General features: G+C 40.6%; 45 protein-coding genes and 2 tRNA genes. 17 read left to right on the top strand and 30 right to left on the bottom strand.

The features are described 5' to 3' along the window. Positions 1-532: hypothetical protein (locus LLF28_05380; GenBank protein ID MCE5194877.1), on the top strand; the 532-nt coding region annotated here is incomplete at its 5' end. Here the strand turns inward: LLF28_05380 and LLF28_05375 are convergent. The 17 genes from LLF28_05375 to LLF28_05295 all read right to left on the bottom strand — a co-directional run bounded on the left by LLF28_05375 (position 529) and on the right by LLF28_05295 (position 19,115). Then, entirely contained in the window at positions 529-1,437 is a 909-nt protein-coding gene (locus LLF28_05375; protein MCE5194876.1) for a putative Ig domain-containing protein, read from the bottom strand. The two genes, LLF28_05380 and LLF28_05375, sit on opposite strands and share 4 nt — an antisense overlap. Next, positions 1,427-1,987 (bottom strand): hypothetical protein, encoded by a 561-nt coding sequence (locus LLF28_05370; protein ID MCE5194875.1) that lies wholly within the window; start codon positions 1,985-1,987, stop codon positions 1,427-1,429. The genes LLF28_05375 and LLF28_05370 overlap by 11 nt, the downstream gene beginning before the upstream one ends. 77 nt (positions 1,988-2,064) lie before the next feature. Then, positions 2,065-3,138 (bottom strand): PilW family protein, encoded by a 1,074-nt coding sequence (locus LLF28_05365; GenBank protein MCE5194874.1) that lies wholly within the window; start codon positions 3,136-3,138, stop codon positions 2,065-2,067. Further along, the gene (locus LLF28_05360; protein ID MCE5194873.1) at positions 3,135-3,554 is read right to left on the bottom strand and encodes a prepilin-type N-terminal cleavage/methylation domain-containing protein; all 420 of its coding nucleotides are present in this window, start codon (positions 3,552-3,554) and stop codon (positions 3,135-3,137) included. The genes LLF28_05365 and LLF28_05360 overlap by 4 nt, the downstream gene beginning before the upstream one ends. Continuing rightward, positions 3,529-4,098 (bottom strand): prepilin-type N-terminal cleavage/methylation domain-containing protein, encoded by a 570-nt coding sequence (locus LLF28_05355; GenBank protein ID MCE5194872.1) that lies wholly within the window; start codon positions 4,096-4,098, stop codon positions 3,529-3,531. The genes LLF28_05360 and LLF28_05355 overlap by 26 nt, the downstream gene beginning before the upstream one ends. Then, positions 4,095-8,336, bottom strand: coding sequence for a hypothetical protein (locus tag LLF28_05350; GenBank protein ID MCE5194871.1), 4,242 nt, complete (start codon positions 8,334-8,336; stop codon positions 4,095-4,097). The genes LLF28_05355 and LLF28_05350 overlap by 4 nt, the downstream gene beginning before the upstream one ends. A 13-nt stretch (positions 8,337-8,349) precedes the next feature. After that, positions 8,350-8,679 carry a hypothetical protein gene (locus tag LLF28_05345; GenBank protein ID MCE5194870.1) on the bottom strand — a complete coding sequence of 110 codons (330 nt, stop codon included), beginning with the start codon at positions 8,677-8,679 and terminating at the stop codon, positions 8,350-8,352. Between the two features lie 183 nt (positions 8,680-8,862). After that, positions 8,863-10,992 (bottom strand): bifunctional (p)ppGpp synthetase/guanosine-3',5'-bis(diphosphate) 3'-pyrophosphohydrolase, encoded by a 2,130-nt coding sequence (locus LLF28_05340; GenBank protein ID MCE5194869.1) that lies wholly within the window; start codon positions 10,990-10,992, stop codon positions 8,863-8,865. 39 nt (positions 10,993-11,031) lie between these two features. Beyond that, positions 11,032-12,732, bottom strand: coding sequence for a single-stranded-DNA-specific exonuclease RecJ (recJ, locus tag LLF28_05335; protein ID MCE5194868.1), 1,701 nt, complete (start codon positions 12,730-12,732; stop codon positions 11,032-11,034). Positions 12,733-12,801: 69 nt separating this feature from the next. Then, positions 12,802-13,713 (bottom strand): protein translocase subunit SecF, encoded by a 912-nt coding sequence (gene secF / locus LLF28_05330; protein MCE5194867.1) that lies wholly within the window; start codon positions 13,711-13,713, stop codon positions 12,802-12,804. Positions 13,714-13,725: 12 nt separating this feature from the next. Beyond that, complete coding sequence (secD, locus tag LLF28_05325; protein MCE5194866.1) at positions 13,726-15,351, bottom strand: protein translocase subunit SecD; 1,626 nt, start codon at positions 15,349-15,351, stop codon at positions 13,726-13,728. A gap of 90 nt (positions 15,352-15,441) precedes the next feature. Further along, the gene (locus LLF28_05320) at positions 15,442-16,104 is read right to left on the bottom strand and encodes an HD domain-containing protein (GenBank protein ID MCE5194865.1); all 663 of its coding nucleotides are present in this window, start codon (positions 16,102-16,104) and stop codon (positions 15,442-15,444) included. A 1-nt stretch (position 16,105) separates the two neighbouring features. Further along, a complete protein-coding gene (gene yajC, locus LLF28_05315; protein ID MCE5194864.1) occupies positions 16,106-16,447 on the bottom strand; it encodes a preprotein translocase subunit YajC in 342 nt (113 codons plus the stop codon). A 108-nt stretch (positions 16,448-16,555) separates the two neighbouring features. Continuing rightward, positions 16,556-16,939 (bottom strand): DUF2752 domain-containing protein, encoded by a 384-nt coding sequence (locus LLF28_05310; GenBank protein MCE5194863.1) that lies wholly within the window; start codon positions 16,937-16,939, stop codon positions 16,556-16,558. Between the two features lie 33 nt (positions 16,940-16,972). Next, a complete protein-coding gene (locus tag LLF28_05305; GenBank protein ID MCE5194862.1) occupies positions 16,973-17,329 on the bottom strand; it encodes a CD225/dispanin family protein in 357 nt (118 codons plus the stop codon). Between the two features lie 26 nt (positions 17,330-17,355). Beyond that, positions 17,356-17,829: a hypothetical protein gene (locus tag LLF28_05300; protein MCE5194861.1), complete on the bottom strand. Its 474-nt coding sequence runs from the start codon at positions 17,827-17,829 to the stop codon at positions 17,356-17,358. A 95-nt stretch (positions 17,830-17,924) separates the two neighbouring features. Continuing rightward, positions 17,925-19,115, bottom strand: coding sequence for a DUF401 family protein (locus tag LLF28_05295; GenBank protein ID MCE5194860.1), 1,191 nt, complete (start codon positions 19,113-19,115; stop codon positions 17,925-17,927). A 281-nt stretch (positions 19,116-19,396) separates the two neighbouring features. Between LLF28_05295 and LLF28_05290 the strand changes: the two genes are divergently transcribed. The 3 genes from LLF28_05290 to LLF28_05280 all read left to right on the top strand — a co-directional run bounded on the left by LLF28_05290 (position 19,397) and on the right by LLF28_05280 (position 21,028). Continuing rightward, on the top strand, positions 19,397-19,813 hold the full coding sequence (locus tag LLF28_05290; GenBank protein MCE5194859.1) for a secondary thiamine-phosphate synthase enzyme YjbQ: 417 nt from the start codon (positions 19,397-19,399) through the stop codon (positions 19,811-19,813). Continuing rightward, positions 19,810-20,784, top strand: coding sequence for a 4-hydroxythreonine-4-phosphate dehydrogenase PdxA (gene pdxA, locus LLF28_05285; protein MCE5194858.1), 975 nt, complete (start codon positions 19,810-19,812; stop codon positions 20,782-20,784). The genes LLF28_05290 and pdxA overlap by 4 nt, the downstream gene beginning before the upstream one ends. 76 nt (positions 20,785-20,860) lie before the next feature. Continuing rightward, a complete protein-coding gene (locus tag LLF28_05280; protein ID MCE5194857.1) occupies positions 20,861-21,028 on the top strand; it encodes an Rdx family protein in 168 nt (55 codons plus the stop codon). On the opposite strand, the gene LLF28_05275 is transcribed toward LLF28_05280, so the two are convergent. From LLF28_05275 to bioA, 3 genes are read right to left on the bottom strand one after another with little or no spacing between them, the layout of a single operon-like run. Then, entirely contained in the window at positions 21,020-21,472 is a 453-nt protein-coding gene (locus LLF28_05275; protein MCE5194856.1) for a hypothetical protein, read from the bottom strand. The genes LLF28_05280 and LLF28_05275 overlap by 9 nt on opposite strands. Then, positions 21,465-21,926: an OsmC family protein gene (locus tag LLF28_05270; protein MCE5194855.1), complete on the bottom strand. Its 462-nt coding sequence runs from the start codon at positions 21,924-21,926 to the stop codon at positions 21,465-21,467. Before LLF28_05270 ends, LLF28_05275 begins: the two co-directional genes overlap by 8 nt. Before the next feature lie 22 nt (positions 21,927-21,948). Continuing rightward, positions 21,949-23,313 (bottom strand): adenosylmethionine--8-amino-7-oxononanoate transaminase, encoded by a 1,365-nt coding sequence (gene bioA / locus LLF28_05265; protein ID MCE5194854.1) that lies wholly within the window; start codon positions 23,311-23,313, stop codon positions 21,949-21,951. Positions 23,314-23,420: 107 nt separating this feature from the next. Between bioA and LLF28_05260 the strand changes: the two genes are divergently transcribed. From LLF28_05260 to LLF28_05225, 8 genes are all read left to right on the top strand, one after another. Next, the gene (locus LLF28_05260) at positions 23,421-23,951 is read left to right on the top strand and encodes a hypothetical protein (protein MCE5194853.1); all 531 of its coding nucleotides are present in this window, start codon (positions 23,421-23,423) and stop codon (positions 23,949-23,951) included. Between the two features lie 400 nt (positions 23,952-24,351). Next, positions 24,352-25,488 (top strand): hydrogenase small subunit, encoded by a 1,137-nt coding sequence (locus LLF28_05255; GenBank protein MCE5194852.1) that lies wholly within the window; start codon positions 24,352-24,354, stop codon positions 25,486-25,488. Between the two features lie 3 nt (positions 25,489-25,491). Beyond that, positions 25,492-26,448: a hydrogenase 2 operon protein HybA gene (gene hybA, locus LLF28_05250; GenBank protein MCE5194851.1), complete on the top strand. Its 957-nt coding sequence runs from the start codon at positions 25,492-25,494 to the stop codon at positions 26,446-26,448. A gap of 15 nt (positions 26,449-26,463) precedes the next feature. Next, positions 26,464-27,600, top strand: coding sequence for a Ni/Fe-hydrogenase cytochrome b subunit (gene hybB / locus LLF28_05245; GenBank protein ID MCE5194850.1), 1,137 nt, complete (start codon positions 26,464-26,466; stop codon positions 27,598-27,600). Positions 27,601-27,620: 20 nt separating this feature from the next. Beyond that, entirely contained in the window at positions 27,621-29,321 is a 1,701-nt protein-coding gene (locus LLF28_05240) for a nickel-dependent hydrogenase large subunit (protein MCE5194849.1), read from the top strand. An 89-nt stretch (positions 29,322-29,410) separates the two neighbouring features. Next, positions 29,411-29,920 carry a HyaD/HybD family hydrogenase maturation endopeptidase gene (locus LLF28_05235; protein ID MCE5194848.1) on the top strand — a complete coding sequence of 170 codons (510 nt, stop codon included), beginning with the start codon at positions 29,411-29,413 and terminating at the stop codon, positions 29,918-29,920. 14 nt (positions 29,921-29,934) lie between these two features. Further along, a complete protein-coding gene (locus LLF28_05230; protein ID MCE5194847.1) occupies positions 29,935-30,162 on the top strand; it encodes a HypC/HybG/HupF family hydrogenase formation chaperone in 228 nt (75 codons plus the stop codon). Positions 30,163-30,210: 48 nt separating this feature from the next. Then, positions 30,211-30,468, top strand: a complete 258-nt coding sequence (locus LLF28_05225; GenBank protein ID MCE5194846.1) for a hypothetical protein — start codon at positions 30,211-30,213, stop codon at positions 30,466-30,468. Here the strand turns inward: LLF28_05225 and hypE are convergent, their stop codons facing one another. The 6 genes from hypE to LLF28_05195 form a co-directional block, all read right to left on the bottom strand. Further along, positions 30,469-31,467 carry a hydrogenase expression/formation protein HypE gene (gene hypE / locus LLF28_05220; GenBank protein MCE5194845.1) on the bottom strand — a complete coding sequence of 333 codons (999 nt, stop codon included), beginning with the start codon at positions 31,465-31,467 and terminating at the stop codon, positions 30,469-30,471. It lies immediately after the preceding gene. After that, entirely contained in the window at positions 31,460-32,524 is a 1,065-nt protein-coding gene (gene hypD / locus LLF28_05215; protein ID MCE5194844.1) for a hydrogenase formation protein HypD, read from the bottom strand. Before hypD ends, hypE begins: the two co-directional genes overlap by 8 nt. Before the next feature lie 6 nt (positions 32,525-32,530). Then, on the bottom strand, positions 32,531-34,855 hold the full coding sequence (gene hypF / locus LLF28_05210; protein MCE5194843.1) for a carbamoyltransferase HypF: 2,325 nt from the start codon (positions 34,853-34,855) through the stop codon (positions 32,531-32,533). Next, on the bottom strand, positions 34,828-35,475 hold the full coding sequence (hypB, locus tag LLF28_05205; protein ID MCE5194842.1) for a hydrogenase nickel incorporation protein HypB: 648 nt from the start codon (positions 35,473-35,475) through the stop codon (positions 34,828-34,830). The genes hypF and hypB overlap by 28 nt, the downstream gene beginning before the upstream one ends. Continuing rightward, entirely contained in the window at positions 35,475-35,819 is a 345-nt protein-coding gene (locus tag LLF28_05200; GenBank protein ID MCE5194841.1) for a hydrogenase maturation nickel metallochaperone HypA, read from the bottom strand. Before LLF28_05200 ends, hypB begins: the two co-directional genes overlap by 1 nt. A gap of 240 nt (positions 35,820-36,059) precedes the next feature. After that, a complete protein-coding gene (locus LLF28_05195; GenBank protein ID MCE5194840.1) occupies positions 36,060-36,410 on the bottom strand; it encodes a hypothetical protein in 351 nt (116 codons plus the stop codon). 206 nt (positions 36,411-36,616) lie between these two features. Here LLF28_05195 and LLF28_05190 point away from each other — a divergent pair, with 206 nt between their 5' ends. The 3 genes from LLF28_05190 to LLF28_05180 all read left to right on the top strand — a co-directional run bounded on the left by LLF28_05190 (position 36,617) and on the right by LLF28_05180 (position 39,115). Further along, positions 36,617-37,504, top strand: a complete 888-nt coding sequence (locus LLF28_05190; protein MCE5194839.1) for a lysophospholipid acyltransferase family protein — start codon at positions 36,617-36,619, stop codon at positions 37,502-37,504. Between the two features lie 114 nt (positions 37,505-37,618). Next, positions 37,619-37,873 carry a phosphopantetheine-binding protein gene (locus tag LLF28_05185; protein MCE5194838.1) on the top strand — a complete coding sequence of 85 codons (255 nt, stop codon included), beginning with the start codon at positions 37,619-37,621 and terminating at the stop codon, positions 37,871-37,873. Between the two features lie 12 nt (positions 37,874-37,885). Then, entirely contained in the window at positions 37,886-39,115 is a 1,230-nt protein-coding gene (locus LLF28_05180) for a beta-ketoacyl-[acyl-carrier-protein] synthase family protein (GenBank protein ID MCE5194837.1), read from the top strand. Positions 39,116-39,122: 7 nt separating this feature from the next. Here the strand turns inward: LLF28_05180 and LLF28_05175 are convergent. The 3 genes from LLF28_05175 to LLF28_05165 form a co-directional block, all read right to left on the bottom strand. Then, positions 39,123-39,199, bottom strand: a tRNA-Arg gene (locus LLF28_05175). A gap of 44 nt (positions 39,200-39,243) precedes the next feature. After that, positions 39,244-40,062: a uroporphyrinogen-III synthase gene (locus LLF28_05170; protein ID MCE5194836.1), complete on the bottom strand. Its 819-nt coding sequence runs from the start codon at positions 40,060-40,062 to the stop codon at positions 39,244-39,246. 93 nt (positions 40,063-40,155) lie between these two features. Further along, positions 40,156-41,526 (bottom strand): hypothetical protein, encoded by a 1,371-nt coding sequence (locus tag LLF28_05165; protein MCE5194835.1) that lies wholly within the window; start codon positions 41,524-41,526, stop codon positions 40,156-40,158. A 763-nt stretch (positions 41,527-42,289) separates the two neighbouring features. Here LLF28_05165 and LLF28_05160 point away from each other — a divergent pair. Then, positions 42,290-42,365 (top strand) — tRNA-Ala (locus tag LLF28_05160). 14 nt (positions 42,366-42,379) lie between these two features. Next, the gene (locus tag LLF28_05155; protein ID MCE5194834.1) at positions 42,380-42,625 is read left to right on the top strand and encodes a GIY-YIG nuclease family protein; all 246 of its coding nucleotides are present in this window, start codon (positions 42,380-42,382) and stop codon (positions 42,623-42,625) included. 99 nt (positions 42,626-42,724) lie between these two features. Here LLF28_05155 and LLF28_05150 read toward each other — a convergent pair. After that, positions 42,725-43,808 (bottom strand): molybdopterin-binding protein (locus LLF28_05150; protein MCE5194833.1); only part of this gene is annotated, 1,084 nt, incomplete at its 5' end.

Raw genomic sequence — 43,808 nt, 5'->3', positions numbered from 1 at the left:
AGCAGTACTTTTAATCTGCACGTCAGCTTTTGCCAACTTTAAAATAATCCTTAAAAACGGCAGAGAATTTATTGTCGAAGATTATAAGGAAATAAACGGTAAAATAAAATTCTACCGAAGCGGCGGCGAAGTCGAACTGGACAAAAGCCTGATAGAAAGCATTAAAGATACGACAAAAAGCCTTACTAAAAACAATGCGGCATCTGAGATAACAGAAGAGAATGACCAAAAAACAGAACCACAGCAATACGATAAGGGGAAAAAATATGACGATACCGACAGCAAGCTAAAGGGTATCATAAAAAAGAAAGAAGATATTAAGTTAAAAGCTGAACAACTCAAGTCAGAGCAAAAGAAGCTTAACGAAGAGATGAAGAAAGAAGGCAGACTCACATCTATAAGAAAATCAAGGGAGTTCGAACAAAAAGCAAAAGAACTTAATGATAAAATACTAAAATACAATTCTGAAATCATTTCTCTCCAAGAGGAAGAACATAAAATACTGCAGGGGACACCAAAAAAACAAGACTAACGTGTTAACTTAATTCTAAAAAATAAATTATTAGAAACTACTCCTCCATTCCCGTCTTTAACAATTACTGTGGTCGAAACATCACCGGAAAATCCGCTGGGGACAGTCCATAAAATCAAACCCGTATCTGGATTGATTGTCATCCCTTCGGGAGAATCTTTTATCTCATAAGTTAGTTTATCGTTATCTGGATCAGAAGCCTTGACCTGATGTTTGAAAATTCTTCCATTATATTCATATTCTTTATTTTCAGCTATCATTGGAGGCATGTTGTAAATTTCACGATCTATAACAACAGTTTTGCCATAACTTTCACCATCAAAGGGAGTTATTTGCACAGAAATTTTGTCTCCGCGTTTTAGAACCGCATTAACTTTCTTGTCTTCGCCTGCATATTCTCCATTAACTGTCCACTTATATTTTAAGCTTACCGCATCTTCATCCGCATCAGAAAAAGAAGCTTGAACTGCAAGCGTAGGAGTTCCATTTACAATATCTGGGCGAATATCTACACCTGTAATTATAGGTAAAGCATTTTTTATTGTTACAATGTTTGAAAAAAGGGGGCTACCATTAATCACAACTTTTGCACTTATATTATCCCCTCTTTTAGCATTGACTGGATTAAACTGATATTGCGATGATGATGCATCAGCAGTTTCATTTACAAACCATTCAATAACATCAACCTTAGCCTCAGTCAAATTATATCCATATATAGCCAAATTCAAAATAGTGTTTTTGTCTGCTTCAAAAGGAGTTATCTCTATTGAGTAATTTCTTTGAGTTTTTTTTGTCTTTTCGCCCTCTGGAGTTAACGAACCAGCTGGTTTATCAGATGTGCAGGATAATAATGAAATAAAAATAACAATATAAACTATGTTTCTGAATAAATTAATAAGCATATAGCACTGAAATCTTAGCTCGCTCATCAGCATTAACTATATTTTCCGAATTAATTTCGATAGAATAAAGAAATGGTTTTGTAGGGACTTTTATTTCTCCAGTGTCTGTAGTAGCAACAGAGCCTTTTGCTAGACCAAAGTCTGGTGCAGAATTCCCTAATACTGTGTCAACAATTTTAGCATATACTCTATAATTTCCAAGGTCATAACGAACATCAAATGTTGTAACTGTTAAAGGGTCAATTGTAAGAGTATTACTGCATGCTGCGTTCCAATCTGCTGTATAGCTAAGGAGTTTATTTGTAAGACAGTTTATCCCTCCCACATTCGTTGCTGGAATAAGAAAGTTTGTCAATGAAGGAATATTTGGATCTCCTCTTTCTGCAACTACTTGATACATAATGTCTCGGCCGCCGACTCCAGCTTCATAAGCTGTTGCGTATCTTCTTTGGAGACCTGAGATTTGGGTGCCTGATGTAAGCATGTATACAAGACCTGCCATGACAATAAGCGCTATGGCTGAAAGAACTAAGATCATTGCCAAAGCCATTCCGCGATCGGATCTGATACAGGCAAAAGTTAAACTATTAGTTTTATGCTTTTTGAATATGTAGTGCACAATATTCCTCATTGTAAATTCTCTGTTTTTACAAAGATAGTATATATTTTCCATCGGTAGTTCATCCTATTTGCCCCCAGCACAAAGTTTTGACCGAGCCCAACAGTTTCACCTACCTGTATAGTGCCAACCGGATGTGTGTAATTTGTATCCATCTGGCCTTCGTGCGCAAGTATATAAACTCTGACTTCTTTTACCTGGCTTCTAATATCAGAAGCATTCGCTAATCCCGCCAAGGCATTGGTTGAAGTATCGGGAATTCCATCTCCATCCGTATCCAGCCTAAAGCTCACCTGCATATCGGCCACACAATCAAGGATCGGCGTATTATTAAAATTCCCATTGCCCTGATTCAACACTGCCTTCAGAAGAACACCCGTGCCCGGAGCACATCTAGCAGGAACATTAGCATAGGATATAAAATAATCTGCCCTGTTGAATGGTCTTAAAAGATTTGTGTTATCATCAATGCCATAAACTAAATAAGCATCGTTCTGGCTTGTAGGAACAAAATCTGGATCACTAAGAGTATCATTATTATATAAAGTAAAAAATGCCGCACCACTCTGTATCAGAGTTTTCATAGTAGCTCCTGAAACTCCAGGGTCTATAACAATAACCCTGTTATTGTTCTCAAGTCTTTCAAAAGCAGGAGTCCATACTCTAACAACATTATTCATCCTGACATTCGTCCACTTCTTGCATGCAGTGTTATTGCAAACATTTGCTGCTTTTATAGTAAGCCTGTCTGAACCATTCACAATATCCCAAGAATTGGCGCTATTTATTCCTTTCGGTGCACTGCCAGATGCGTCATTAAGCCCTCCTGGATCTCCGGTAGCTTCTGCGTAAGCCGGAAGATTAGCCCATGGAAGCCCGTATCCGGCTGACTGAAGATCATATACAAGGAACTCAAGTCCAACAGCGCCTTCAATATTAGTTTCGACAATCTTGCTTTGCTGCTTGAACTGGGTCAAAAGACCAGTAAAAACACTTGAAGCCGCAGCAATAGCAAAAACAAATATAACCATTGTAATGAGAAGCTCTACTAGACTAAATCCTTCTTCTCTCCTCATCATCATTGAGGACTCCTTATTATTGTTGAGATATTGTGGGTATAATTTTCATTTTTCCATGTCCAAGTGACAGTTACTGTTATTTGTTTGTTTCTGACATTCAAATCCCTTATAGTTCTTCTGGGAGTAAAAATAATATTCCCGAGGTTTCTTGCATTGCTTGGTATCCCTGCTTCAACAGCGCCGGCAGGCCAATTTTGAGTAAGCGCAGCATCTGTAAATGCCAGATTCCTGAGCTGCACCATCCTTGCATCTGCGATTCCAACTGCCTCATCCCTGAGCAAATTTCTGGTATTAGAATCGATGCTCACAAGAGCCGTCTGCATTAGAGCAAGGAAAACAAAAAGAAAAATAACCAGAGCTATCATTACTTCGACCAGACTGAAGCCCCTGTTTTTAACGCAGGATACAGTTGTTGTCATCGCAAAGTCCTCCTGCAGTATTTTGCGTTGAGATTTTTCCCATACGTATTCTTGTTGGAGATATCACAATGCAATCGTAATCAGGATCAAAATCAGAATCTGTATCTGCATCAGGCCCATCAGTAAAAATACAAATAGTGCCGCCAAGCGCACCTACTGTTGGCCTGGTTACACCATTTCGATCTATATTAATAACACCGCCTGCCCAAGTTATTGGGTGAAGAACTGTTTTTGCTGCAGCAAATCCGGGTACCCTTGTGTCATTAGCTGTTTCTAGTGTTATATTGCCGTCGGGCGCAGGGTTAGTGTCTTCAAATATCTCATATGATGTTGCAGTGGGAAAGTTAATAAAATGCATTCTGCTTCTGTTCATGGCTCTTCCCCGTGCATTCATCATATCAATATAAAGAGTTTTTATTTCGCTTTCCACCCTGTATTTTCCTATCCATCCCTGAAATGAAAACCCAAGCGCTATAATAAGAATGGCAATTATTGCCACTACAACAATAACCTCTATAAGTGTTATGCCTTTATTGTCTTTCATTTTTTCTTAATATGTATCGTCCTCTTCATTGCCGGGGGTGACCCAATCACCGAAATACCTTGTCCTGGAGGCGGCACCCCTTCAACATATTCAGTAAATCTTGTATCTCCTGTCCCACTAGGAATCCCTAGCTGCTCAATACTGCCTGTTGATACCTGTAACAATATTACACCTTGACACAAAGGATTACCGCCAGTGTCATATTCTAATACCGCAATATTGCTCTTGCCTCCAATACTGCAGTCATCAGCATAAGGTTTATAATTTGTAAAATACACACACCCTGTTGTTGAAGCAAGGGGGTCGGTTATAACCCTTTCCGCTTTGTAAGCTCTTGTTACAAGTGTTCCGTTCTCATTTAAAGTATAATTCCCTGTTCCCTTTATCCCAATATACCATCCATAGAAGCTCGAGCTGTTTGCAGTGGTTTTTGAAGGCACATTAGCAATATCCGTAACATTTTGCAGATCTGAACATGACAGAGGTGCTGTGCATGCTGCATTTGAACAAGGGGCTGTGCAGAAATTAAGATGGTTCGAAGCTCCGCATGCTGAATTAAATCCTCCTGCCAAAGAATAACATGATTCTTTTACCCCAAAGAGATGTCTCCTACCGTCTGCATCATCTGTAACACTATTTTGCTCGTAATAGTATCTTCCAGTCCCGAAATACAACCACAGAATCCCATTCCTTGTGTCTCTTAGATGAGCTATCGAAGAAGTTACAGGCCCTGTATTACTTATCAAACTGCTTGTTGTCCAGTTTGCAGGATTAATATCTTTTTTTGTTACCAGCCTCTGAACTCCTCCGTCTGTCCATGTATTCAAAACACAAATCCCATTAGTAGCAGCGCATTTATTAACATATCCTAAATAGACAACATCGTCCTGATAATCAGTTTGCGTTTGCAGAGTGTCAACAACACTATTTACAAGAGACCCTGAAAAGGCATTTGCTATTCCCGTATCTTTTATCCAATAGTTCGAGTTAAGAGTCCAAGCTCCTGAGCCAGGACCTTTCAGATCAAGAATAAAAAGCCTAAGATTTTGGTCTGATTTTGCAAGAAACTGATTAGTTGCTGTATCGATAGGCCCTGTTGGTCCTGATCCTAACACAGCAAACCATCTGCCATTTTTTGAACTGTCTATATTATTTCCTGCGTCTCTTGCGCTTATCCTTACAATCCCAGGGCCTGTTGTCGAAAAGCCAAGCTGCTCGTCTGAAAATTCCCAAAGCAGTATCGGGTTGTTCTCATCAGTTATATCCAGCGCAAAATAAGATGAATAACCTAGTCCTTTTGTGGCATCAGCCGGATCTAAAATCGGCGTTTTAACACAGTCGGTACAAGTGCTTGTTGTTTTTCTGCAAGCACCTCCAAGTCTCATGCCCCCTATAAGAATTTTTCTCCAGCTGGTTACATCCCTTGCGCAATCCCAGTAGTTAGTTGCGATAGAACAGGTTCCGGGCTTTTCAATGCTCGCATCAACTATTAACGGTGTTAGATCAACAGAATAGATATGGCAGTATTCTTGATTTGCAACATACTGAAGATAAGGCAGAGCTCCTTTTGGTATAAATGCCCACATCTCCTCGCCAAGCAAAGGGCATGTCTCTCCCACAGGGCAGTCAGCATTGGAAGAACATGTAGTCTCCGTTGTTGTCGAACATGTTCTTTTCAGCCTCGCTGTTTGATGTTTAAGCTTGCCTGTCCATGTCTGTTCAAGCCATCCCATTTTAAACGCATGAAGCATGCCGTCGTTCGAACCTGAAAATACCATACCCCTGCTTTTATATTTGGCTGTCTCAGTAAACCTTGTATTGTTTACAGGATCATCTTCCGAAGGATTTTTACCGATAGGGCCGTATGTTGTATCTTTATATGTTATATGATAATAGTTGGGCGGTATCCAAGATGAAATTTTCGGAGTAGAATGAAGAATATCTCCAAGTTTCCATTCTTTGCCTGTGCCTCCTATAAGAACATATCTGCTTCTATAATCATCAATACCATCGCTGTTTAAGTCTATTCCGGTTGTATCCGATATTCCGTCTCCGTCAGTATCTTCTGTGCTAAGGGTTTCTCCATGTATGTATCGTATTAGATATGACGCTTCATCTGTTGTCCCATTTAATGAATTCAGGTCTGTCAGGTTTAAATACGGCGCAAGAATAGATGCATTAGCAGTAGAAAAATACATTAGCTTTGTTGATCCGATGCACGTACCACCGCTTATCTGGCAATTGGTGTATATTTTTCTGGGTAACGTGCTAAGGTCTCTGTCCCATAAAAGTTTCCCTGCTTCCCATACAGGACTCAATGCCTCTAATGTTATATCAGGATTAATATAATCGCATACCCCATCATGATTGGCATCATTCCCGATTCCATCGCCGTCAGTGTCTACACAACGGTGAACTTTCGTCTGCTGAGCAGTATCATCAAAATACATATTAGCAATATAATCAGTCTTCAAATCCATCATTGCAGGGGTCTCTTTTTGTGTATCTTCTCTGATGCTGCTGCTTCCAAACATAGGGTCAATGTAATACCAGAGATTCTGAAGAGAGCCTGTCCAGTTTATTATATCGTTTCCGAATCTTCTCCTTGGATAGAATATGGCCTGCACAATGTTTGCCCCGCTGCCTTCTCCTGATGCAAGAACAGAAGCAGCAGTACCTGAGGATGCCCTGCTTAGAATGTTCGAAAACGCATTTTTAAGCTGTGCCTCCAGTTCATAACCGTCGTTAGCCTCATAAAAAGTGTCAGGTTCATTATCGCCGTTATTATCCCATTCTGACTGAAGATCCGGGATGCCGTTTCCATTCACATCAACAAAACCGCCGTTAATTGAAGCATATCTTAGAATTGTTGAGCCTTTCCCAAAGGCAAGAACAGTATATAGATCAAGACTTTGAGTTCCTGACATATTATTTACACCGAGTGTAGGATTATTTCTCAGGTCAGTTGTATGCGCATAAAGCGCTACACTCTCTACTCCTGCAACATTTCCCCCAGCAGAACATGCAGGCAGAGTTGAACCAGCGAAGGGTCCTACAGCAGGACAATTGCTGCCACTGCATACATATGGTGATCCTTTTGTTGAAGCATAACTTGCAAGAGAGGCAGGGAGATTTCCGTCAGAGCATGGTTCGCCGTCAGTAATATATAACACAAAACTTTTAGCGCATGAAGGAAATGACGGCGATCCTCCAGTGCCGAAATTAAAGGGATCATTATTATTATTGATGGTAAAATCCGCAGAATTATATCGAGGACCAGGTCCCCCAAGTATCGAACTTTGTTGTGCAAAGTAGCCGACAGCTGTCCAGAGAGCCTCAGCCAAAGGTGTGTTTGCAGAGGGTCTTGTGAGATTAATCTCATTAACCGTACTAGACAGACTTCCCCCAGCAATGCTGACTCTGACAGTGCCGCCTTCATTAGTATTAAAAAACATCAAACCCAGCCTTGCTTTTGTTCCAACATCACTTTGCAGAATACCTTCAACCCGAACCTGGGAAGCAGTTTGCCCTGGAAGTGCCACATTCACGTCAACGTTAAAAGAACTACCGCCTGAAACCGTAAATGAAGATGTCCCAGAGCTTCCAGTGCTGAAAGTAAATGTCTTAGTTCCAGTGTATGCAGTATAGTCCCCGGCATTTGTTGTTATTGATTTGTATCTTCCTCTTATAGGATCATCCGCTACCTCTCCCAAGAGTCTGGTGCTAAGTCCGGAACCTGTAGATTTTCCCCCAGTCATAACTTTTCTTAAAACATCTATCCTTCTCATAGTAAGCCAATTTAAAAAATTACCATCCCACTCAGAACTTAATTTCGCTCTAGCGCCGCTAAGACCGCTTCCTGTTTTGGGAGCAGAAGGAGAAAATCTGTTGCTGGAATATGTGTACCAGTAATCAGGGTCAAAATATCCGTAGTATTTATAAGCTGGATAAGTCCCGGGTTCTGTGAAATTGTCGCATGGATCACTTGAATTGGTACAGTCATTATCATCATATGGTGGGACTGTAGGCGTTGTCCAACCATCCGAATATGCAAAATTGAACATACTCCCTGAATTATCAACAATGATCATTACATTTGCAGGAACATTCTGTATAACATAAGGCGGAACCTGACAATAGTCTTCCATTACTGCGGATTCTAAATTCGAAGGAGGAGAAATAAAAATAACTGAAATAATAATTCCAATGATATAAAAAATTATCTCGTTTTTTCTCATTATAATTTCCCCCTTATTCTGCAAGAGCTTTTTCGTGGATTACAACGCTGGTAATATTATTATGCTTAAAGAATATTGTCACTTTTCTGCCATTTTGAAAAGCACTTTTATCCAGTTTACCGCCTGATGGATTAAGCAGTTGGGCAGAGTTTGGTATATAGTAATTTTTGCCTTTGATAGTAATGAAATCTTTCCCTGTGTATTCAATAATACCTTCTACTGTTCTTGCTTTGCTTGGGTTAACTGTCTTTGCTGTTTTTCTAGCATAAGAATCATGAATACCCAAGACTCCTATCACGAAAAAAGCTATTATAAAAATTATAATTATCTGTTTTATTCTCATTTTGAGTCCTCCTGCATTCTATAAAATTGCATTATAAACACTCTTAATATCTTGACATAATGCAATCTTTATACCAGAAATTTAACAATATAATTCTCTGTAAAATAAGCCTTTTCCTTTATTCAACAAAATATTTTGTGGAATCTTTTCTCCAAACATGTAATAGACTACATATATAGAAATTCATCTCACCACTCTTAATACTCCGTCAACAGATGCGATTTTTTGTATGAGAGCTGATAGCTGTTTTTTGTCTTTTACTTCGATTATCAATCCGACATGGGCTTTTTTGTCAGTGGTTGATGCGGCTTCTATGCTCCTTATATTTACATTTAGTGATGTTATCAGCGCGCTGAGTCCTGCAAGGAACCCTTGGCTGTCAAGAGCCTCGACTGTAAGCCTTGCCGGATATGTTGCCTCGCCTTCCTGTTTCCATTCAACATCAACAAATCTTTCATCATCAACAGAGAGTTTCTCAAGATTCTGACACTTGCTGTTATGTATGGTTACGCCTCTTCCCCTTGTAATGAATCCAACAAGATTATCTCCCGGAACAGGGAAACAGCATTTTGCTGTATGGTAAAGAACATCATCAACGCCTTTTATGCTTATGCCCTTCTGCTCTGTTTCGGGTTTCAGTGCCTTTGGCACTATCTCTTCCTGAGGTTTTTCAGGAAGCAGCCTGTTAATTATCTGATGAGGCGATATCTTTCCATATCCCACTTCAACAAGAAGGTCTTCGAGTGTCTGCATCCCCAGCGCTTTCCCTGCCTCGAGGATATTGTCTGATTTGAGCAATGATATGCTGAGATTATTTCTCTTGAGATTTTCTTCAAGAAGCTTTGTGCCGAGTTCAATGCTCTGTTTCCTCTCTTCTGTTTTGATCCACTGTTTTATCCTGCTCTTTGCCCTTTGAGTAACTACAAATTTCAGCCAGTCCCTGCTGGGGGAATGAGATGCCGAAGTTATTATTTCTATTGTATCCCCATTTTTTAACTGGTATTTCAGAGGCACGATCTTGTCGTTAATTTTTGCGCCGACACATTTATGTCCTATTTGTGTATGCACGCTGTATGCAAAATCAACAGGAGTCGAACCTATAGGAAGGTCTTTTATATCACCTTTTGGGGTAAAAACATAAACAACCTCAGAGGTAACCGCTCCTTTTACTTCCTCAAGAAAATCTGTTGCGGTCGGCAGCTCTTTTTGCGATTGTATTAATTCCCTGAGCCATGAAATATATCTGCTGTCTTTTTCAGATAACACTCCTTTTTCCTTATATCGCCAGTGAGAAGCAATACCTTCTTCTGCAATTCTGTTCATGTCCTCTGTTCTTATCTGAAACTCGACACGCTCAGCCTTTGGTCCTATAACTGTTGTGTGCAGGGACTGATACATGTTTGATTTTGGCACGCCTATGAAATCCTTGAATCTGCCTGGCACAGGAGTCCAGAGCGAATGAATTATCCCCATGATTGCATAACAGTTAGCCTTTGTGTCTGTGATGATGCGGATTCCCAGAACATCATGTATCTGTTCAAAGACTATTTTCTGCGCCTGCATTTTTTGATATATGCCATACACGTGCTTTACCCTGCTCGAAACTTTTGCTTGTATGGATTCTTCTTCCAACTTCTTTTCTATTATTCCAACAACATTTTCAAGATAGCCTTCTTGTTCTTCTTTTCTCCTGGCAATCTTTCTTGCAAGGTCATTATAGAGTTCAGGCAGAATGAACTTGAAACTCAGATCTTCAAGTTCTATCTTTAACCAGCCGATGCCAAGCCTGTTTGCAAGCGGAGCATATATATCAAGTGTCTCAGCGGCAATCCTTTTTCTTTTTTGCTGGGAAAGATGTTCGAGCGTCCTCATATTGTGGAGCCTGTCAGCAAATTTTATGAGTATTACGCGCACATCCTCAGCCATTGCAAGAAGCATTTTCCTGAAATTCTCTGCCTGCTCTTCTTCTTTTGACATCAATTCTATCTTGCTAAGTTTTGTGAGTGCGTTTACAAGAAATGCAATGTCATCGCCAAAATTGCTTTTTATGTCTTTGACTGTTACATTTGTATCTTCGATTGTGTCATGCAGCAATCCGGCAGCGATTGTAGTTGTGTCCATCTTCATGTCAGCAAGGATCGATGCGACTGCCAAAGGATGTTTTATAAACGGAGAGCCTTCAATGCGGGTCTGGGTTTTGTGCGCTTCACTTGAATAATCAAATGCTTTTTTAAGAATTTCTATGTCGGCATCGGGATGATATAAAAAGACTTTTTTTATCAGGTCATCAATGGTTTTCGCTCCATTAGTCATAAAACTATTATACTATTTTAAAATAACTGTTCACTGCTTTTATTGGCTGGGTCTGAATGCCTTTAGGATCAGTTGAACATATCTGCCTCCATTCCATTCATTCAGCGCTGGAGTGAAAACCGCATCAACATATTGAGGTAGGGAATCTTCATTCGAAAGCAGACCGTTTAATTTTCCCATGTCAAAACCAACAGCATCTATTGACTGGGAGCCCTGCTTGAGCTTCATCTTCAGATGATTGCTCCCTACTATTCTTGGATTAACAACCTCAAGTTTTTTTGCACCCAGGACAGGTTCCGGATTTCCATATCCAAAGGGCTGGAGTATATCGAGTTCTTTAAGTAAATTATGATTCACTTCCGAGAGCATGACATCTGCATCGATTTCCAGCAATGGCTCAAGATCACTCTCGCTCACGCTTTTATTAACTAAATCATGCATTGCTTTTTCAAAAGCCTCAAGATTTTCAGCACTCAGTTTTATGCCTGCCGCCTGCTTATGTCCGCCAAAAGAAAGAAGGAGATCTTTGCATTCAGCAAGTCCGCTGCATATGTCAAAACATGGGATGCTTCTTGCAGAACCTTTTGCAATACCGTCTTTTACAGCGAAAACAAAAACAGGTCTTGAAAATTCGTCTGCAAGCCTTGATGCAACGATCCCAAGAACACCCTGATGCCATCCCTCTCCTGAAAGCACGATAACATTGCCTATTTTTTTTTCATTTACTATCGAAAGCGCCTGCTGATAAACATCAGCATCGAGTTTCTGTCTTTCAGAATTCAGCTTATCAAGCCATGAACTAAGCCCTGACACTTCATCAGCGATATCAGAGGTGAGAAGACGGACAACATCTGCGGCATCGCCAATGCGTCCGGCTGCATTGATCCTTGGGATAAGAGTAAATGCAAGAAGTCCTGCGCTGATCTCTCTCTTGTCTATTCCCGCAATACTTTTCAAAGCGCTTATCCCAGTCCTATGTCCCTGATCAATGAGTTTGAGTCCTTCTTTTACAATTATCCTGTTTTCGCCTATGATGGGAACAACATCTGCCATTGTGCCTATTGCAGCAAGATCAAGAAGCTTTGAAGAAAACTCTGTTTGGAAAACTGAATCCAGCGCCTGTGCAACCTTAAATGCAATGCCTGCGCCTGATAAATTTGCCGAATCAGAACCAGGAGCTGAATATTTCGGATTTATAACTGCTGCTGCCTCAGGCAGAATATTTTTGTCAGACGGTTCATGATGGTCCGTGATTATCACTTCTATCCTCTGTTTTTTTGCATACGAAGCAGTATCAAATGCCGTGATGCCGCAATCGACCGTGATTATCAGTGTGATTCCCATTTTTTTTGCAAGGTCAATCGAGGCAAGATTGAATCCATAGCCATGCTGGATTCTGTTTGGAATAAAATAATGCACATCGCCGCCCAGTGCATTTATTACATGAACCATTATTGCAGTTGCAGTAAGACCGTCAGCGTCATAATCTCCGTGTATGAGAATCTTTTCTTTTGAAGAGATTGCGCTTTTGATTCTTTGTACAGCGGTTTCCAAGCCTGCAAAATCAAATGGATTTGATAATGCAGAAAAAGAGGGGGCAATAAAGCTTTTTATCTTCTCAACAGTCTTTATTCCCCTGTTCACTAATATCTTTGCAAGCGCAGGAGAGATTGAAGCTGTTTTTGAGATATAACTTATGTATTCAGGATTGGTTCTTTTTACAAGCCACTTTCTATGCATATATTTTTAAAGGCGAAAGAATTTATCCTTGTTTCTGATAAGAAAATTCTTCCGCCTTATATCCAAAATCTATTTTTTTGATAAAGGTTTTTTCCCGCCCCAGAGCAGAACAACCGGGCTCGCTATGAAGATCGAGGAATATGTCCCGATTATAACGCCCATTATCATGGCAAGAGAAAAATCATGAATAACCTCGCCTCCAAAAAAGAATAATGCAGCTGATGAGATAAGAACTGTGAGCGAGGTTACTATTGTTCTTGAAAGCACCTCATTTATGCTTGCGTTCATAACAACATCAAGCGGTTCCTTGAATCTGAACCTGAGATTTTCTCTTATTCTGTCAAAAACAACGACTGTATCAGTCAGAGAATATCCCGCGATGGTAAGAAGCGCTGTAATAAGTATAAGATTGATCTCGCGGCCCATCAAATAAAATATTCCAAGCACTGCGAGCACATCATGGAATGTCGCGATTGTTGCTCCAACACTGAATCTGAACTGGAACCTTATTGCTACATATACAAGTATTCCTATGACTGCGAATATTACTGCCTGCGCTGCATCGAGTCTCAGCCTGCTCCCGACCTTTGGGCCAATCTCTGTTGTTGAATCAACAGCATATTTATTGTCAGGGAATCTTTGACTGATTATGTTTGTGATCGACTCTCCTGTTTTCCCCACCTCATGATCTGTTTTCTTTATCCTGATTAGTATCTTGTTAACACTTGGAAGATCCTGAAGGTCAAAGTCCTTCACGCCTGAATTTTCAAGTGCAAGCCTGACATCGTGCAGTACCACAGGTTTCTCGAATTTAAGCTGTATAGATGTTCCGCCGGCAAAATCTATCCCAAGATTTGCCTTTCCATTGGCTATCTGCACTATGGCAATGATTCCAAGAATCGAGAGTATGCCTGAAAAAACAAAAGCTGTTTTTCTCCAGCCCATGAAATCTATTTTTGTATTCTTTATTATCTCTAACATTCAGCCTCCTGATTATATGCTCAGTTTTTTTATGTCACGCATTGAATTTATAAGGTCAAAAACTGTTTTTGTGCCGATAAGCGCTGTAAAAAGATTTATGGCTACGCCGAGGCTCAATGTAACAGCAAATCCCTTTATAGGCCCTGTGCCAAACTGGAATAGAACCGCTGCTGTTATAAGAGTTGTTACATGAGAGTCGAAAATAGTCCAGAATGCCTTGTGATACCCTGAATCTACGGCGGCGCGCGGAGTTTTTCCTGCATGCAGTTCATCCCTCATCCTCTCAAACATAAGCACATTAGAGTCAACCGCCATTCCTATCGCGAGGATTATTCCTGCAATACCCGGCATTGTGAGTGTTGCATTTAAAGATGCCATTGCTCCAAGAAGCAGAACTATATTGAAAATCAGTGCAAGATCTGCAATAAATCCAGACATGCGGTAGTAAATTATCATGAACAGAGCTACGAGTATTGTTCCCATTATTCCTGCCAGCTTTCCTGCTTCTATCGAGTCTGTGCCGAGCGAAGGACCAACTGTTATATTTTGAAGCATCTTAACAGGAGCAGGAAGAGCTCCGGCCTTAAGAACTATTGCAAGATCTTTTGCCTCTTCCAAAGAAAACCCTCCTGATATCTGTGCGTTGCCGCCGCCTATTCTCTCCCTGATAACAGGCGATGAATAGACAGTGTTATCAAGAATTATTGCTAGACGCTTTTTAACATTTGCTGCTGTAACCTCTTCGAATTTTTTTGCGCCCAAAGCATTAAATACTATTGATACATGCGGCTCGCCAAAGCTTCCCTGATCAAGACTTACTTTTGCCTCTTTCAGAAGATCGCCTGTAATAACAGCCTGCTTTTTAAGAAGTATAGGGAATTTCCTTACTGCTCCGGTCTCCCTGTTAGTTCTTTTCTCAAAAAGTATCTCGGTATCGGCAGGGATTTTTCCTTCAAACTTTTTCAATAATGCCTCTTCCTCGCCGGGATCTACGGTCTGAGGAATCTCAACTGCCACTGATGACGACTCGTCAACAAGTTTGAATTCGAGCTGTGCTGTCTTGCCGATTATTTCTATTGCTCTTTTAGGATCTTTTATGCCCGGAAGCTGAACAACAATCTCATTTGTCCCCTGTCTGTGAATAGTAGGTTCTGCAACTCCAAACTGGTCAATCCTGTTTCTGATTGTCTCGAGAGCCTGATCAGAAGCATTATCCTTTATCTTTGTCATTTCTTTTGCAGTAAGTTCATATACAAGCTTTGAACCTGTTTCAACTGCCATAAGAAATGGGTAATTTTCCTCTATCGCCTTTCTCACTTCCATAGTTGAAGGCGTGACTATTATCTGTTTCCCTTTTGCTGTTATCTCAGCGTTAATCTTCTTTTTTGCAAGCAGGTCTTTTAAGGTTTGGCTTATTCTGTCTATTGTTATCTCAACAGCCTTGTCGCCTTCGACCTCGAATACAAGGTGTATCCCTCCCTGAAGGTCAAGACCAAGCACTATTCCCTTGTCAGGCATGCTTTTTTTCCACCATTCAGGCATATGCTTGAATACAGGTGTATTTGGCAGGAAAAAAACTGCTGCAAGAGCCACGGTTACGCCGATAAGACTGAATCTCCAAATTATCTTTTTCTTCATCTGCCCTCCAAATTTGAAATAAAAATTAAAATTTCAATGTTAGAAATAAATTTTTCTTTGTTAACCTGTAGCTTTTAACTCTAAATCTGCTTATGCCATCCGAGTATTGTTTATAAAAAGCTCGAACTCACAGCCCAAAACACCGGCTGCTTTTTTGCACGCCATCATACGAGTCAAAAATATCGCAAAATATTCTATCACCTGAGAGATTTTTGTGTCTATGACAAGTGAAAGCACTATAAGTTTTTTATCAGGATCAACTTTCAGCTTCGATTCTGTTGCCGCATAATTTACTCTGTCGTGTATGTCTTCGCTCACCATCTTCGGGTTTCTGACCCTGCTTCTATGAACATCAGCTTTATCGGCAATTACAAGCGCTGCTGAAATAACATCAGGTATCTCTGCTCCGTCCTCTTCGTGTATTGCTATTGCCATCATTATTTTAACAATGTCTTCTAATTCATATCCAAGTTCTTCCAGCACTTCCTTTGCGAGAATCGCTCCGAGATTCTGATGGTTCTGTCTTCCAAGCATATTGCCGATGTCATGAAGAAATCCTGCTGCTGCTGCCAGTTCCGTATCTTTTTCATTATAGGAAAGTTTCTTCATGATATCATATGCAGTTTTAGATACTATATCTGTGTGTCTAAGACCATGTTCAGTGTAGCCGATGGTATCAAGATATTTGTCTGCCATCTTTATATAGAGCCTGGCCCTTATATTATTGTGTAATCTGTCCAGATCAGGAGCCAAATTATTCTTCCTCTGAAGCCAGCCTGATAGCTGCAACAGCGTCTTTGCCGAATTTTACCTTTACATTTTCAGCGATCTTCACTGTCACTGTAATTGTGCCGACAGATTCAACAACACCATAAATACCGCTAGAAGTAACAATCTTGTCGCCTCTTTTAAGGCTGTTTATCATAGCCTTGTGCTCCTTCTGCCTCTTTTGCTGAGGTCTTATAAGGAGAAAATAAAAGATTACAAAGATTATTATCAGGGGGAGTAAAGACTGTATCATCGAGCCTGCGCCCTGTGCTCCTCCATCCTGCTGTGCCGGACCCATTGCCCACGCAATATCTGTAAATGAAAACATTTTAGCCTCCTGTTTACCCCGGGATTTTAATCAAGGGGAAAGAATTTTTCGATTTATATACTATACGTTTTAGCCTTATTTAATCAAGACAAAGGAAAATATTTTGCATTATGGCGCCAGCAGAATAAAAGGGTAAATCGGGATGTTTCTGAGGATTCCGAATAGTATGATAATAAATAACAGAGTCCAGATCACTATAGGCGGCATCAGAATTTTCTGTTGAAAAATTTTATTCATGACCCCATCATACAAAATATACCCTGCTAAAAAGGGGATCATCAAAACAGCCATGGGATTAAATCCAAAAGCAGCAGCCAGATTGCCGTGCAATATTTGGTGAAATGCTCGCAATGAACCGCAGCCCGGGCAGTAAAATCCTGTCAGTTTTTTAAACAGACAGGGAGGGAAAATTAGCGACTCAGTCGGATTAAATAAAAATATCAGCAGTAAAAATAAAGCTGTTCCTATATATAAATATATTGGATATTTCAAAGCCAGGTTATTTTTACCAATGCTTATTAAAAATTAAAAACTTTTTGAACCTCCAAGCATAAGCGGGATCATCAGCGCCAGCAGGTAGAGAATCACAACGCCCAGTCCCACCCAGAAAGATACCCAGCACCACATCTTAGCTTTTTTTGAGGTCTCTAGAGCTCCGTTATAATCACCTGCTGCAAGCTTGCCGTTCACCTGTGCTGCAAATACTATCGCTGGAATCCCAAATGGAAGACAGCAAAAAATAGTAACCAAAATTGCCTGTGCTAGATAATTCGGCACACTCTGTGTGCTTTGTATACTAGCAGTTCTTTGTAAAGCATTGCCGCATTTAATACATTTGAAAGCATTATCCTCATTCTGTGTCCCGCATTTTGTACAAAACATAGAGTCCTCCGTCTTTAATTATAGATTTATTTCCACTGCGTAATTTCTGAAATAACGCATTCCTTGTCAACAGAATAAATCTTTTTGCCTTTTGTATGCCTTGCTTTTATCAGCATGTTCTCTCTTGTTCCTTGTTTTATCAAGACTTCAACATCAGGCCGTATAAACCCCTGTTTTTCCAAATCCTCGTATGTTATTGTCTTGTTCGGATCCTGGCTGAATAATTCCTGCGCTACAAAACAAGCTGCCTTAGCCTGAGAGCGCGCTATATTTTCCCGTGCCTTTGTTTGCGCGTTTATATACGCAGGAATAGCGATTGCGGCAAGAATTCCAAGAATAAAAACTATCATGAGCGGGACTGCTACCCACAGCACTATTTTAACGGGATTTGTTTCTTTAATATGAATTGATGGGGGCTGTACAGATTGAATTACATAGTTGCATTTTATACATCTGAAATTGTTATCCTCATTTTGGGCGCCGCATTTGGGACAATACATTTTCCACTCCTGAAAAAAATGTGCGCAAAGTTATTGCTAACTATATCCAACTATATCTGACTTGTCAATTAAATTTTCCGTTTTAATCAAATTATTTACTTGAGAATAAAATACTCTATAACAGCGATGAAAAAAACAATTAAACCTGCCGGGATAATTTTTTTGTACACTCCCCATATGTCTGCCTTGAAATACTCCCTTGTCAGCACAAGACAGACATGAACCGGCGAGAACAAAACGCCCATAAATCCCGCGGCAAAAGCAAATGTGATCACACCGATTGAAGGCTCTTTTACAATGCTTAATATAAGAGGAAATGTGGTTCCAACAAAACCGGCTGTAAGCCCTGTGAGCAGTCCGCTTACAAAAGGCAGAAGCGCAAGAATCGGCATCAGAGGCACTCCTGTTTCAGTCAGAACTCCGCTTAGATTTTTTACCGAGCCTGAAACCTCCATAATCTCCTTAAAAACCATCACACCAGCTATAAGGAGCAAAACATCGATTGATAAGCCGTGCAGAATAACCCTTGCCATATTTTTGATTTTGTATCTGTAAAAAATGAAAAGCCCCAGCAGCAGAATCAAAAGCGCGTAGTGAAGTTCGAAATTAAATACAACAACAAGCGCAAGAACAGCTGCGACAGGGATAAAACTCAGCGCGCCTTTTTTAGATATGCCTTCTGATAAAGGGAATTTTCCCTTTACCTCTTTCATGCCAAAAATAAATCCTGTCACAAAAATAAAAACAGCATAAGTTGCGTTAGCAATGATCATGGTTCTTAATTCTATGCCTGTTACTGCTGAGGCAAGCAGTATGCCGGGATAAAGCGGAAGTATATATTCCCATGGATGCCTGAACCAGTAATTCACAAATGCCTTTTCCTCTTGAGACATCTTCATATCTTTTGTGGATTCATCCACCATTGGAGCTGAGAAATATGCGCCACCGATTGAAGGAAGAAGACCTATAAGCAGAGGCATCGAGATTATCACCGCTTTTTTTCTCTGGAGCAGAGCCCTTGACGCCTTCATCATCTCAGCAAGCACATCATTCTCCCGAAGCACAAGCTCAAAGCTCTTTATCATAGTTAGCGCTAGTGCAAGCTTGATTGTTACCTTGTCAATAAGAGCGTTTTTTATCGAGGATACTATTAAAGTCAGGGGCATTAAATACAACAAGGCAAGTGTACCGGCAGCTACGAGCATTACATACCCAATGTTCCATTTTTTTCTGAGAAGGATCAGGATGATAACAAATACAGCAGTGATTTTCAGAACGTCAAGCATTTCAAATTATAACATGTCGTTTGTTTATGGTTTGATAATCCAACTATTTGTAAGCAGGCATTTATAAAGTGCGGCAGGCGCGGATGAAAAGCCTTTTGCAGCGATACTTCAGCGCCAAGCCCTCCCGCTCTGTTAAGCTGTTTCAGAATCACCTTAAATCAGACAATATAAACATTAATTTAATCGCTTTACAAAAGGCTTAGAAGCTGTGACTGCCTCACTGATCACTGATTGTGATTAATCCTTGTAGTTAAACAATCAGAGTTGTTATTATTTAGTTCATGAAAACATTTCGCAAAGAACTGTGGTTCAATGTCCCGTCAAGAAGGGCGTTTATAAACATCACTCCGCAGGTTGAGGAGTGTCTGAGAGAAAGCAAAATAAGCGAGGGCATTGTGCTTGTTAATGCAATGCACATCACAGCCTCTGTTTTTATAAATGATGACGAATCGGGACTGCATTCTGATTTTGATAAATGGCTTGAAAAACTCGCGCCTAATGAACCTGTCACACAATATAAACACAATAACGCTGAAGACAATGCTGATGCGCATTTAAAGCGCCAGATTATGGGGAGGGAAGTTATAGTTGCTATTACAAACGCTAAACTTGATTTCGGGCCGTGGGAGCAGATTTTTTACGGCGAGTTTGACGGGAAAAGAAAAAAAAGGGTTTTGGTTAAGATAATAGGGGAATGAAAAAGATTGCTATAACAATGGGCGATGCTGCGGGCGTAGGCCCTGAAATTATTATCAAGGCCGTCTCATCTAATAAGATCACGAACCTCTGCACGCCAATTATTATCGCCGACAGATTAGTTATCGAAGAAATAATCAGCCTTCTTCAATCTCAAATTAAAATAAAAACAATCCAGTCAGCAGATGAATGCATATCAGACCCTGAATGCATAAATCTTATTGACTTGAAGCTTCTGAAAAAATTTCATACATGCAGACCATCTGCTGAAAATGGAAAGGCATGTGTAAGTTACATCCAAAAAGCTGTTGAACTTGCCTTGAATAAAGAAGTTGATGCAATTGTGACAGCGCCAATTTCAAAAGAATCATTGAATATGGCGGGTTTGAAATGGCCCGGTCATACTGAGATGCTTGCTGAATTTACTGGGACAAAAGACTACGCAATGATGCTTATCGGCGGACAATTAAAAGTCCTGCTTGTAACGATTCATACATCTATTAAAACCGTGCCTAAACAAATTACAAAAGAAAAAGTTTTAAAAACAATACTGATTGCTAAAAAAGCCGCTGACATGCTTGACATTAAGCATCCCCGCATTGCAGTTGCAGGCCTCAATCCTCATGCAGGAGAAGCAGGCATGTTCGGAGATGAAGAGATAAAAGAGATTGTTCCTGCAATTGCAGAGGCAAAAAAACATGGAGTTACTGTAACAGGTCCATATCCGCCAGACACAGTATTTTACAAAGCATATAATCAGGAACTGGATATTGTTATCTGCATGTATCATGATCAGGGCTTAATTCCACTTAAGATGACTGCATTTGAAGAAGGAGTAAATATAACAATCGGTCTTCCCATCATCAGAACATCGCCTGACCATGGCACTGCTTATGACATTGCATGGAAGGGGATCGCAAATCCATCAAGCATGATCGAAGCTATAAAACTCGCAGTAAGGCTCAGGATATAATTTTCTGAAGGAGAATACAATGAAAATATCAATTACATATTGTGTGCCTTGAAACTATCTTCCTAAAGCTGCCAGCCTGGCGGCTCGAATTGAAAAAGAGGTTGGGTACAGAAGCGATCTGCTTCCCGGAAATAACGGCATTTTCGATGTAATAGTGGATGGAAACATTATATATTCGAAGCATCAGGCAGGAAAATTTCCGGAAGAACAGGAAGTAATCATACTAATAAAAAATCTAAAATGATATTTTAAGTCCTTCTGTCTTGATCACAAGCCACTTTGCGCGTTCTTTTTCCAGAGAGAATTTTAAATGCATAGGGGCTTTTATGTCTCCTATTATGTATCCTGTATCATTCCCTATAGTTGCTATCACCCTGATATCAAGCTCTGCACTTGCCTTTTCTTCTTTAACGCTTATCTTAAGGTTTTCATATTCAATCTTTATGTCATTCATTGCCTTGAACTGGTTTTCGAGAACCTTTTTAAGGATCAGATATGACACTCCGTATTCATCCTGATAATTGAATGAGATTTTTGACATCACAACATCAAGGTCTTTTTTCTCCACTGCCGCTGAGCCTTCTTTAATCAATTTTTTGATCCTTGCCTCATCAGATGGCCAGAGAAGATATATGATTACTGGAGAAAGTATCAACAGAAAAAGCAGTATGATTGATTTTTTACTCATTCGTTATATTATATTTCACGTTAATCTTTAAATCTTTTCTGAGCGAATGCTGCACAGAACAGTATTTTTCCTTTGATAAAGATATAGCCTTATCCATTTTTTCAGGAGTAATGTTTTTGCCTGAGATATTTATAACCATTTCGATTGATCTGAAATACTGCGGAGGGTTTGATCTTCTCTCGCCTGATATGTTCATCTTAAAGCTTGCAATCTCAACCTTCATTTTTCTAAGAAAAGACACGACATATATTGCATGACAGCCTGAAAGACTCATAAGCAAAGACTCTGTGGGCATGCATCCCCACTCTACATTGGCATCAAAATCAATCTCGTAACCGCTCTGTGTTCTTGCTTTAAAAACTAAATCCTTCTCAAGATTTAGTGTAGTTTTAAGTAAATGCCTGTTCTTTTCATCATGGCAGCTAAGGTCTATGTTCTCATGTTCGTTTTCCATTCTATTCACCTGAAAATCAGTTTTATTGTACTCCACTAATTGCGTTTTTTACCACCACAAGCATCTGCTCTAGATTCACCTCGCTTATGCTCAAAGGCGGCATTATTACAATCACATTTCCAAGTGGTCTTAAGAAGACTCCATTTTCTCTCGCATAATTTGCAATCTTCCATCCAATTTTATCTTCCCATTGATACGGCTTTTTAGTTTTTTTATTCTCGACTAATTCAACTCCTGCCATAAGCCCTTTGTTTCTGACGTCTCCAACACTCGGCATGGATAATATTTCTTTGAGCCACTCTTTAAGCATCTGGATTTTAGGCTGAAGTTTTTTCAGTGTTTCTTCTTTCTCGAATATCTCAAGACATGCCAGAGCCGCTGCGCATGCAATAGGGTTTCCTGTGTATGAATGACCGTGGAAAAATGTTTTTAAATCTTTGAACTCGCCAAGAAATGCATTATAGATCTCATTGTTTGTGACTGTTACTGACAAAGGCAGATATCCACCTGTAATTCCTTTCGAAAGACAGATTATATCCGGGGTTACTTTTTCATGTTCGCAGGCAAACATCTTCCCTGTTCTTCCGAATCCCGTTGCAACCTCATCAGCTATCATTAGAACATTATATTTTGTGCATAGATCTCTGACCCCTTTTAAATATCCTTCTGGCGAGACAATCATTCCGCCTGCTGCTTGAACCAGCGGTTCGATTATAACTGCAGCGATGCTGGATGAATATTTTTTTAGAATATCCTCCATTTTTTTAAGACACGCCATTTTGCAACTCGGATAACTAAGTTTAAGTTCACACCTGTAGCAGTATGGAGACGGAGCTTTATATGTTTTGAACAACAATGGCTTGAATGTCTTGTGAAAAATATCTATGCCGCCGACACTTACCGCGCCCAATGTATCTCCATGATATGCGTTGTTCAAAGAGAGAAATGTGTTTCTGCCTTTCACTCCCTTATGTATCCAATACTGGAATGCCATCTTTAATGCGACTTCAACTGATGTTGAACCATTATCAGAATAAAAAGTCTTAGAAATATTAAAGCCAGAATCATGCATGAGCTTTGCAAGTCTCTCTGCAAGCTTTATTGCCGGAACATTGCTTAATCCAAGAAGTGTTGAGTGCGAGACTTTATCAACTTGTTCTTTTATTGCCTCATCAATCTCTTTTTTTCTGTGGCCGTGGATGTTCACCCAGATTGATGACACTCCGTCGAGATACCATCTGCCGTCAATGTCTTTTATGAAACAGTCTCTTGCTTCAGAGATGATGACAGGCTCGGTCTCAGCCCACTCTTTCATCTGCGTGAATGGATGCCAGATGAATTTTCTGTCAGCCTCTAAGAGTTTTTTTCTGTTATTTATATCGCTCATATTATGGATGTGTTAAGTATATCACACCGCCTTGACACGTTAATCGTCTTGTCATACAATCATAATTGAAATCCAGAGAGAACAAAAAAATAATGGAGGGTTAAATCATGGCAAATCAATTTATGTCAGTCCCAAAAACAGTCGCAGCAGGAATTCTTCTTGCATTGATCGCAGTCCTTTTTAGTTTCGGCCTAGGAGGAACATTCGGAATAGGAGAAGAAGTCATAAAAAAATACCTTGATGATTCAGGGAAAAGCGTTCTGGAATCCGTTTATAAAGGTGATGCGCAGAAAATGGATGCTGTTGTGAAAAAATCATTTTCCTATTTAATAAGATCTCATCTTCACGGAGGAGCTATCGGAGTTTTTTCTCTTGCAGCTATCTGTATTCTTATTCTTGTTTCCAAACTCGGCCTGATTGAAAAATTGAGCTCTCTTGCCCTTGGGATAGGACCCCTCTCTTATTCTTTGTTCTGGTTTTGTGTTGGACTAAAAGCGCCTTTCCTTGGAAACACTGGCGCAGCTAAAAACTCATTCGAGCTTCTTGCAATCATAGGAGGAGGGCTTTCCATCCTCGGTCTTTTTGGAGTGATATTTTCTGTCTGGAAAAATTGCTTCTGTAAACAGAAAGCAGCGTAACATAATATATCATTTACTAGAGGCGAGGCAGTTTTATGCCGCGCCTCTAGTTTTTAGTAAACATCTCAATATCCTGGAAAATTAAATTCTTCTGCAAAGAAACTGATAAGCGAGATTTTCAATTTTTGGCCGTGTTCGAGAACATAATTATATATTTCAGCAAATCAGAGAGCTGATGTCAAAAAACAGGTTAAAAATTCATTTCTTTGAAAAAAATGGTCTTTTTTTATTTTTGCTTCCCTTATATAATCTAAACTATAGACTTATAAAAAATATTCATTTGACTATATACTGAAGGGGTTATAAATTAATGCAAATAAAGGAATACTTGTTCTTTTGCATCAGTTGCAGGGATGTGCATTAGAACACAATCTCAAGATAATTTAACAGGAGGATACTGATGAACAAGCATGATTTTGAGTCTGTCAGAAAACGGCTTGGCGGAGTATCGCGAAGAGATTTTCTGAAATTCTGTACTGTCATGGCTGCAAGTATGGGGCTGCCTCTAGGCATGGGAGCAGAAATTGCCGAGGCAATAATTAACCCCAAAAGACCGCCGGTAATTTGGCTGTCATTCCAGGAATGTACCGGATGCGTTGAGTCTTTATTAAGGTCAACTCACCCTACACTGGAACATCTTATTCTTGATCTCATTTCTCTCGACTACTCTGAAACTCTCTGCGCAGCAGCTGGACATCAGGTCGAGGCTTTAAAGAAAAAATCCATCGAAGAAAACAAGGGGAAATTCATTCTCGTAGTCGACGGCTCAATCCCTACAAAAGACAATGGGATATACTGCAAGATTGCAGGAAAAACCGCACTCGAGATTCTAAAGGAAACAGCGCCTCATGCAGCAGCGATCATTGCAATGGGCTCATGTGCATCATGGGGTGGGATACCGTCAGCAGGTCCAAATCCAACCGGCGCTAAACCTGTATCAGAAATTATTAAAGACAAGCCTGTTGTAGCAATCCCGGGATGTCCGCCAAATCCATACAATCTTCTTTCAACTGTAATTCACTTTCTGACATTTAAAAAACTTCCCGAACTTGACGATAAAGGCAGACCTAAATTCGCATACGGCGAGCTTATACATGAGAATTGCGAACGCAGACCTCATTATGATGCAGGAAGATTCGCAAAACAGTTCGGAGACGATGGTCATAGAAAAGGCTGGTGTCTCTATAAACTTGGATGCAAAGGACCAGAAACATATTCAAACTGTCCGTCAATTCAGTTTGGCGACACCGGAGCAGGAGCAGGCACATGGCCTGTTGGAGTTGGACATCCATGTTTCGGCTGTACAGAAAAAGGCGTAGGCTTCAATATACCGCTTCATACTGTTGCTAAGGTTAAAAACTTTACCCCACCAGACACATATCCGCGAATCGTTGAAGAGAAGAGCGGCGGCGCAACAGTTCTCGGCGCTGCAGTTGTTGCAGGTATTGCAGGCGCAGCAATCGGAGCAGGCGTATCAGTTGCTAAAAAACTTGGTGAATCCGAAGAAGAAAATAAAGATAATAAAAAAGTGAGGTAGGCCATGGATCTAAAGAGGAGAGATTTTATTAAAGGAGTTGCATGCAGCAGTCTGCTGCTAGCAGCAGACGCTCCCTCTGTCTTTGCAGCAGAGCCTCGAAAGACACTTTCATCTGATGCGCTTGGCATTCTTTATGATGCCACGCTCTGCGTTGGATGCAAGGCCTGTGTAGCTGCCTGCAAGCAGAATAATGACATGCCTCCTGATCATACTACAGAGGAAAAGCTCTATGATGACCCTATAGATCTTTCAGGCAAGACGCTGAATATCATCAAGCTTTACAAACACGGCGCCGGCACTGAAAAAGATAATGAGACCGGGTATTCATACATAAAGAGACATTGCATGCACTGCATTGATCCTTCGTGCATCTCAGCCTGTCCTGTAAAAGCACTCACAAAAAATCCTAAAAACGGTATTGTTGAATACAATAAAGATGCATGTGTAGGCTGTCGCTATTGCCAGCTTGCATGTCCGTATAATATTCCTAAATTCGAGTGGCTTGAGGCATTTCCGCAGATCAGAAAATGTCAGCTATGTTCTCACCTTATTAAGAAGGGAAAGATATCAGCCTGCTGCGATGTATGCCCTACAGGAGCATCACTTTTCGGCAATGTTAATGACCTTCTTAAAGAGGCAAAACGAAGACTGGAAATGAAGCCTGGCGAAGAAAATGTGTTTCCTGTAGCGTCAATTAACTCAAAAGACACAACAGCCCGGCCAGCAGGAAAATATTTTCAGCATATTTACGGTGAGAAAGAAGGCGGAGGAACACAGGTTCTTTTCCTCGCAGGAGTATCCCATGAAAAACTTGGACTTCCTAAACTTTCCGATAGAGCAGATGCTGCTGTTTCAGAGGGCATACAGCACGGAATTTATAAAGGCATGATCGGACCTGTTGCGTTGTTAGCAGGCCTTCTGTTTACGGTATACAAGAATACAAAAAAAGATGATAAATAAAAAAGGAGAAAAGACATGGCAGATAACAAGCCGCTAGGCGGAAAAATCCTTACAAAACCGTTTCTGGTCTGCTTGGTCATTTTGGCAATCGCTGGGATCCTGCTGATTAAAAGACTTATATTCGGCGTGGGTTCTGTAACAAATCTCACTGACGGTTATCCATGGGGAATATGGATTGCATATGATGTTGTTGTCGGTACAGCGCTTGCTTGCGGCGGTTACGCAATGGCCCTGTTGATATATGTTTTAAACAAAGGCGAGTACTATCCTCTTATACGTTCAGCCATACTTACAAGCGTGTTTGGATATACACTGGCTGGCGTATCAATATTTTTCGATGTTGGACGTTACTGGCAGCTGCATAATATGTTCCTGCCGTGGTTTTCGCAGATTAACTCGATACTGTTTGAGGTTGGGGTCTGCATAGCCTTGTACGTCTTAGTTCTCTGGATCGAGTTCACTCCTTCATTCCTAGAAAAATGGAAAACAGAAAAGTATTTGAAAATAGCCAATAAGTTCATGTTTATATTTATCGCTATAGGCATTCTGCTTCCCACAATGCACCAGTCATCTCTAGGTTCTCTGCTTATTATAGCTGGACAAAAGGTATCGCCTCTGTGGCAGACAAATCTTCTTCCGTTATTGTTTCTCACAACTGCCATAACAATGGGCTACTCCATAGTCGTGATGGAGTCAATTCTTTCATCTCTTGGATTCAGAATGCCTCTTGAAACTCCGATACTTGGGAAACTTTCAAAAATAATACCGAGGCTTATAGTCTTTTATCTTGTTGTGCGTTTTGGCGAGCTTATCTACAGAGGACAGCTCGGTCTTGCATTAAACGGTGATTTCAAGGGATTCATGTTTATAGTAGAAAATATACTGTATTTAATACCTGTTGTTATTTTGTTTCAGTCGAAAAATCTGACTAAGCCGCGCATGATATTCATCGCCGCTGTCTCAATGCTGCTTGCAGGTTCAGTCTATAGATTCAACGCCTTTCTGGTCGGATTTGATCCGGGTCCGGGATGGCATTACTTCCCATCTTTCTCAGAGACAATGATCACCCTTGGTTTCATTTCTATAGAGATAATGGGATATTTATATTTAGTAAAAAAACTGCCTGTATTGCCTGTTCTGCGGCATACATAAATTTATAGGAGGAGATTCATATGGCAAAGCGAATTACGATTGACCCTGTAACAAGAATCGAAGGCCATCTTAGAATAGACTGCGAGATAGATGGCGGCAAAGTTAAAAATGCCTGGTCATCGGGCCAAATGTGGCGCGGAATTGAAGTAATACTGAAAGGGAGGGATCCCCGCGAAGCATGGCTCTTCACACAAAGAATATGCGGTGTTTGCACAACTGTTCATGCTGTTGCATCAGTAAGAGCAGTCGAAAATGCACTCAAGCTTGAGATACCATTGAACGCACAGTACATAAGAAACCTGATTGTTGCTGCACACGCTATTCACGATCATATCGTTCACTTCTACCACCTGTCAGCGCTTGACTGGGTGGATATTGTTTCAGCCTTGAAAGCAGATACTGCTAAAACATCGAGACTCGCACAGAGCGTGTCAAAATGGCCAATAAACAGCCAGCAGCACTTTAAAGATGTTCAGGAGAGACTAAAGACATTTGTAAGTTCAGGACAGCTCGGTATCTTTGCAAATGGATACTGGGGGCATCCTGCAATGAAGCTTGCTCCTGAAGTCAATCTGCTTGCAGCATCTCATTATCTGCAGGCTCTTGAATATCAGAGAACAGCAAATAAGATAGTCTCTGTGCTTGGCGGGAAAACGCCACATATCCAGAATCTGGCTGTAGGAGGTGTTGCTAATGCAATCAATCCAAGCAGCCCATCAACGCTCACAGTTGAGAAACTTTATTTCATCAAGACAATCATTGATGAGATAGGAAGATTCATTAACGATGTTTATTTCGTTGATGTCTGCGCTGTCGGAGCTTTCTACGCCGACTGGACAAAATACGGCTCGGGCGTGACCAACTATCTTTCAGTTCCTGAGTTCCCTCTGGACACTAAAGGCACGACCTTCGAGCTTGCCGGCGGTTACATCGAAAATGGAAACATAGGCGCATTCAAACCAATAAAAAGTTTTCAGGATGACCTGTTCAAGAATGGGGTAAAAGAAAGCATAAAACATTCATGGTATGACGGCAACTGGACTAAACATCCATGGGAAGAGGACACAGTTCCTAAATACACGGATTTTAAGGACGACGGAAAGTATTCATGGGTAAAGTCTCCGTCATTCAACGGTAAGCCTGCGCAGGTTGGTCCATTGGCAAACGTGCTTGCTCTTTATGCATCAGGGAATCCTATTGCAAAGAAATATGCTGAAAAAGCTCTCGCAACAGTAAGCGCTCTTGCTGGAGCAAAAGTGCCGATATCAGCGCTCCACTCCACAATAGGCCGTCATGCGGCGCGCGCAATCAGATGCGCTGTTCTGCACGAAGTGCTTTTAAAACAGTGGAACCTTCTGATCAACAATATCGGCAAGGGAGATACTGCTACATATAACAAACCTGAATTCCCAAGCGGAGAGATCAGAGGCTTTGGATTCCATGAAGCTCCAAGAGGAGTTCTTTCGCACTGGGTTGTTATAAAGAACGGCAAGATCAAGAATTACCAGTGCGTTGTTCCTTCAACATGGAATGCAGGACCAAGAAATCAGTCAGATGATCTCGGACCTTATGAGGCATCTTTGATAGGCAATCCAATTGCTGATCCTGAAAAGCCTCTTGAGGCATTAAGAACAATCCATTCGTTCGACCCGTGTCTTGCATGTGCAATCCATGTTGTTGACAAAAACAAGAAAGAGATTGTTAAAGTAACGGCATTCTAAGAATACTCGGAAATTGCCGGCATATACATTGAGGAGCCTGATTAAAGGCTCCTCAACAATTTTAAAGGGAAAATAAGCTAAACTACAATATGAAAGAAAACATTACGGAAACAAAACCAAAAGTCCTTATTATGGGCATAGGAAATATTCTTTTAATGGACGAAGGCGCAGGAGTAAGGGTCGTTGAGGATTTTCAAAAAAGATATTTTCTGCCTGAAGATGTAGAGATATTAGACGGCGGCACAAGCGGGATAGAACTTCTGGAATATATTGAAAACAGAGAAAATCTTTTTATTATTGATGTAGTAAAATCAGGCGCCAAACCCGGGAGCATAATCCGTATGGAGGGAGATGAAGTTCCCAAATATTTTGCGGGAAAGATATCGCCTCATCAAATAGGGGTTTCAGATCTGCTTGCAGCGGCAGCGTTGACATTACGCATGCCTAAACAGATTGTTCTTTTAGGGATTGAGCCGTCAGAACTGAAAACAGGCCTAGAGATGACTGATATAGTAAAATCTTCTGTACCAAAGATATCGGATATGCTTGCGGATGAATTGGAAAAAATTGGAATTAAGATTAATAAATCAGAACAATAACAAGGAGATTTAAAATGTGTCTTGCCGTGCCTTCAAAAGTGATTTCAATAAATGATATGATGGCAACAATAGATGTATACGGCGCACGCAGAGAAGTAAGTCTTCTTCTTCTGCCGGAGACTGTCTTTATAGGAGATTATGTTCTTGTTCATGCTGGGTTTGCGATACAAAAGGTTGAACAAGAAGCTGCCGAGGATGCTTTAAATCTGATAAAAACCATGTTCAGTAATTCTGCCGAGTGAAAATCTCCATCTGGTTGTATTTAATCCTGTGGGCGATGAACTAGAAAAATGCGCTTTCTGCCGGTAATCATCGCTATAGTTCTAATCTTCTTTGCAGGATTAGTATTCCTTCAGATAAGAAGTTTTTCGCAAGGACAAAAATTCAGCCTGTTAAAATTCATAAAACACAACAAGCTGGGACGTTTTATCGCAATTGTTATTCTTATAATTTTCATGCTCATGCTGTTGAGGTTGATGGGGAAGATAGCAGTTCTGGTTATGTTCATTCTGCTGCTTGTTTTATTTCTTACATTCAGAAAAATATGATCAACAGATTCTGGGAAGCTGTTCTCCCTGCAGCATATCCAGCATCCTTGTTCCGCCTGCGCTGGTTTCTATCAATACCATGCCGTTTGGAGATTCCTCAATGCTTCCGATAATTGCAGATACTTTCCCGTATTCATGAGACTGCATTGCCTCAAGAATCTTTTCTGCATGATTGGAAGGAACAATAGCTGCAAGTATTCCTTCATTTGCTATATACAAAGGATCAAGTCCTAAAAGCTCGCAAGCGCCTTTTACCTGTCCTGTGAAAGGGATTTCTGATTCCTGTATGCGGATACATTTCCCGGATTCAAGAGCAGCTTCTTTCAGAGTAGTCGCAAGCCCGCCTCTTGTCGGGTCGCGCATAAAGCCAATATCTTTTGTAACACCGAGCATCTTTTTGACCAGTCCATTTAAAGGTCTTGTGTCGCTAATCACAGGCGGGTCAAATGTAATCCCGTTTCTCTCAGCCATAATCGATATGCCGTGATTTCCAATCTCACCGCTTATAATAATCTTATCTCCTGTTTTTATGTTCTTTGCAGATATAGAGACCTTGTCATAAACAATGCCAATGCCTGATGTATTGATGAATATTCCGTCGCCTTTACCTTTATTCACAACCTTGGTATCACCGGCAACAATCTTCACCCCTGCTTTTTTTGCGGCCTCTGACATGGATGCAACAATCTTTTTCAAATCAGATATCAGAAAGCCTTCTTCTAAGATGAACCCGGCAGTTAACCATCTGGGTTCTGCACCTGAAACTGCAAGGTCATTTACTGTTCCATAAACAGCAAGCTCGCCTATGTTTCCGCCCGGGAAAAACAAAGGGGAGACAACATAAGAGTCTGTTGTATAAGCTATGCGTGAAGCATTTTTTATTTCCAGAACAGCAGAATCATTATATGCTGTGATGTTGAATGATTTTCCAATCTCATTTGAAATGAGTTCATGCATCATCTTTCCGCCGCTTCCATGACCCAAGCGTATTCTATCCATTAAAAACTCCGTATTTATAATAAGCTGCACAGCTTCCCTCTGTGCTGACCATACATGCCCCAACAGGATTTTCAGGCGTGCATCCTGTCCCAAACATAGGGCATTCAGTAGGTATCTTTATTCCTTTTAAAACATCTCCGCATGAACATTCAGAAGGTTCAGGATGATACGGAACTTCTATCTTATATCTTTGAAGTACATCGAATAAATTGTATTCTTTTTTCAATTTTAATCCGCTTCCGGGTATTATTCCGATTCCTCTCCAGTATGCGTCTTCAGGTTCGAAATATTTTAATACCATACCGTATGCCTTGGGATTTCCTTCTTCTCTAACAACATCAGTGTACTGGATCATGACTTCAGCCCTGTTCTCAGCTATCTGCTCCACTATCATTAGTATCCCATCAAGTATATCTTTTGCGCTGAAGCCTGTTATAGCAGACGGTTTTTTGTATTCCGATGCCAGGAATTCATAGGGTTTTTTCCCGATAATAGTGCTCACATGTCCTGGGAGGATAAACCCGTCAACAGAAATATCAGGAGAAGCAAGGAGCGCCCTCAATGCAGGAGGGACCAGCTTATGCGTGGAATATATCATAAAATTTTCTGCATTCAGTCTTTCTGCCTCATGCAGGGTTCCTGCAATTATAGGAGAAGTTGTCTCGAATCCGGTTGCGAAAAAAACCACTTTGCGGTGTTTTTCTTTTAATGCCAGCTTGAGCGCATCGATCGGCGAGTAAACCACTCTGATATCCATTCCCTCTGCCTTTGCCTCATCAAGTGATTTTTCTCCTCCAGGCACACGCATCATATCGCCGAAGGTGGTTAGTATCACATCATCCATTCCCGCGATTGCTAACGCAGAATCAACATCCTTGATAGAAGTAACACAGACAGGACAGCCGGGTCCGCTCAAAAGAATTATTTCTTTCGGTATCAGGCTTCTAATCCCCTGTCTGAATATTGCGACAGTATGTGTTCCGCAAACCTCCATGAGTTTTATTGGTCTGCCTATTTTGGCAGTAAGCATTTTGATCTTTTTAGCAGTCTGTTTCATCCTGTATTATCCCTTTTCATTTTTAATTCTCTCGCGCACAATGTAAGCCTGGCCGAGTGATACGCATGCATCATTGCACGGCATTGCTTTATTCAAAAAAACTTTAATGTTGTTAGACAAAAGGCCGCTTACAGTGCGTTCTGTTATATATCTGTTCTGGAATGTGCCGCCGCTCAAGACAACATCGTAGATATTCAGTCTTTCGCTGAGAATTTTAACTGTTTTGATAATAACATTAACGATCGTATTATGAAAACGGATTGATATTATTTTTTTGTCTTCTCCTCTGATAACATCTCTTAGAATCTCGAGTATTGTCTGGGAAAAGTCTATTACGATAGTTGCGCTTTTCTTAATATTCACAGGATAATCCTTGCTGTATTTTGCATCATTAATCACTGCCTCCAGAGCAATTGCCGCCTCTCCCTCAAATGTGTTTTTATCGCATATGCCTGTGATTGCAGAGACCGCATCAAAGAGTCTCCCTGCGCCTGATGACAGAGGGGAAAATTCGCGGGAATTCATAACTTTGATGATTGCATCAATATTTTCTTTTTTATATTTTTTTATAAAGCCGATTTTATCAAGGTATTCCATTGCTTCTTCGCCCATAGATTCACAGATGTAACTGACTGCGGTTCTCCAAGGCTCGCGGATTGCGGTCTCAGCTCCGGGCAGAGGGATATATTTAAAGTGCCCCAGTCGTTCAAATCCATTGATATCAGCAAGCAGAAATTCGCTTCCCCAGATTTTTCCGTCTGTGCCAAGGCCTGTTCCGTCAAATGCAGCTCCGATTACTTTTTTGTTAATTCCATGCTCAGCCATTACTGATGCGATATGCGCATAATGATGCTGTATAGGATATTTTTCGAGATCTTGTTTTAAAGCCCATTGCGTGGACATATAACCAGGGTGTATATCGTGGCCTATTGCCGTTGGATTTATTTTGTAGACAGATTTTATATTTTCAAAGCTTTCTTCAAAAAATTTTAAAGTCTCGTAATTTTCCATGTCGCCGATATGCTGGCTTGATATTGCAAAACTTCCCTTTGTGAGCGTAAATGTATTTTTCATGTCAGCTCCGCAGCCAATTACCTCAGGCCCATCACCCTGCAATGGAATCGGTTCAGGAACATATCCCCTTGACCTTCGTATAAATACAGGAAGAGATTTTTCTTCAATATCATGCGTGCTTAGGACAGAATCATCAACGCGCATGAAAATATCTCTGTTATGAAGCAGAACAGCATCAGCAAGCGCTGAAAGTTTTTCTATTGCCTCATTGTTGTCTCTTACAATCGGCTCCTCTGAAAAATTTCCGCTTGTCATAACAAGCGCATTAAATAAATTTTCATTCTGCTCGTTCTTTAAAAGCAGATAATGCAGAGGCGTATATGGGAGCATAAAGCCAAGATATTTATTATTCGGCGCAATAAAATCAGAGAATTTATTTTCGGGGTTATCCTGTTTTCTTAGAAGAACTATCGGACGCCTGTTTGATAAAAGCATATCCTCTTCTTCTTTCGATACATTAGCAAACAGCTTAATACTTCTTATTTCAGACGCCATTAATGCAAACGGCTTGTTGTTTCTGCGTTTGCGCTCTCTGAGTTTTTTAACAGCCTCATCATTCTCAGCATCGCATGCAATATGAAAACCCCCTATGCCTTTAATTGCAATGACAGCTCCATGTTTAAGCAGGGTTATGGCATGTTCAAGAGGATTCTTGCCTTTTACATTCTTAAAATCCTGATTCAGAATTTTCAATTCCAGAGACGGCCCGCATTTGGGACATGCATTCGGCTGAGCGTGAAATCTTCTGTTTTTAGGATCTTTATACTCAGCCAGACATTCTCTGCACATCTTAAAAACAGCCATTGTTGTATCAGGCCTGTCGTATGGCACAGCCTTTGTAATAGAAAATCTTGGGCCGCAGTTTGTGCAGTTAATAAACGGATAAAGATAGCGGCGATCTTTTGGATCAAACATCTCTTTCAAGCAGTCATCGCAGACTGTTACATCAGGAGAGACCATTGTAAATTTTTCTGTGTCTAAGCTCTTTGCGCTCTCGAGTATCTCGAATTTTTTATATCCGTGTTCAGGCAAAATGGATATCGAGATATCTGTTATTTTTGAGAGAGACGGAGCATCAGTGCCAAGCTTGGCGATAAATCTTGAGACCTCACTGCCTTCAACCTCGATTGTAACGCCTTCTGCAGTATTGATCACAAATCCATTTAAGTTAAACGACACCGCAAGATTATAGACAAAGGGTCTGAAGCCAACGCCCTGAACAATGCCTCTTACTTTGATCTCTGCCCGTTCAGCCATTCAGCCCATAAGTCAATGCCCTCGCCTGTACTGCATGAAACCTCAAATATCTTTATCTCAGGATTGAGCGAGAGCGCGTCTTTTTTTATTTTTTCAATATCAACATTTGTGTACGGAACAAGGTCTATCTTATTCAGCACCAATGCCTTTGATTCCTGAAACATGAGCGGATATTTCAAAGGCTTGTCATGCCCTTCGGTGATGCTCAGAACCATAGCCTTTATGTTCTCGCCGACCTTGAATTCTGCAGGGCAGACCAGATTGCCTACATTCTCGATTATGAGCATATTCATATCTTTGAGAGGAAGTTCACCCAGAACTCCGCTTATCATATTAGCGTCAAGGTGGCATGCGCCTCCTGTATTTATCTGAACAACAGGCACGCCTGCAGCATTAATTCTCTCTGCATCATCAGAGCCTGCAATATCGCCTTCAATAACACCTAGTTTTGCTTTTCCTTTTAGTTTTTGAATTGTTTTTTCGAGAAGTGTTGTCTTTCCTGCGCCCGGAGCTCCCATAAGATTTATTACAAACAATCCTGCTTCCTTGAATCTTTTTTTGTTTTCTTCAGCAAGGCGCTCGTTCGCCTCAAGTATTCGTGTAACAACTTTTACTTTCATCAGCTGACCTCCATATCAATAATTTCCATCTCATTCCCTTTATTTATCACAAAATCAGCAGAACCGCACTTTGGACATTCCAGAACATAAGCTTCTTCTGTATCAAAATCTCTCTTGCAGCTATTGCACGTTCCGCCCAGAGGGATGATATCGATTATCATCTCCGCGTCTTTTGCGATCGTGTCTGTTTTTATGTTATCGAATGCAAATAAAAGTGCATCAGGCATCACACCCGCAGCCTTTCCAATCTTGAGCCTGACCGAGTCTATTTTATTGCAGCTTTCTTCTCTACATTTTTTGACAATTATATCCATAATACTGAGAGCTATCGAGACTTCATGCATTTTTTATAAATCCCTGATGTTTTATTCAGCATTTTTATGCAGGTAAATAATGCTAACACATGAATTTGAAATACTCAACCCGGCTTATATTGATTATAAGATAAAGTAATTTGACATTTTGAAGCTGGGGAATTACTGTCTTTTTATAAAATAATGGCGCCCGATGCAAGACTAAAGCATGAAGCGCCATAAATAAAATTTTAATTCAGTTCGTGTATTTTTTATCTTTATTAAATTATGTTACCTGCAATTATGCCAGACATTGCAGCCGCCCTGTTTTGATGTATCGTAATTCTTCCTTGCATAGCAGCTGCAGTTGCACATATTCAGATTCGGAGCGTTGCTTGGACAGCAATAATATTTTCCGGGTGCGCATCCTGTGTTGAAACCGCAGTTAAGATTCCCCCCGCACGCACCGGATGCTAAAAGCGGATAGGCTTTTTCAATGCTTATGGAATCTGCTGATACAGTATCAATAGTTACTCCGCATGCAGTATTTTCTGTTTGTACTGCAGGACTCTCGCCAAATGCTGTTCCTAAACTTAATATTATGACCAGCGCTGCAAGCATAAACCCTAAATTTCTTTTCATAATTCACTCCTCTTTTTTTAATATCTGGAAAACTGTATTTTGTCTATTTTACCATTTTGTTTGTATATATAAACGCATTTAACCTATAATCTTTATTGATATAGATACAGCAAATTTCCTTATTTCTGTTGAATATTTTTCAATCTCATGATACCCTATTTTTTGTTTTATTCAGCGATTTTTGAATTATGGAGGCATTGCTTTCAATGAAAAGACTTTTGTGGGTAATTCAGATTTTTTTTATTCTCGTCTTATCTGCTCCTTTTGCTCTTCTGCCGCTTAGATGGGCTTTGAAGGCAGGGGAATATTTAGGACTCTTTATCTTCCATATCTGGGGAGGCAGAAGAAAAATAGCAATAGAGAACATGAGAAAATCTGTTGACGCTGGAGCAATACGACTTGAAGGAACTCCTGAACTGGCAATAAAAGAAAATTTTAAAAATATGGGCAGGTCATTAGTCGAGGTGATAAAGATATATTATGGTCTTGGCAGAAAGATAATTGATTCTGTTGTTGTCGAAGGCATTGAGCATGCCATAAAAGCAAATTCCAAAGGCAAGGGCATAATGCTGATAACAGGCCACTGCGGCAACTGGGAAATTATGGCTCTGGCAGGTTCTGCAAAGTTTAAAGGTTTTTCTGTCCTTGCCAGACCCTTAAACAATAAATTTATTAATAGATTTGTTGAGATAACAAGAAAGCGTTACGGCAACAATATTATTTACAAAGAAGGCGCTCTAAGGGATATTCTCAATACATTCAGGACAGGCGGGACTGTCGGAATTCTTATGGACCAGTCGGTTTTGGCTGTTGAAGGTTATATTATTGATTTTCTTGGAAGAGGCGCATGGACAACAAAGATGCCTGCGCTTATAGCAAGAAAATATGAGGCAGCAGTAGTTCCTGTTTTTATTCACAGACAAGGAAATGGGCATAAGATAATCATCTATCCTGAGATAGAGCTTTCTCATTCTGAGAACAAGGAACAGGCTGTTATCGAAGATACAAAAAAGTTCTCCGGTTATATAGAAAATTACATTAAGGAACATCCGACTGAGTGGCTTTGGATACACAGAAAGTGGAAACGTGTTTAGGTCTTTACTAGAAATTTATTTTTATGGATAATATATAGGTTCCTTTGGCCTGCAGATGCAGCAGATCTTTTGTCATTGGAATTGATAAAAATAAAAAATTATTTAGGGGTGACTATGTCCGCATCTACATTGCAGCGAGTAAAAGACCTTTTTGTCGAGAAGCTGAAACTAAACGAGGCTGAGCTTACGCCCTCCTCAACATTAGACAGCCTCGGCCTCGATTCTCTTGACAAGATCGAGTTCATGTTCACAATCGAAGAAGAATTTGACATTAAGATACCTGACCGCGAAGTTCAGATAAACACAATTCAGGATCTGATAGACACGATTGACAGATTTGTAGCTGAACAAAATCCTAAAAAAGCTTAAGGATAGTTTGATTTGAGAAGAGTAGCTGTTACAGGATTGGGCATTATCTCGCCAACCGGCAAAAACCCTGCCGATTTCTTTAATAATCTAATGTCCGCAAAATCAGCGGTGAAAAGAATATCTGAACCCTTTGCTGAAAAACTCTCTATAAAGATTTCTGCTCCTGCTGATTTCAATGTATCAGATTATTTCCATGGCAAAGGCGCATGGTCTCTTGACAGAGTGACCCAGATGGCTCTTGTAGCAGCGTCGCAGGCATGGAATGATTCAGGACTCTCACTCACCGACGAGGAAAAACTTCGCACAGGCGTGTATATGGGAACAGGGATGGGCGGATCGCAATCTCTGGAGGATGTAAATTTAAGCATATACGTGAAAAAAGCTGACAGGGTAAGCCCCTTGTCAGTAGTAAAGATAATGAACAATGCCTCTGCATCCCACATTTCTATTGAATATAAATTATTCGGTCCATGTCTTACTTTTTCAACGGCATGTTCAGCCTCGTCAGTTGCGATAGGAGAAGCCTTTCACAGGATAAAATACGGCAGCGTTGACCGAATGCTTGCAGGCGGCACAGAGAGCATCCTTCAATTAGCATCCTTCAAATGCTGGGAGTCAATGCGTGTGCTGGCTTTAGAGGATCCTGAAGACCCGTCTGCTTCATGCAAGCCTTTTTCAAAAAACAGAACCGGTTTTGTGCTTGGAGAAGGCGCTGCAGTCATTGTAATGGAAGAGATGGAAGCTGCAAAAAAACGCGGAGCAAAGATCTATGGAGAAGTAATCGGATATTCTTCAACGTGCGATGCACATCACATCACAAGTCCTTCTGTTGAAGGGCAGGTGCGTGCAATGAACCTTGCCTTTGACGATGCAAAAATATCTACTGATGATATTGATTACATAAATGCGCATGGAACTGCAACAGAGATAAATGATCTTGTTGAAACTCAGGCATTAAAAAAAGTGTTCTCTGAGCAGGCGTACAAAATCCCTGTAAGCTCAACCAAGTCAATGCACGGCCATCTGATTGGAGCAGGCGGAGCAGTGGAGTTCATAGCTTCAATTCTCGCTATAAAAAACAAAGCGGTGCCTCCAACAGCAAATCTAAAAGTGCCGGATCCTGAATGCGACCTTGACTATGTTCCAAATGTCGGGCGACACGGCGTAAAGGTCAGAACTGTCATGTCAAATTCCTTCGCATTCGGCGGAACAAACGCAGTTCTAATCATAAAAGAAGTTTAGAAAAATCTGGTGCCCCCTGCAAGAATCGAACTTGCGACACCAGGTTTAGGAAACCTGTGCTCTATCCTACTGAGCTAAGGGGGCGGGGGGATAAATTCTAAATTCAGACTCAAGGTTGAAAAATAAATTTATGATAACATCTCCTTTTGTTTTTCGTCCAGCTTCTTATCGCCTTTTTGAATAAAGCTGATTATCTCTCTGTTCATCGCTTCTATGGTAAATTCAGAAGGCATTATATCAACTTTGAATCCTGCTTTTTCGACTGCCTTTGCAGTAACATTGCCGATAACAGCGATGGTCACATCTTCGAGCAGGGCTTTTGAGTCTTCTCCGATGATCTTTATGAAATTATTGAATGCGGAACTGCTCGTGAACACTGCCATGAATTCTCTGCCTATTTTTCTCGAAAGCCGTATCTCTGAAAGAAGTTTTTTTACTTTTTCTGCTTTTATCTCAGGCATAACAGTCCTGTAAGTTACGGGAACATCTATCTCTCCTCCGAGTTCTCGCATCTTCCCAGGAAAAATCTCTCTTGCGTTCTCAGCGCGCGGCAAAAGAAATCTCATCCCCTTGGGGTTCGGGAATACGTTTATCAAACCTTCAGCATTAAATTTATCCGGTATAAGGCTTACTTTTATCCCGTATCTTTCTATCTCTTCCGCTGTCTTTGAGCCGACAGCGCAGACTTTTATCTTTTTTATTAATTCGATTTCTTTGTTAAGGGCAGAAAATCTTTTGATGAAATACTTGACAGCATTTCTGCTTGTGAAAATTATCCAGTCGTATGTTTCTATTTTTTCTATTGCATTATCGAGCGCATCATAGTTTTCAGGCGGGATTATCTCGATGCAGGGAAATTTGATTATCTCTGCGCCGAAATTTCTCAACGGATCGAATTCCGCAGAGTCTTCTCTTGTGATAAGTATTTTTATATTATTGGCATTCATTTATAAGATTATTTTACCTTGGACAATTTTAACACAAATAAAAAAGGCGGGTCGAAAAGACCCGCCTTTAAACACAATTAAGTGTTGTCTAACTTAGAACTTGTACATAAGAACGTGCTGCATTGCGATTGCATTCTCGTCCTGTTTCAGAGTGTCGCTTCTCTCCCAAGCTTTGCCAGGCATTAAGATACCGCCCTGAATGCTGTAGTTGAGGTTCTTTGTGATGTCATAGCTGATCAGCATATCAATTTCATTACCGATTGACTTGCTGCTGCCATTATATGACATTGCTGAGATGTTCTTATATGTTCCTCTGAGATTTATAAAAGCTCCTGTGACAGCAAGGTCTTTCATTGGCTTGTAAGTTGCTGCCAATCTGTTGAACCATGTTCCTGCTGGAACTGGTACGCCAGGACCGTAGTTGCTAGTTGCTGTAAGGGCGCCTCCCTGTACTCCTCTTACCAAATAGCCATATACGAATGTTGCATAGTCTTTATCTTCAAGATATGTTGTGAAGCCTTCTGATTTGTCGGTAGTGTCGCCTTTGTCTCCGCTGTAGTAAATGGAAGCTGCTGAGAGTGTCAACTCGTTGATTGGAGCATAGTTTGCGACTAAGCGTGCATGGTAGCCTTGGTATTTTACTTTTGCTGTGTCTGATCCATGATCACCAAACTGCTTGTCAAATGCTGCAAGCAATCCCAATGGACCGAACTTGCCCTTGTAGGTAAGTCCTGCGTTGTATAGTACATTGCTCTTTTTAGTAGCAACATCAGAATTTCTAACCATAGCAACGTTGAATCCGAGGCCATGACCTGAGAGATCAAAATCGCCTGTTGCAAAGTAGATGTCCGTATCCTTGTCAGGTGAGCCTTCAGTTGTTGCAACATCGTTCATTTCAGTAACTTTAATTGTTCCTAATGCTACTGAATTCTTGCCGAATGGGTATGAAAGAATAAGAGCATCAGCGCCTTCTTTTGAGAAATCAAGGAATGATGCTACGCCGAGCTGGCCGAGCTGATGACCAACCTTAACATTAACGCCTAATACTGGGAACTCGATAAAGAGCTGTCTGAAGTTTGGACCAAGTGATCCTGTAGTCACATCGTCTTCAGCAGGCTTGCCGATTTCAGCTGTGGAACTAGTTTTACCCCATGTGAGCCATCCTGTCTTTCCTGAGTAGAACTCTATTACGCCTTTCACCTTGCCTGTTGTTGCTGTTACACCAAGGGCATAGTGGTACTGATACATAGAAGCATTACCTTTTTCACCCCCGCTGCCGTCGCTGTCATTAAGGTCAAGGTTCTTAAAATATCTGCCTCTCATGCCTATCTCACCGGTAAGAGCTACCTGTGTATCGCCTTTAGCCACAACAGATGTGGTTCCAGCAGGCATCTGTGCAAAAGCAACTGCCGCAAAGCTGAGTACTAACAACATGCTTACGATTAATGCCAAATACTTTTTCAATGCTTTACCCTCCTTCGTTTGATCTTACGTCAAATTTGACTGCATTTTTTCCTGTTAAACAGGATTTTTGAATGATAACTATTCTTCACTCAAAATTTAATAATCATAAAATTATTTAAAAATTCTCCTCCTCCATCACCTCCCTGATAATCTGGGTCTCAGCCTCTTCCCGAGGCTTATAAATAAATTTCAGAGTTCTGCTTAAAACATCTTATCAAAGAACAGTTATTTGGCCAAAATATAAACCATATTCAAAACTTTTGTCAAGCCCTATTTCAGGCCTTGAATATTTATTTTTTATCCGCTTTAGCATGCCCTACCGTAACACGTTATAAAACATAAAGCAAGAAAAATACCAGTTAAATTTTAATGAAAATAAGGGTAAAATCCCGTGGTTTTTAAGTTCTATGTGTCCTTGATGCAACAGCCCATTGCAAAAAAACCACAGCTTTGTATGTTGCTCAGGAATATATTAAAAAATATCGTACGCATTAAATTAAACTTAAATGTTATTCTTAAAGCATCCTTGACTTAAGCAATACAAGAATTTAGAATCTTAGGTCTGCTTATTAGGGGCTGTAGCTCAGTTGGCATAAGACTCTTAGAGCGGTCGTATCGACAGGTCGAGTGAGTAGTACAGTTCAAAAGACAGGAATATTTTTCATTAGGGGCTGTAGCTCAGTTGGGATAAGGCTCTTAGAGCGGTCGCATCGACAGGTCGAGTGAGAAGTACAGTTCAAAAAGACAGGAATATTTTTCATTAGGGGCTGTAGCTCAGTTGGGAGAGCGCTTGAATGGCATTCAAGAGGTCGAGGGTTCGATCCCCTTCAGCTCCACCAAAAAACAAAAAACTATGCCTTATTTTGTTTACATTCTAAAAAGTAAGACTGCAGGAAGTTCGTACACAGGCAGTTCCGGCAATCTTGAAAAAAGACTTGCAGAGCATAACTCAGGAAAATCCTATTCGACTAAATACAAAAAACCATGGGAATTAGTTTATAAAGAGGAATATCCAACGCGTGCAGAGGCTGTTTCTCGAGAAAAATTTTTTAAAACTGTAGCCGGCAGATTAGAGCTGAAAGAAAAAGGAATTCTATAAACGAGTTCGATCAGATATTCGGCTGATGACACAAGAGGAGAGCGGTCGCATCGACAGGTCGGTCTAATCCCCTTCAGCTCCACCAAAAAAACCAATCCATTATTTACCGAAAGGGCAGTGCGGGTATCTGCATTCTTCGCAGTCCAGACATAAGCCGCCGTGTCCCATTTCTGCGAGTTCTTTCCTTCCTATCTTCTCTCCTGCAAGTATGCGCGGAAAAACAAGGTCGAATATTGTTGTCCTGTGATACATTCCGCATGCAGGTATTCCTAGGACAGGGATGGACCCAACATAGGCTGTTAAAAACATTGCTCCCGGAAGCACAGCTGAACCGTAACACAGATCTTTTGCCCCCAGATTTCTTATTGCAAACCTCGTAACATCATCAGGGTCAACAGACATTCCTCCTGTTGTTATCAATATGTCTGCTCCTGCGCTTATCAGCTCTCTGAGTTTTTCTTCTATGAATTTTTCATCATCAGGCGCATAATACATTCCAACTATCTCGCCTTTGAATTCTTCTATCTTTTCTTTTATTATCGGAGCAAATGCGTCCTTTATCTTTCCGTGATAAACTTCATTGCCTGTAATAACAACCCCTGCCTTGGGTTTTCTGAATTCTTTTACTTGTATTGCCCTGCTGTTTTGGCTCACGGCTGAGACCGCGGCATTCACTATATCTTTTTTAACAACAAGAGGTATCGCTCTTGTTCCTCCGATTATCTGGTCTTTTTTAACAACAGTATTATTATGTATTGTTGCGCACATAACTTCGCCGAGCATATTGAAGCTTAAAAGCGCTTCTTTATTGATCTTTAACAATCCGTCTCTGTCAGCCGCAAGTGTTATCTTGCCTTCTTTAGTCTCGCCTGTCATCTTAACGCCTTCGCCAATAAGCGCCTGCGCAAGCGCATATGCCGCATCATCCTCGTGCATCTCTGTCTCGTCTATATTGAGAACAAAAAGATTTTCCTTCCCAAGTCTTTTAAGATGATCTACATCTCCTTCTTTTATTACATGTCCCTTTTTAAATGCCCTTCCCTTAAAATCGTTTTTTCGTATTTCGGTGATATCGTGAGCAAGCACCATCCCCACTGCGTTTTGCACAGGAACAGTCTTTGCTCCAATTTTGCTTAATACTTCCGTGCCTTTCGCATCACACATGGCTCTCTCCTGAAAAATA

It is taken from the genome of Nitrospiraceae bacterium, assembly GCA_021373015.1.
In the GTDB taxonomy this organism is placed as follows: Bacteria; Nitrospirota; Thermodesulfovibrionia; order Thermodesulfovibrionales; family UBA1546; genus JAJFTJ01.
This window is presented reverse-complemented; position numbering and strand designations above follow the sequence as displayed.

Excerpts from the sequence above, each read along its gene's own strand:
- LLF28_05340 (MCE5194869.1), bottom strand. The coding sequence starts at position 10,992 with ATGACTAATGGAGCGAAAACCATTGATGACCTGATAAAAAAAGTCTTT.
- hypD (MCE5194844.1), bottom strand. The coding sequence starts at position 32,524 with ATGAAACAGACTGCTAAAAAGATCAAAATGCTTACTGCCAAAATAGGC.
- hypE (MCE5194845.1), bottom strand. The coding sequence starts at position 31,467 with ATGGATAGAATACGCTTGGGTCATGGAAGCGGCGGAAAGATGATGCAT.
- LLF28_05295 (MCE5194860.1), bottom strand. The coding sequence starts at position 19,115 with ATGCTTGACGTTCTGAAAATCACTGCTGTATTTGTTATCATCCTGATC.
- LLF28_05365 (MCE5194874.1), bottom strand. The coding sequence starts at position 3,138 with ATGATGATGAGGAGAGAAGAAGGATTTAGTCTAGTAGAGCTTCTCATT.
- LLF28_05240 (MCE5194849.1), top strand. The coding sequence starts at position 27,621 with ATGGCAAAGCGAATTACGATTGACCCTGTAACAAGAATCGAAGGCCAT.
- LLF28_05345 (MCE5194870.1), bottom strand. The coding sequence starts at position 8,679 with ATGAGAATAAAACAGATAATTATAATTTTTATAATAGCTTTTTTCGTG.
- LLF28_05275 (MCE5194856.1), bottom strand. The coding sequence starts at position 21,472 with ATGAGTAAAAAATCAATCATACTGCTTTTTCTGTTGATACTTTCTCCA.
- LLF28_05355 (MCE5194872.1), bottom strand. The coding sequence starts at position 4,098 with ATGAAAGACAATAAAGGCATAACACTTATAGAGGTTATTGTTGTAGTG.
- LLF28_05270 (MCE5194855.1), bottom strand. The coding sequence starts at position 21,926 with ATGGAAAACGAACATGAGAACATAGACCTTAGCTGCCATGATGAAAAG.
- LLF28_05370 (MCE5194875.1), bottom strand. The coding sequence starts at position 1,987 with ATGGCTTTGGCAATGATCTTAGTTCTTTCAGCCATAGCGCTTATTGTC.
- LLF28_05360 (MCE5194873.1), bottom strand. The coding sequence starts at position 3,554 with ATGACAACAACTGTATCCTGCGTTAAAAACAGGGGCTTCAGTCTGGTC.
- LLF28_05195 (MCE5194840.1), bottom strand. The coding sequence starts at position 36,410 with ATGAAAAGAAATTTAGGGTTTATGCTTGCAGCGCTGGTCATAATATTA.
- LLF28_05260 (MCE5194853.1), top strand. The coding sequence starts at position 23,421 with ATGGCAAATCAATTTATGTCAGTCCCAAAAACAGTCGCAGCAGGAATT.
- LLF28_05375 (MCE5194876.1), bottom strand. The coding sequence starts at position 1,437 with ATGCTTATTAATTTATTCAGAAACATAGTTTATATTGTTATTTTTATT.
- LLF28_05300 (MCE5194861.1), bottom strand. The coding sequence starts at position 17,829 with ATGTATTGTCCCAAATGCGGCGCCCAAAATGAGGATAACAATTTCAGA.
- secF (MCE5194867.1), bottom strand. The coding sequence starts at position 13,713 with ATGTTAGAGATAATAAAGAATACAAAAATAGATTTCATGGGCTGGAGA.
- LLF28_05225 (MCE5194846.1), top strand. The coding sequence starts at position 30,211 with ATGCGCTTTCTGCCGGTAATCATCGCTATAGTTCTAATCTTCTTTGCA.
- yajC (MCE5194864.1), bottom strand. The coding sequence starts at position 16,447 with ATGTTTTCATTTACAGATATTGCGTGGGCAATGGGTCCGGCACAGCAG.
- LLF28_05190 (MCE5194839.1), top strand. The coding sequence starts at position 36,617 with ATGAAAAGACTTTTGTGGGTAATTCAGATTTTTTTTATTCTCGTCTTA.
- LLF28_05230 (MCE5194847.1), top strand. The coding sequence starts at position 29,935 with ATGTGTCTTGCCGTGCCTTCAAAAGTGATTTCAATAAATGATATGATG.
- bioA (MCE5194854.1), bottom strand. The coding sequence starts at position 23,313 with ATGAGCGATATAAATAACAGAAAAAAACTCTTAGAGGCTGACAGAAAA.
- LLF28_05200 (MCE5194841.1), bottom strand. The coding sequence starts at position 35,819 with ATGCATGAAGTCTCGATAGCTCTCAGTATTATGGATATAATTGTCAAA.
- secD (MCE5194866.1), bottom strand. The coding sequence starts at position 15,351 with ATGAAGAAAAAGATAATTTGGAGATTCAGTCTTATCGGCGTAACCGTG.
- hypB (MCE5194842.1), bottom strand. The coding sequence starts at position 35,475 with ATGAAAGTAAAAGTTGTTACACGAATACTTGAGGCGAACGAGCGCCTT.
- recJ (MCE5194868.1), bottom strand. The coding sequence starts at position 12,732 with ATGCATAGAAAGTGGCTTGTAAAAAGAACCAATCCTGAATACATAAGT.
- hypF (MCE5194843.1), bottom strand. The coding sequence starts at position 34,855 with ATGGCTGAACGGGCAGAGATCAAAGTAAGAGGCATTGTTCAGGGCGTT.
- LLF28_05155 (MCE5194834.1), top strand. The coding sequence starts at position 42,380 with ATGCCTTATTTTGTTTACATTCTAAAAAGTAAGACTGCAGGAAGTTCG.
- LLF28_05255 (MCE5194852.1), top strand. The coding sequence starts at position 24,352 with ATGAACAAGCATGATTTTGAGTCTGTCAGAAAACGGCTTGGCGGAGTA.
- LLF28_05305 (MCE5194862.1), bottom strand. The coding sequence starts at position 17,329 with ATGTTTTGTACAAAATGCGGGACACAGAATGAGGATAATGCTTTCAAA.
- LLF28_05170 (MCE5194836.1), bottom strand. The coding sequence starts at position 40,062 with ATGAATGCCAATAATATAAAAATACTTATCACAAGAGAAGACTCTGCG.
- LLF28_05290 (MCE5194859.1), top strand. The coding sequence starts at position 19,397 with ATGAAAACATTTCGCAAAGAACTGTGGTTCAATGTCCCGTCAAGAAGG.
- LLF28_05350 (MCE5194871.1), bottom strand. The coding sequence starts at position 8,336 with ATGAGAAAAAACGAGATAATTTTTTATATCATTGGAATTATTATTTCA.
- LLF28_05185 (MCE5194838.1), top strand. The coding sequence starts at position 37,619 with ATGTCCGCATCTACATTGCAGCGAGTAAAAGACCTTTTTGTCGAGAAG.
- hybA (MCE5194851.1), top strand. The coding sequence starts at position 25,492 with ATGGATCTAAAGAGGAGAGATTTTATTAAAGGAGTTGCATGCAGCAGT.
- LLF28_05235 (MCE5194848.1), top strand. The coding sequence starts at position 29,411 with ATGAAAGAAAACATTACGGAAACAAAACCAAAAGTCCTTATTATGGGC.
- hybB (MCE5194850.1), top strand. The coding sequence starts at position 26,464 with ATGGCAGATAACAAGCCGCTAGGCGGAAAAATCCTTACAAAACCGTTT.
- pdxA (MCE5194858.1), top strand. The coding sequence starts at position 19,810 with ATGAAAAAGATTGCTATAACAATGGGCGATGCTGCGGGCGTAGGCCCT.